General features: G+C 69.9%; 54 protein-coding genes (1 of these 54 only partly in view). 22 read left to right on the plus strand and 32 right to left on the minus strand.

Features of this window, described 5'->3' with window-relative positions; all coding sequences use genetic code 11:
* The first annotated feature begins 203 nt into the window (after positions 1-203).
* Both V6M45_RS13430 and V6M45_RS13435 read left to right on the plus strand, forming a co-directional pair.
* Entirely contained in the window at positions 204-485 is a 282-nt protein-coding gene (locus V6M45_RS13430; RefSeq protein WP_332657042.1) for a hypothetical protein, read from the plus strand.
* A gap of 83 nt (positions 486-568) precedes the next feature.
* Positions 569-2851, plus strand: a complete 2283-nt coding sequence (locus V6M45_RS13435) for an NADP-dependent malic enzyme (protein ID WP_332657043.1) — start codon at positions 569-571, stop codon at positions 2849-2851.
* Positions 2852-2855: 4 nt separating this feature from the next.
* Here V6M45_RS13435 and V6M45_RS13440 read toward each other — a convergent pair whose 3' ends face one another.
* From V6M45_RS13440 to rsmI, 7 genes are all read right to left on the minus strand, one after another.
* Positions 2856-4214 (minus strand): AmpG family muropeptide MFS transporter, encoded by a 1359-nt coding sequence (locus tag V6M45_RS13440; protein ID WP_332657044.1) that lies wholly within the window; start codon positions 4212-4214, stop codon positions 2856-2858.
* Between the two features lie 33 nt (positions 4215-4247).
* On the minus strand, positions 4248-5792 hold the full coding sequence (locus V6M45_RS13445) for a response regulator (protein WP_332657045.1): 1545 nt from the start codon (positions 5790-5792) through the stop codon (positions 4248-4250).
* 79 nt (positions 5793-5871) lie between these two features.
* The gene (locus V6M45_RS13450; RefSeq protein WP_332657046.1) at positions 5872-7470 is read right to left on the minus strand and encodes a YifB family Mg chelatase-like AAA ATPase; all 1599 of its coding nucleotides are present in this window, start codon (positions 7468-7470) and stop codon (positions 5872-5874) included.
* Between the two features lie 288 nt (positions 7471-7758).
* Positions 7759-8706, minus strand: coding sequence for a glutathione synthase (gshB, locus tag V6M45_RS13455; RefSeq protein ID WP_332657047.1), 948 nt, complete (start codon positions 8704-8706; stop codon positions 7759-7761).
* Between the two features lie 61 nt (positions 8707-8767).
* Positions 8768-9583, minus strand: coding sequence for a SirB1 family protein (locus V6M45_RS13460; protein ID WP_332657048.1), 816 nt, complete (start codon positions 9581-9583; stop codon positions 8768-8770).
* On the minus strand, positions 9580-10020 hold the full coding sequence (locus V6M45_RS13465) for a YraN family protein (RefSeq protein WP_442880593.1): 441 nt from the start codon (positions 10018-10020) through the stop codon (positions 9580-9582). Before V6M45_RS13465 ends, V6M45_RS13460 begins: the two co-directional genes overlap by 4 nt.
* Positions 10017-10889: a 16S rRNA (cytidine(1402)-2'-O)-methyltransferase gene (gene rsmI / locus V6M45_RS13470; protein ID WP_332657049.1), complete on the minus strand. Its 873-nt coding sequence runs from the start codon at positions 10887-10889 to the stop codon at positions 10017-10019. Before rsmI ends, V6M45_RS13465 begins: the two co-directional genes overlap by 4 nt.
* 104 nt (positions 10890-10993) lie before the next feature.
* Between rsmI and V6M45_RS13475 the strand changes: the two genes are divergently transcribed.
* On the plus strand, positions 10994-11200 hold the full coding sequence (locus tag V6M45_RS13475) for a hypothetical protein (RefSeq protein WP_332657050.1): 207 nt from the start codon (positions 10994-10996) through the stop codon (positions 11198-11200).
* 11 nt (positions 11201-11211) lie between these two features.
* Here the strand turns inward: V6M45_RS13475 and hemW are convergent, their stop codons facing one another.
* Entirely contained in the window at positions 11212-12375 is a 1164-nt protein-coding gene (hemW, locus tag V6M45_RS13480; protein ID WP_332657051.1) for a radical SAM family heme chaperone HemW, read from the minus strand.
* A complete protein-coding gene (gene rdgB, locus V6M45_RS13485) occupies positions 12368-12970 on the minus strand; it encodes an RdgB/HAM1 family non-canonical purine NTP pyrophosphatase (RefSeq protein ID WP_332657052.1) in 603 nt (200 codons plus the stop codon). Before rdgB ends, hemW begins: the two co-directional genes overlap by 8 nt.
* Positions 12971-13495: 525 nt before the next feature.
* Here rdgB and V6M45_RS13490 point away from each other — a divergent pair.
* The 3 genes from V6M45_RS13490 to V6M45_RS13500 all read left to right on the plus strand — a co-directional run bounded on the left by V6M45_RS13490 (position 13496) and on the right by V6M45_RS13500 (position 14855).
* Positions 13496-13987: a DUF2975 domain-containing protein gene (locus V6M45_RS13490; RefSeq protein WP_332657053.1), complete on the plus strand. Its 492-nt coding sequence runs from the start codon at positions 13496-13498 to the stop codon at positions 13985-13987.
* Positions 13988-14052: 65 nt separating this feature from the next.
* The gene (locus V6M45_RS13495; RefSeq protein ID WP_324817542.1) at positions 14053-14313 is read left to right on the plus strand and encodes a helix-turn-helix domain-containing protein; all 261 of its coding nucleotides are present in this window, start codon (positions 14053-14055) and stop codon (positions 14311-14313) included.
* On the plus strand, positions 14310-14855 hold the full coding sequence (locus tag V6M45_RS13500) for a Smr/MutS family protein (RefSeq protein WP_332657054.1): 546 nt from the start codon (positions 14310-14312) through the stop codon (positions 14853-14855). The genes V6M45_RS13495 and V6M45_RS13500 overlap by 4 nt, the downstream gene beginning before the upstream one ends.
* Here the strand turns inward: V6M45_RS13500 and V6M45_RS13505 are convergent.
* A complete protein-coding gene (locus V6M45_RS13505) occupies positions 14852-15856 on the minus strand; it encodes an adenosine kinase (RefSeq protein ID WP_332657055.1) in 1005 nt (334 codons plus the stop codon). The genes V6M45_RS13500 and V6M45_RS13505 overlap by 4 nt on opposite strands.
* Positions 15857-15984: 128 nt before the next feature.
* Between V6M45_RS13505 and V6M45_RS13510 the strand changes: the two genes are divergently transcribed.
* A complete protein-coding gene (locus V6M45_RS13510) occupies positions 15985-16695 on the plus strand; it encodes a DUF3108 domain-containing protein (RefSeq protein ID WP_332657056.1) in 711 nt (236 codons plus the stop codon).
* Entirely contained in the window at positions 16692-17561 is an 870-nt protein-coding gene (locus V6M45_RS13515) for an ATP-grasp domain-containing protein (RefSeq protein ID WP_332657057.1), read from the plus strand. The genes V6M45_RS13510 and V6M45_RS13515 overlap by 4 nt, the downstream gene beginning before the upstream one ends.
* Here the strand turns inward: V6M45_RS13515 and nth are convergent.
* Complete coding sequence (gene nth, locus V6M45_RS13520) at positions 17558-18307, minus strand: endonuclease III (RefSeq protein WP_442880594.1); 750 nt, start codon at positions 18305-18307, stop codon at positions 17558-17560. The two genes, V6M45_RS13515 and nth, sit on opposite strands and share 4 nt — an antisense overlap.
* Positions 18308-18487: 180 nt before the next feature.
* Between nth and V6M45_RS13525 the strand changes: the two genes are divergently transcribed.
* The 5 genes from V6M45_RS13525 to V6M45_RS13545 all read left to right on the plus strand — a co-directional run bounded on the left by V6M45_RS13525 (position 18488) and on the right by V6M45_RS13545 (position 23084).
* A complete protein-coding gene (locus V6M45_RS13525; RefSeq protein WP_332657058.1) occupies positions 18488-19594 on the plus strand; it encodes an HlyD family secretion protein in 1107 nt (368 codons plus the stop codon).
* Positions 19594-21186, plus strand: coding sequence for a DHA2 family efflux MFS transporter permease subunit (locus V6M45_RS13530; protein ID WP_332657059.1), 1593 nt, complete (start codon positions 19594-19596; stop codon positions 21184-21186). Before V6M45_RS13525 ends, V6M45_RS13530 begins: the two co-directional genes overlap by 1 nt.
* The gene (locus tag V6M45_RS13535; RefSeq protein WP_332657060.1) at positions 21186-21779 is read left to right on the plus strand and encodes a TetR/AcrR family transcriptional regulator; all 594 of its coding nucleotides are present in this window, start codon (positions 21186-21188) and stop codon (positions 21777-21779) included. Before V6M45_RS13530 ends, V6M45_RS13535 begins: the two co-directional genes overlap by 1 nt.
* A 67-nt stretch (positions 21780-21846) precedes the next feature.
* Positions 21847-22596: a creatininase family protein gene (locus tag V6M45_RS13540; RefSeq protein WP_332657061.1), complete on the plus strand. Its 750-nt coding sequence runs from the start codon at positions 21847-21849 to the stop codon at positions 22594-22596.
* A 26-nt stretch (positions 22597-22622) separates the two neighbouring features.
* Positions 22623-23084 (plus strand): phasin family protein, encoded by a 462-nt coding sequence (locus V6M45_RS13545; RefSeq protein ID WP_332657062.1) that lies wholly within the window; start codon positions 22623-22625, stop codon positions 23082-23084.
* A 5-nt stretch (positions 23085-23089) separates the two neighbouring features.
* On the opposite strand, the gene V6M45_RS13550 is transcribed toward V6M45_RS13545, so the two are convergent.
* The 3 genes from V6M45_RS13550 to V6M45_RS13560 are packed head-to-tail and all read right to left on the minus strand — an operon-like array spanning position 23090 to position 27562.
* Complete coding sequence (locus tag V6M45_RS13550) at positions 23090-24535, minus strand: AMP nucleosidase (RefSeq protein ID WP_332657063.1); 1446 nt, start codon at positions 24533-24535, stop codon at positions 23090-23092.
* Between the two features lie 46 nt (positions 24536-24581).
* The gene (locus V6M45_RS13555; protein ID WP_332657064.1) at positions 24582-25439 is read right to left on the minus strand and encodes an alpha/beta hydrolase; all 858 of its coding nucleotides are present in this window, start codon (positions 25437-25439) and stop codon (positions 24582-24584) included.
* A 59-nt stretch (positions 25440-25498) separates the two neighbouring features.
* Complete coding sequence (locus V6M45_RS13560; RefSeq protein ID WP_332657065.1) at positions 25499-27562, minus strand: AsmA family protein; 2064 nt, start codon at positions 27560-27562, stop codon at positions 25499-25501.
* 153 nt (positions 27563-27715) lie between these two features.
* Here V6M45_RS13560 and V6M45_RS13565 point away from each other — a divergent pair, with 153 nt between their 5' ends.
* Positions 27716-28036 carry a hypothetical protein gene (locus V6M45_RS13565; RefSeq protein ID WP_332657066.1) on the plus strand — a complete coding sequence of 107 codons (321 nt, stop codon included), beginning with the start codon at positions 27716-27718 and terminating at the stop codon, positions 28034-28036.
* Positions 28037-28103: 67 nt separating this feature from the next.
* On the opposite strand, the gene V6M45_RS13570 is transcribed toward V6M45_RS13565, so the two are convergent.
* Complete coding sequence (locus V6M45_RS13570) at positions 28104-30215, minus strand: S9 family peptidase (RefSeq protein WP_332657067.1); 2112 nt, start codon at positions 30213-30215, stop codon at positions 28104-28106.
* 136 nt (positions 30216-30351) lie between these two features.
* Here V6M45_RS13570 and V6M45_RS13575 point away from each other — a divergent pair, with 136 nt between their 5' ends.
* From V6M45_RS13575 to trxA, 7 genes are all read left to right on the plus strand, one after another.
* Positions 30352-31215 carry a GNAT family N-acetyltransferase gene (locus V6M45_RS13575; RefSeq protein ID WP_332657068.1) on the plus strand — a complete coding sequence of 288 codons (864 nt, stop codon included), beginning with the start codon at positions 30352-30354 and terminating at the stop codon, positions 31213-31215.
* 7 nt (positions 31216-31222) lie between these two features.
* Entirely contained in the window at positions 31223-31681 is a 459-nt protein-coding gene (gene tsaE / locus V6M45_RS13580; RefSeq protein ID WP_332657069.1) for a tRNA (adenosine(37)-N6)-threonylcarbamoyltransferase complex ATPase subunit type 1 TsaE, read from the plus strand.
* Positions 31674-32759, plus strand: a complete 1086-nt coding sequence (gene amgK, locus V6M45_RS13585) for an N-acetylmuramate/N-acetylglucosamine kinase AmgK (protein WP_332657070.1) — start codon at positions 31674-31676, stop codon at positions 32757-32759. The genes tsaE and amgK overlap by 8 nt, the downstream gene beginning before the upstream one ends.
* Complete coding sequence (gene murU, locus V6M45_RS13590; protein WP_332657071.1) at positions 32756-33484, plus strand: N-acetylmuramate alpha-1-phosphate uridylyltransferase MurU; 729 nt, start codon at positions 32756-32758, stop codon at positions 33482-33484. Before amgK ends, murU begins: the two co-directional genes overlap by 4 nt.
* Positions 33481-36558 carry a double-strand break repair protein AddB gene (gene addB / locus V6M45_RS13595; RefSeq protein WP_332657072.1) on the plus strand — a complete coding sequence of 1026 codons (3078 nt, stop codon included), beginning with the start codon at positions 33481-33483 and terminating at the stop codon, positions 36556-36558. The genes murU and addB overlap by 4 nt, the downstream gene beginning before the upstream one ends.
* Positions 36555-40019 (plus strand): double-strand break repair helicase AddA, encoded by a 3465-nt coding sequence (gene addA / locus V6M45_RS13600; RefSeq protein WP_332657073.1) that lies wholly within the window; start codon positions 36555-36557, stop codon positions 40017-40019. Before addB ends, addA begins: the two co-directional genes overlap by 4 nt.
* 119 nt (positions 40020-40138) lie before the next feature.
* Positions 40139-40480: a thioredoxin gene (gene trxA, locus V6M45_RS13605; RefSeq protein WP_324817599.1), complete on the plus strand. Its 342-nt coding sequence runs from the start codon at positions 40139-40141 to the stop codon at positions 40478-40480.
* Between the two features lies 1 nt (position 40481).
* Here trxA and V6M45_RS13610 read toward each other — a convergent pair whose 3' ends face one another.
* The 13 genes from V6M45_RS13610 to V6M45_RS13670 form a co-directional block, all read right to left on the minus strand.
* Positions 40482-41768, minus strand: coding sequence for a bifunctional folylpolyglutamate synthase/dihydrofolate synthase (locus V6M45_RS13610; RefSeq protein WP_332657074.1), 1287 nt, complete (start codon positions 41766-41768; stop codon positions 40482-40484).
* 4 nt (positions 41769-41772) lie between these two features.
* A complete protein-coding gene (locus tag V6M45_RS13615) occupies positions 41773-42666 on the minus strand; it encodes an acetyl-CoA carboxylase carboxyltransferase subunit beta (RefSeq protein WP_332657075.1) in 894 nt (297 codons plus the stop codon).
* A gap of 10 nt (positions 42667-42676) precedes the next feature.
* Positions 42677-43507: a tryptophan synthase subunit alpha gene (gene trpA / locus V6M45_RS13620; RefSeq protein ID WP_332657076.1), complete on the minus strand. Its 831-nt coding sequence runs from the start codon at positions 43505-43507 to the stop codon at positions 42677-42679.
* On the minus strand, positions 43504-43929 hold the full coding sequence (locus tag V6M45_RS13625) for a hypothetical protein (RefSeq protein WP_332657077.1): 426 nt from the start codon (positions 43927-43929) through the stop codon (positions 43504-43506). The genes trpA and V6M45_RS13625 overlap by 4 nt, the downstream gene beginning before the upstream one ends.
* A 5-nt stretch (positions 43930-43934) precedes the next feature.
* Positions 43935-45119 carry a tryptophan synthase subunit beta gene (gene trpB / locus V6M45_RS13630; protein WP_442880595.1) on the minus strand — a complete coding sequence of 395 codons (1185 nt, stop codon included), beginning with the start codon at positions 45117-45119 and terminating at the stop codon, positions 43935-43937.
* A 63-nt stretch (positions 45120-45182) separates the two neighbouring features.
* Entirely contained in the window at positions 45183-45824 is a 642-nt protein-coding gene (locus V6M45_RS13635) for a phosphoribosylanthranilate isomerase (protein WP_332657079.1), read from the minus strand.
* On the minus strand, positions 45821-46555 hold the full coding sequence (locus V6M45_RS13640) for a pseudouridine synthase (RefSeq protein ID WP_332657080.1): 735 nt from the start codon (positions 46553-46555) through the stop codon (positions 45821-45823). The genes V6M45_RS13635 and V6M45_RS13640 overlap by 4 nt, the downstream gene beginning before the upstream one ends.
* Positions 46552-47451, minus strand: a complete 900-nt coding sequence (locus V6M45_RS13645) for a class I SAM-dependent methyltransferase (protein ID WP_332657081.1) — start codon at positions 47449-47451, stop codon at positions 46552-46554. The genes V6M45_RS13640 and V6M45_RS13645 overlap by 4 nt, the downstream gene beginning before the upstream one ends.
* Positions 47452-47470: 19 nt before the next feature.
* Positions 47471-48226 carry a dienelactone hydrolase family protein gene (locus V6M45_RS13650; RefSeq protein WP_332657082.1) on the minus strand — a complete coding sequence of 252 codons (756 nt, stop codon included), beginning with the start codon at positions 48224-48226 and terminating at the stop codon, positions 47471-47473.
* A gap of 470 nt (positions 48227-48696) precedes the next feature.
* Positions 48697-50301, minus strand: coding sequence for a bifunctional phosphoribosylaminoimidazolecarboxamide formyltransferase/IMP cyclohydrolase (purH, locus tag V6M45_RS13655; protein ID WP_332657083.1), 1605 nt, complete (start codon positions 50299-50301; stop codon positions 48697-48699).
* Positions 50302-50383: 82 nt separating this feature from the next.
* Positions 50384-51187 (minus strand): type I methionyl aminopeptidase, encoded by an 804-nt coding sequence (gene map / locus V6M45_RS13660; protein WP_332657084.1) that lies wholly within the window; start codon positions 51185-51187, stop codon positions 50384-50386.
* Positions 51184-51390, minus strand: a complete 207-nt coding sequence (locus tag V6M45_RS13665; protein WP_332657085.1) for a ParD-like family protein — start codon at positions 51388-51390, stop codon at positions 51184-51186. The genes map and V6M45_RS13665 overlap by 4 nt, the downstream gene beginning before the upstream one ends.
* Before the next feature lie 72 nt (positions 51391-51462).
* Positions 51463-51984, minus strand: a complete 522-nt coding sequence (locus V6M45_RS13670) for a prolyl-tRNA synthetase associated domain-containing protein (RefSeq protein WP_332657086.1) — start codon at positions 51982-51984, stop codon at positions 51463-51465.
* Positions 51985-52035: 51 nt separating this feature from the next.
* Here V6M45_RS13670 and V6M45_RS13675 point away from each other — a divergent pair, with 51 nt between their 5' ends.
* A complete protein-coding gene (locus V6M45_RS13675) occupies positions 52036-52776 on the plus strand; it encodes a DUF6065 family protein (protein ID WP_332657087.1) in 741 nt (246 codons plus the stop codon).
* Positions 52777-52884: 108 nt separating this feature from the next.
* Here the strand turns inward: V6M45_RS13675 and V6M45_RS13680 are convergent, their stop codons facing one another.
* The 4 genes from V6M45_RS13680 to V6M45_RS13695 form a co-directional block, all read right to left on the minus strand.
* Complete coding sequence (locus tag V6M45_RS13680; RefSeq protein ID WP_332657088.1) at positions 52885-53433, minus strand: CC0125/CC1285 family lipoprotein; 549 nt, start codon at positions 53431-53433, stop codon at positions 52885-52887.
* 82 nt (positions 53434-53515) lie between these two features.
* Positions 53516-54148: a LysE family translocator gene (locus V6M45_RS13685; RefSeq protein WP_332657089.1), complete on the minus strand. Its 633-nt coding sequence runs from the start codon at positions 54146-54148 to the stop codon at positions 53516-53518.
* 45 nt (positions 54149-54193) lie between these two features.
* Entirely contained in the window at positions 54194-54730 is a 537-nt protein-coding gene (locus V6M45_RS13690) for a hypothetical protein (RefSeq protein WP_332657090.1), read from the minus strand.
* Between the two features lie 110 nt (positions 54731-54840).
* A protein-coding gene (locus V6M45_RS13695; RefSeq protein ID WP_332657091.1) for a hypothetical protein crosses the window boundary here: on the minus strand, positions 54841-55011 show its end. 306 nt of this gene lie beyond the right edge of the window; only the last 171 of its 477 coding nucleotides appear in the window; its start codon lies beyond the right edge, outside the window; the stop codon is at positions 54841-54843.

Consider the following 55011-nt stretch of genomic DNA (forward strand, 5'->3'; position numbering starts at 1 on the left):
TCCGTCAAAGGCCCGGACGCAGGGCCGCCAGTCGGAGGGCGTGTGGAAAACGGCCGCGCGGGGCAGCCTGTCTCGTCGAAACGGTAATCACATTCTCAACCGGGCGAGGCCCGGCTGTCCCGCGCCCTCCCTGCCTTTCGCGGCCCGCGCCCCGGAAGACGATGACCCGCGCCCGCCGCCCAGCCCCTGACCCCGGAGCCCCCATGAGAGCCCGCCGCCCCGCCCGCCTCCGTCGCCGCGACGCCTTCTACCGCGCCGTCCAGCGCCTGCGCCTCGAGCGGATCGCCGAGGGCTCGCTCGCGCCGCGCTTGGCCCGCGAGCACTATTTCCTCTGGACCCTGCGGTCGCGGGGACGGGCGGACTACGCCGACTTCATCCTGCCAAGCCTGCTGTTCCTGGCTGAATTCGAGCTCGACAGGCCGGACAGGCAGGTGGAGGCGCCGGCAAGCGCCGATCCCCCCGCCTCGGCCCTCGCCGCTCCCTGAACCGCCCCTCGCCGGTTGTCCCCCCGCGTCCCACGGCCTAGGAACAATCCTCCCGACCCGACCCTGCGGAAGCCTTCGCCGACATGCCCGACCTGACCGACAAGCAGACCTTCTCCGACGAGGACGCGCTGGAGTTCCATCGCAGCCCGCAGCCGGGCAAGATCTCCATGGCGCCGATCAAGCCGATGGCGACCCAGCGGGACCTGTCGCTGGCCTATTCGCCGGGCGTGGCCGTGCCGGTCCTGGCCATCGCCGCCGATGTCGACAAGGCCTACGACTACACCTCCAAGGGCAATCTGGTCGCCGTCATCTCCAACGGCACCGCCATCCTCGGCCTCGGCAACCTCGGCCACATGGCGTCCAAGCCGGTGATGGAGGGCAAATGCGTCCTCTTCAAACGCTTCGCCGACGTCGACAGCTTCGACGTCGAGGTCAAGACCACCGACCCGGACGAATTCGTCACCGTGGTCAAGAATATCGGCGACACCTGGGGCGGCATCAATCTGGAGGACATCAAGTCCCCGGAATGTTTCGAGATCGAGGCCCAGTTGCAGGATCTGCTGGACATCCCGGTGTTCCATGACGACCAGCACGGCACCGCCATCATCTCGACCGCCGGCCTGATCAACGCCGCCCATATCGCCGGCAAGAAGCTGGAGGATCTGAAGGTCGTCCTCGCCGGCGCGGGTGCGGCGGGTCTCTCTTCGATTGGTCTCATGAAGGCCGCCGGCGTGCGGCAGGAGAACACCGTCATCGTCGACCGCGACGGCGTCGTCTACAAGGGCCGTCCCAACATCGACCAGTGGAAGGCGGCCCACGCCACCGACACCCCGCACCGCACCCTGGCCGAGGCCATGGTCGGCGCCGACGTCGTCCTGGGCCTGTCGGCCAAGGGCGCGATCACCAAGGAGATGGTCGCCTCCATGGCGCCCAATCCGATCATCTTCGCCATGGCCAATCCGGATCCGGAGATCACCCCGGAAGACGTGCTGTCGGTGCGCTCCGACGCCATCATGGCCACCGGTCGCTCGGACTACGTCAACCAGGTCAACAACGTCCTCGGCTTCCCCTACATCTTCCGCGGCGCGCTCGACGTCCGCGCCCGCCGCGTCAACCACGAGATGAAGGTCGCCTGCGCCCAGGCGCTGGCCGCCCTCGCCCGCGAGGATGTGCCGGACGAGGTCGCCGCCGCCTATCGCGGACGCAAGCTGAAATTCGGCCGCGACTACATCATCCCGACCCCGTTCGACCCGCGCCTGATCTGGTACATCCCGCCGTTCGTGGCCCAGGCGGCCATGGACACCGGCGTGGCGCGCAAGCCGATCGAGGACATGGACGCCTACCGGACCCAGCTGCGCTCGCGGCTCGATCCGTCGGCGGCCCTGATGCAGAACATCTCCGGCGCCGTGCGCGCCGGGCCGAACAAGCGCGTCGTCTTCGCCGAAGGCGAGGAGACCGCCGTGATCCGCGCCGCCTGGGGCTTCAAACAGGCCGAACTGGGCACGCCGATCCTGCTGGGCCGCGAGGAGCTGATCCGCAAGAACGCCGCCGAGGCGGGGCTCAATTTCGACGACATGGGCATCGAGATCGTCAACGCCCGGGTCTCCGAGCGCAATGTCGAATACACCGACTGGCTCTACGAACGCCTGCAGCGCCGCGGCTATCTGCGCCGTGACGTGCAGCGGATGATCAACCAGGACCGCAACTATTTCGCCGCCACAATGTGCGCCCGCGGCCAGGCCGACTGCATGGTCACCGGCGTCACCCGCAACTTCAACATGGTGCTCAAGGAGGTCCGCCGCGTCCTCGACGTCCGTGAACGGATGATCGGCCTGTCGGTCCTGCTGGCCAAGGGCCGCACCCTGTTCGTCGCCGACACCTCGATCCATGAACTGCCGGGGGCCGAGGACCTCGCCGACATCGCCGTCCAGGCCGCCGCCACCGTGCGCCGGCTCGGCCGCAATCCGCGCGTGGCCTTCCTCAGCTATTCGACCTTCGGCAACCCGCCCGGAGACCGCGGCGAGATGATCCGCGAGGCCATCCGCATCCTCGACGCCCGGGGGGTGGATTTCGAATATGAGGGCGAGATGCCGGCCGATCTGGCGCTCGACCCCGAGGCCCGCGCCGCCTACCCCTTCATGCGCCTGTCCAAGGACGCCAACGTCCTGGTCATGCCCGGCATCCACTCGGCCTCGATCTCGACCCGCCTCATCCAGGCGCTCGGCGGCGCCACCGTGATCGGCCCGCTGCTGGTCGGTCTCGAACGCTCGGTCCAGATCGTCTCCCTCGGCGCCTCGGTCAGCGAGATCATCACCGCCGCCACCTTCGCCGCCTATGAGGAAGGGGCGATCGGGGAGGAGGGCTGACGGGTCAGGTCACCCCGAGACGGGCCTTCAGGCGACGGTTCCGGCGATCCAGGATCCAGCACAGGACGACCGCCGGAACGCCCACCAAGGCTGTGCCTGCAAAGAACAGGGCATAGGCGGTCATCAGGGGATAGCCTTGCTCCAGTCCCTCCACCACCACGCCCGAGAAGCCCTTCAGGAATTTGCCGAGCAGGGCGTAGAACGAACTGAGCAGGGCGTACTGGGTGGCGGTGTAGCCGATGCCGGTCAGGCTGGACATGTAGGCGACCAGTGCGGCGCCCGCGAAGCCCTCGGAGAAATTCTCGACGAACAGGACGCCGGCGAACATCGGCGTCGACAGGCCGGCCATGGCCATCACGGTGTAGCCCAGGTTCGACATCGGACCGATGAGAGCGCCGATCAGCAGCGTCGCGCCAAAGCCGAAACGCACCGCGCTCAATCCTCCCGCCGCGATGCCGACGAAGGCCGCGACCAGCCCGACGCTCAGCCGCATGGCGCCGATCGCCTCCTTGGTCAGGCCCAGATCGATGTAGAAGGGCCCGACCATCGGCCCCATGACGAAGTCCGGCAGACGATACAGGCTGATGGCCGCGAGCATCAGAAAGGCCGCGGCCTTGTGGGTCTTCACGAAGTTGATGAACGGCCCGACCACGATGTCGAACATGCCGCGCGGGGTCCAGGGCCGTGCGCCGCCGGTGGCGACGGCGATCTCGCGACGGTCGACAGGCTCCTTCGCGAACAGGGTTGCGCCGATGGCGATGGCCATGGCCGCGCCCCAGATCGCATAGGCCCCGTTCCAGCCGAACCAGCTGGCGAAGAAGAGGATAAGCGCATTGCCTGCCAGAATCGCCGAGCGGTAGCCCAGCTGATAGGCCGAGGTCAGCAGGCCCATGTCCTCGTCGTTCTCGGCGCTCTCGATCCGCCAGGCGTCGACGACGATGTCCTGCGTCGCCGAGGCGAAGGCGGTGACCAGGGCCGCAGCGCCGAGCGCCGTCAGGCCGCCCTCCGGCCCGATGATCGCCATGGCGATCAGGGCGGCGCCGACCACCGCCTGGGACAGCAGCATCCAGCCGCGTCGCCGCCCCAGCCGACCCAGGAAGGGGACGTCGAACCGGTCCACTACGGGGGCCCAGATGAATTTGAAGGAATAGGCGAGACCGACCCACGAAATGAAGCCGATGGCCGACAGCGTCACATCGCCCTCGGCCAGCCAGATGCTGAGCGTGGCGCCGGTCAGCAGGAAGGGCAGGCCCGAGCCGAAGCCCAGCAGCAGGGTGATCAGGACGCGACCCTGGCCCAGCGCCCTGAAGACATCCCCCGCCCCCGCCTTGCGCGGCGCGGCTGGCGTTTTGCTGTCGGTCATCAGGCGTCCCTCGTGCGACGCCCCCCGGCGTCCCTATGCGGCTGCGACCTTGGCGCGGTCCGCGCTTTTCGTCCAGCGGGCCAAAGACGCCCGCAGCGCGTCGAGCTCCAGCGGCTTGACGAGGTGGTCGTCCATGCCGGCCTCGAGGCAGGCGCGGCGGTCCTCGGCGAAGGCGTTGGCGGTCAGGGCCACGATCGGCGTCTCGTCGCCGCGGGCGCGGATGGCGCGGGCGGCGCTGGGGCCGTCCATGCCGGGCATCCGCATGTCCATGAACACGAGATCGTAGCGGGCCCGCTTCAGCGCATCCAGGGCCTCATGGCCGCTGGCGGCGGTTTCGACGGCGCAGCCCTCGCGCTTCAGCAGGGTCGAGGCCAGCAGGGCGCCGACCGGGTTGTCCTCGACCAGCAGCACCCTGATGCCCGAGAAGCGGGTCAGGGCCACGCGGTCGTCCTCGGGCGGCGGCGGCGGCGGTCCGGGTTGCATCGTCTGCTGCGCACCCGAGGCGGCAAGCACCCGCTCGGCCAGCGAACCCCGGCGCAGCGGCTTGATCAGATAGCCGTGGAAGCCGGCCGACCGATAGCGCGCGATCAGGTCGCGCTCCGACGGCTTCAGCAGCACGATGGCGCGCCCGTCCGCCGGTCTGGGCACGAGGCCGTGGCCTGCCGGCCGGGCGGCGTGGTCAATCAGCACGACGGGAGCCTTGGTTGCGACCTTGCCGCCCGAAGCCTCAATCTGGGCTACGGCGGCGGCGCGCACGAAGGGATCGGGGCTGATCACGGCCACCGCCTGACCGGCCAGCGGCAGGCCACGCTCCGGCGCGCCCTTCGCCGCCGGGAACACGGCTTCGAACCGGAAGCGGGCGCCGGGCCCGTCGGGCCGGTCGACCACGCTGACCGTTCCATTCATGGCCGCCGCCAGCTTGCGGACCACCGCCAGGCCCAGCCCGGCGCCGCCGAACCGGCTGGCGTCAGAGGCGTCGACATGGCCGAACTCCTCGAAGATGCGGCCGCGCGCCTCGAGCGGCACGCCCGGGCCGGTGTCATCCACCAGGAAGGCCAGCCTCGGCGCCTTGATCGACCCGCCCGAGCGCTCGACGGTGATGCGGACCCCGCCGCTCTCGGTGAATTTCACGGCGTTTCCGGCGAGATTGAACAGCACCTGCCGCAGGCGGCCCTCGTCGGCCATGACGTCGACGGCTTCGGGCGCTACCGACCAGGCGATCTCCAGCCCCTTGTCATGCGCCTTCGGGCTCAGCAGTTCAGCCACGCCGCGCACCAGGGCCTCCAGATCGACCGGAGCGGAGTCGAACTCCAGTCGGTCAGCCTCGAGCCGGGCGTAGTCGAGCAGATCGTTGACGAGACCGAGCAGGTGTTCGGCGGAAGAGCGGGCGGCTTCGGCGTAGGCCCGCTGGGCCCCGTCGAGACGCGTGCGGGACAGCAGGCCGAGCATGCCGATGACGCCGTTCAGGGGCGTTCGCATCTCGTGGCTCATCAAGCGCAGGAACTGCTGTTCGGCGCCCTCGGCCGCCGGAGCGTCCGTGCTGGCCATGACCGGATCCGCCTTCGTCTTGCGCGCCATCTGTCACCCCTCTTGCGACATGAGCATGCCGGGGATGTCTTAAGGTCGGTTCAAGCGTGTGGGTTAAGGAAGTCTGAGGTCACCAGGCCGGCATGCCGCTCCGCCCTTCGGTTTGGCCTTCGTCGCGCCGCTCGAAATCCGCATGGGCGCCGACGGTCGAGCGGCGATGCACCAGGGCCTCGGCGATATGCCGTCGCAGCACGCCGTCGCAGCCGTCGAGGTCGGCGATGGTGCGGGCCAGCCGCAGGGTGCGCGTCCAGCCGCGGGCGGTCAGGCCGCCGGCCTCTCCGGCGCGCATCAGCAGGGCACGCCCGGCCTCGTCCGGCGTGGCGAAACGGTCCAGGGTCTCGCCCGAGGCGCGGGCGTTGACGGCCTGGTCGCGGGCCGTGTCCGGGTCGACGCCGGCGGCGCGCAGACGGTCCTCCTGCATGGCGCGCGCGGCCAGAACCCGCGCCGCCGCCTCGGCCGTGCCCTCCGCCGGCGGCGGCAGCGCCATGTCGGCGGCGGTCACCGGCGGCGTCTCGACGGTCAGGTCGATGCGGTCGAACATCGGTCCGGAGATGCGGTTCTGATAGTCGCGCTGACAGCGCGGGGCCTTGCCGCAAGCGCCCTTGCCGCCGCCGCCGAGGCCGCAGCGGCAGGGATTCATCGCGGCCACCAGCTGGAAGCGGGCCGGATAGCGGACATGCGCGTTGGCCCGCGCCACCACGATCTCCCCCGTTTCGAGCGGCTGGCGAAGCGAATCGAGGGCCTGGGCGCTGTACTCGGGCAGCTCATCCAGGAAGAGCACCCCATTGTGCGCCAGCGAGGCCTCGCCCGGTTTCGCGCGCAGGCCGCCGCCGGTAAGGGCCGCCATCGAGGCGGAATGGTGCGGCGCCCGGAATGGCCGGTCGCGGGTCAGGGCGCCGCGTTCGATCAACCCGGCCACCGACCAGACCATCGAGGTCTCCAGCAGCTCCTTCGGCGTCAGCGGGGGCAGCAGGCCCGGCAGGCGCGCCGCCATCATCGACTTGCCCGACCCCGGCGGGCCGACGAACAGCAGATTGTGCCCGCCGGCCGCCGCGATCTCGAGCGCCCGCTTGGCGCTCTCCTGTCCCTTGACCTCGTTCAGGTCCGGCACGCGATCACCGGACCGCATCGCGCCGGGCTCGGGCCGGCGCAGCACCTGCACGCCCTTGAAATGGTTGACGAGACCGATCAGCGAGCGCGGCGCCAGCACCGCCACCTCCCCGGCCCATGCCGCCTCTGGCCCGTTGGCCTCGGGACAGATCAGGCCCAGCCCCATGGCGTCGGCGGCGACGGCGGCCGGCAGGGTCCCGCCCACCGGTGCGATCTGCCCGTCCAGCCCCAGCTCGCCGACCGCCGCCCACCCCGCCAATGCGTCGGCCGGTACGACCCCCATCGAGGCGAGCAGGGCCAGGGCGATCGGCAGATCGAAATGGCTGCCTTCCTTGGGCAGATCGGCGGGCGCGAGATTGGCGATGATCCGCTTTGGCGGCATGGCCAGGCCGATGCCGGCGAAGGCGCCGCGGACCCGCTCGCGGCTCTCGGCCACCGCCTTGTCCGCGAGGCCGACGATCACGAAGGAAGCCTCGGCGGCCGACAGCTGCTGGACCTGAACGTCCACGCGCCGGGCGTCCACCCCCTCGAACGCCACCGTGACGACGCTGGCCACCATCGACCCCTCCCGCGATCCGTGAGAGAACAAACCATGAACCGAAACGGTTTACAAGAGCGACGTTCTTCGAACCTGGCGCGCCAAATCAGCTTCCGGCGCCAGCATCGGCGTCGGCGTCATCGGGGTCACGCGCTCCTCTCGAAGCTCGCCGCCAGCGCCTGTAGCGACGGCCGGCACGGCCTGCTGGCCTGCGCTGCGACGAAGGACAGCTTCAGGACCGGGACGATGCTCCGACGGACGCGACATGGAGAACGTCATTCCGCGATGGTTGAACAGCGGAGAGCGAACTCAGGCCGCGGCGCGCTTGCGCTCGATCACGTCCCACATCAGGGCGGCCGCATCGACGCCGGTGAAGCGCTTCAACTGCTGGGCGCCGGTGGGTGAGGTGACGTTGATCTCGGTCAGCCAGTCGCCGATCACGTCGATGCCGACGAAGATCAGGCCACGCCGTCGCAACTCGGGACCGATGGCGGCGCAGATCTCGCGGTCCCGGGCGGTCAGCTCGACCGGGGCGGCGGTGCCGCCGACGTGCAGGTTGGAGCGCACGGCGCCCTCGGCCGGAACCCGGTTGATGGCTCCGACCGGCTCGCCGTCGACCAGCAGGATGCGCTTGTCCCCTTTCGACACGGCGGGGATGAATTTCTGGATCACCAGCGGGTCGCGGGAGCCGACCGCGTGGATCTCGACCAAGGCCTCGAGATTGGGGTCGTCGGCCTTCAGCCGGACCACGCCCGATCCGCCCGCCCCGTGCAGGGGCTTCAGGACCACGTCGCCATGCCGCCGATGGAAATCGGCCAAGGCCACCACATCCGAGCTGATCAGGGTCGGCGGCTGCAGGCCCGGGAACCGGGTGACCAGCAACTTCTCCGGCGCCGAACGCACCTCGGTCGGGTCGTTGACCACCAAGGTCTTCGGATGGACCGTCTCGAGCAGATAGGTGGCCGTGACATAGGCCATGTCGAACGGCGGGTCCTGGCGCATCAGGATGACATCGACGTCGCCAGCGAGGTCCAGCCGGACCTCGTCGCCGAAGCTGACATGGTCGCCGGCCGTCGGCCGCAGCGTCACCGGGCGGGCCCGGCAGAACAGCCGGCCGTCCTCCAGCGCCAGGGTCCGGAAATCATAAACCCACACCGGATAGCCCCGGTTCTGGGCCTCCATGGCCTGCAGGAAGGTAGTGTCGGACTCGATGTTGACCGCCTCGATGGGGTCCATCTGGATCGCGACTCTCAACATGCCCTGTCCTTCCAAGCGGTCGAACCTTGGCTAATGGGCAGCGCGGGATGCGGACGCAACCCTAGTTCAGCTGCAGCCGCACCCGATCGACCGATATTCGCCGGTGCGCCTCGGTGGGATCATCCAGCGACCGGGCCCGCGACAGGGCCTCGAGCGCTCCCGCCAGCGCCCCCTGCTTCTCCCGCGCCGCGGCGACATCCAGCCAGGGACGGTGGTCCTCCGGGTCGAGCAGGGCCCGGCGCAGCGCCGAACGTTCGGCGCCCTCGAAATCCTGGGCGTGGATGGCGCGGCTGAAAAGGACGTTCTGCAGGCGCAACAGGGCCTGCCGGTCGCTGACCGGAGCCATCAGCACGTCGAGACGGTCGGCGACATGGGGCGTCAGCCCCGCCCTCAGCGCCCGCCGGGTCAGTTCGGACGGCAGCACGAGCCTGCCCTGGCTGAAGGGATCGAGGGCCACAGGGCCTTCGGGGGTCTCGACCCGCAACAGGAAATGGCCTGGAAAGTCGACGCCCTGAGCCCTGACGCCGGCGCGTCGGGCCGCGTCGAGGTAGAAGATCGCCAACGTCGCCGACAGACCGCGGCGGCGCTCGGCCACGTCGATCACATCGGTGTTGCCGGGATGGTCGTAGTTGAGCAGATCGCCATTCAGACGCAGATCGGACGCCATGGTCTCGGCCAGGGCCTCGTCCGGCCCCTCGCCGTCGACGCGTTCAGCCAGCCGTTCGGCCGCGTTGCGCGCCAGGGTGCGGACCGGCTCGGCGTCGCGGAAAGGATAGTCGTGGATGGCGCAGGCGATGGCCGCCTCCAGCAAGGGAAAAGCTCCATCGTCGGCCAGCCCGGCCTCAGCCAGCACTTTTTCGGCTTCGTCGCGCGTCACGCCCGCCCTCTCCCGAACGGCTCCACACCCTGACGATGGCGCGGAAGTCGGCCGGGAGCCAGCGCCACCATGTCGATCCTGAGCAGATGCCCGGCCAAGCTGGGTCTTTGGCGCAACACCGTCTGGCCGGCGGCCAGAAGCCGCTCATACTGTCTCGCCGACAGGGCCGCGAGCGCCAGCTCCAGCGTAGCGCGGCGCTTGACCTCGACCACCGCAAGGGTCCGGCCCCGCCGGGCGAGGATGTCGATCTCGCCCGCCCGGGTCTTGAGCCGAAACCCGAGCACCTGATAGCCCCGGCTCATCAGCAGGACCGCCGCGATCCACTCAGATCGATGCCCCAGCCGGTGCGACAGGGCCCCGAGGGAGACGCGCCAGCCCCTTTTGGTCACGACGACCCTCGGCGTCTTGAGGCGTTCCGGGGGCGCGGGGCGGGTCACCGGCCCTGCAACTCCAGCGCCCGTTTGTAGAGCGACTTGCGCGGCAGGTTCAGGGCCTTGGACACCTCCGCCGCCGCCTCGCCGGGCGGGAGGCGGTTCATGGCCTCCGTCAAGGCCGCGTCGGCGTCGGCGTCGGAGACCACCTCCATCTCGCCCGGCCCGACCACGATGACGATCTCGCCCTTCGGGGCCTGGCAGCGGGGGTCGGTGGCCAGTTCGGCGAGCGAGCCGCGCACGCACTCCTCATACATCTTGGTCAGTTCGCGGCAGACCGCACCGGGCCGGGGCCCCAGCACAGAAGCCATGTCGGCCAAGCTGTCGGCGAGGCGCGGGCCGCTCTCGAAAAAAACCAGCGTCTGGCGCGCCGTCCGCACCTCTTCCAGCGCCGTCCGCCGCGCACCCGACTTCGGAGGCATGAAGCCGGCGAACAGCACCCGGTCGGCCGGCAGCCCGGCGATACACAGGGCCGCCAGCAGGCTCGACGCGCCCGGGATCGGATGCACCGGCAGGCCCTCGGCGATCACCGCCCGCGCCACGACGAAGCCGGGATCGCTGACCAGCGGCGTGCCGGCATCGGAGACCAGCGCCACCACCGCGCCCTCGCGCAGCCGCTCGATGGCCACCTCCGCCGCCCGCGCCGAGGCGTGGTCGTCGCACCGCTCCAGCCTCGCCTTCAGCCCATAGGCCGACAGCAGCTTGCCGGTGACCCGGGTATCCTCGGCCAGCACCAGGTCAGCGGCGGCCAGCACATCCAGCGCCCGCAAGGTCATATCCCGCAGATTCCCGATCGGGGTCGCCACCAGGTACAGACCCGGCGCGACGGGGCGCGGGGGCGGAGCGGTCGGGGGAAAGGCGGACGGTTCGGGCATCGGCGGGACCGTGCCAGCCGGGCGGGGCGCACTCAAGGGGCCGTTGCCGCGGAGGGCCGAGGCTCACTTCCGGAACCTCCGTGCGGGGCGCGTGTTGAGCGCGCATGGCCGACAAGAAACCCGCCCTCGACGACCCCCGCCAAGGCCCCCTCAATCCGGCGGCCGGCGACGGAGTCGTGGTGGTTCAGGACCCACCTAACGCGGCGATGCACATGACGCCGGACGAGGCTGACATCTCCGGCATCCGCATGCTGGACGCGGCTGATCGCGCTCGAATCCCGCCGCGCTCCAGAGGCGCGAAAGAGAAGTAGGTCTCCCGGGTTCAGGCGAGCAGGGCTTTCAACACTCCGTCCAGCACCGGTCGACCCGTCGCGGTGGCGATGACCCGTCCGGCCCTCACCGTCAGGAATCCGTCGTCGACAAGGGCGGCGAGCGGGCCAGAGTCGACGAACCGGTCCAGCGCCGCCAGATCAGTCGACAGGACTCCCTCGACCGTGCGCAGGCCCAGCAGCACCCGCTCCTCGGCCGTGCCACGCAGATCCAGCGCCTCTCGCTCGGTCCACGGCGCCGCCACTTCGACGCCGGCGACATAGTCCCCGATCCCGCGATGCGCGATCGTCGCCGTCCGCACGCCTCCGAGCGTTAGCCGTCCATGCGCGCCTGGTCCGATGCCCAGATAGTCGCCGCCGCGCCAGACATGGAGATTGTGGGCCGAGCGGGCGGCGAGGCCCCGGGCGTGGTTGGACACTTCATACGCCTCGAACCCGGCCCGCTCGAGCACGGTTTGGGTGGTCTCGTACAAGATGGCGGCCGTCTCCTCGTCCGGCGGGGGCCAGGCGCCGCGGGCCACGGCCCGACCGAAGGCGGTCGAAGGTTCGATGGTCAGCTGATAGGGCGAGACATGCTCGAAGCCGAGATCCAGCGCCTCGGTCAACTCGGTGGCCCACCGCTCGACGGTCTGACCGGGTCGGGCGTAGATCAGGTCGATCGACAGCCGCCCGAACGCCCGCGCCGCCACAGCCACGGCCCGTCGCGCCTCGTCGGCGGAATGATTGCGACCGAGGAAGGCGAGGGCGGCGTCATCCAGGGCCTGCACCCCCATCGACAAGCGGTTGACCCCCGCATCCGCCAATGCCGCGAACCGGTCCGCCTCGGCGTCGGTCGGATTGGCCTCCAGGGAGATTTCGACCGGCCCGGCCGCGGGGAACAGGGCGCGCGCCCGCTCTATCACCGCCGCCACCGCCTCAGGAGCCATCAGCGACGGCGTGCCGCCGCCAAAGAAGATCGAGGCCAGCCGGCGAGGGCCCGTCACCGCCGCCTGAGCCTCCAGGTCGGCCAGCATGGCCCCGAGCAGCGCCGCCTGCTCCTCGCCCCGCCCCCGATCCCGAACCACGTTGAAGTCGCAGTACGGGCAGATGCGTGAGCAGTAGGGCCAGTGGACGTAGACGGCGACGTCCGTCCCGGGATCAGGGACCGGATCAGTCAATCAGCGCCGCCTTCAACTTCTCGAAGGCCCGCGCCCGGTGGCTGATCGAGTCCTTCAGCCGCGGGTCCAGTTCGCCGAAGGTCTGGTCGTATCCGTCCGGCATGAAGATCGGATCGTAGCCGAAGCCCCGGTCGCCGCGCGGCGGAAAGGTCAGCCGCCCCTCGACCCGGCCTTCGACCACCACCGCCGGGCCGTCCGGCCAGGCCACAGCGAGGGCTGAGGTGAACCACGCCCGCCGGTCATCCGAACCAACCTCTTCCAGCCGCTCCTCGACCTTGCGCATGGCCAGGGCGAAATCCTTGTCCGGCCCGGCCCAGCGGGCGGAGAATATGCCCGGCGCCCCGCCAAGCGCGGCCACGGACAGGCCGGAATCGTCCGCCAGCGCGACCTCGCCCGCCCGATCCGCCGCATGGCGCGCCTTGAGCAGGGCGTTGCCGGCGAAGGTGGTCTCGGTTTCGTCCGGTTCGGGCAGATTCAGCGCGCCCGCGGTGACCACCTCGTAATGTCCGCCCAGCAAGGCTTCGATCTCGGGAACCTTGCCGGGATTATGGGTCGCCGCGACCAGTCGCATCCCTTTGATAAGCTTCAACTTCATTCTGATCACGCGCCTGTAACGATCCATTGCCAAAGTTTAATATCGTTAAACGATATGTAACATGACTTCCCTCGGTGCACGGCCTATCTATTATCCCAAGGACGGACGCCGCGACGTTCCTTGATCCAAGGCAAAGATGCACGATCAATGCAGCGGTATAACGAAAGAAGGGAAAAATCATCCCTTCATGAGGATCGAGAGAGAACGACAATGAACACCATGAACGCTTCCTACTTCATCGAAAAGGTCGGCCACGGCGTGCTGAACGCCTTCCTGCTCGCCGCCCTGCCGACCGCGCTCGTCGCCACCCTCGTCCAGGCCCTGTGATTCTGCTTCTGCTCACCGGAGCTTTGACGATCTGCATGACAAACGCGATGTATAAGACCGCGCGTAGGTTCGCCGGACCCCGCGCGGCATTCGCGCCTGGACTTCCGGCCTGAACGAGGCCCCATGCGATTCCCGAAGACGACATCGCTCGGGATACGCACTTCCCTGCCCCGCCTGAGTCTGGTCTCGATTTCCAGTGTGGCGGGCACAGCCTGCACCGTCGCTTTCTGGGTCCTGACCGTAGGCGCGATCCTTATCCCCTCCGCCGTGGTGGCGTTGAAGGTCTTCGGCACCCCCGTGGTGACCGCCGGGACCGGTGAGGAGGCGATCGTGATCCCCCTGCCCTGGGCCTATGTGCTGCTGGTGGCGGTCGCCGCCTTCGCCTACCTGGCTACCTCCGCCCTGATATTCCGCCTGCTGCTGCGCATCGTCGCCACCCTGCGCGTGGGCGACCCTTTTCATCCGCTGAACGTGCGCCGCCTGCACCAGATCGGCGCGGCCTTCGCCTCGGTCACCCTCGGAGTCTGGGTCGGCCAGTTCCTCGTCGCCCGCTTCGTGCGGGGGGCCATGGCGGCCCCCAGCCTGTTCGACCTGATCACCCCCTCCTTTGCAGTCGTCATCATCGTGGTGATTGCCGAGGTCTTCCGCGAGGGCGCGCGCCTGCGCCGCGAATCCGAACTGACAATCTGAGTGGGCGCGCGGTCAGAAGGCTCCGCCCTTCTCGACCTGACGCGCGCCGGTTAAGAGACGATCCCATGGCTATCCGCGTACAGCTCGACCGCATTCTTCTCGAACGGCGCATGTCGCTGACCGAGCTGGCCGACCGCGTCGGCGTGACCCTGGCCAATCTGTCGATCCTGAAGACGGGCAAGGCGCGCGCCATCCGCTTCACCACCCTCGACGCCCTCTGCCGCGAGCTGAACTGCCAACCGGGTGACCTGCTGACGCAGACGCCAGGACCGCAGGACGCCGGTTCCGACGAGGATCCGGACGGGAACGCCCCCGGCACGACATGAGCCGCCGCGATGACCTGAGCCCGGAAGACCGCCGGATCTGGGCGCGGGTCACGGGCTCGGTGACTCCGGCGAAACCGAAGAAAGCCCTCCGCATCGTCCCCGGCGCCGTCGACCCGCGGCCGCCCGCTGCGCCGCTGGCGAAAGGCCTGGTCAAGGCCCGCGGCGTCGCCCCGCCTTACTCGCCGCAGGTCCCGACGCCGGCCCGGACCCGCGGCCTGCCAGAGGAACTGGAGCCTCGCCGGCAGCGCCGGCTGTCGCGCGAGCGCGATCCGATCGAGGCAAGGATCGATCTACACGGCTATGGCCGGTTCCAGGCCCAGGACGCCCTGACCGCCTTCCTGATCGGGGCCCAGTCGCGCGGTCATCGCTCAGTTCTGGTCATCACGGGCCAAGGCCGAAGAGGGGGCAGCGGCGTCATCCGCGCGTCGGTGCACGAGTGGCTGCAGAGCCCGGCGCTGCGGGGAGTGGTGTCAGGATTCGCCCCGGCCGCGCGGCATCATGGAGGCGACGGCGCGCTGTATGTGACGATCCGGAGAGCCTAGAGCCGCAGCCCCGCCGCCCTCGCCAGCTCCTCCAGCGATGTCATCGGCCGCGGTCCCCAATGAGTGATGACCTCGGCGGCCGCCAACGAGCCGAGCTTTCCGGCGTCTTCCAGCGGCAGGCCGCGGGCGAGGCCGAGCAGGAAGCCGGCGGCGTACTGATCGCCGGCGCCGGTGGTGTCGACCACCTTGTCCACGGGACAGGCGGCGACCTCGACCCGTTCCGCCCCACTCCCGCCGAACACCACCGAGCCGGCGGCGCCGCGCGTGACCGCGGCGGTCTCGACGATGCGGCCCAGATGGGCGGCGGCGGCGTCGAAGTCCTCGGTTTCGAACAGGGCGTGAAGCTCGGCCTCATTGGCCAGGACGATGTCGGCCGAGGCCTCGATGAAGGCCAGCAGTTCGGCCCGCCAGCGGTGCACCACGAAACTGTCCGACAGGGTGATGGCGACCTTCCGTCCGGCGGCGTGGGCGGCGGCGGCGGCGGCCTCGAAGGCGGCGCGCGCCGGGGCCGGGTCGAACAGATAGCCCTCCAGATAGACGATGGCCGAAGCCCCGATCAGGTCGGCGTCAATGTCGTCGACCTCGAGCTGGTTGGCGGCGCCGAGGAAGGTGCACATGGTGCGCTGGCCGTCGGGGGTGACGTTGATCATGCAGACGCCGGTGGCGGCGTTGGCCAGCGGCGGGGTCTCGAACTGGACCCCGACGGCATGGATGTCGTGGGTGAAGACGCCGCCCAGCTGGTCGTCGGCGACCTTGCCGATATAGGCCGCACGGCCGCCGAACGAGCCGACGCCGGCGACGGTGTTGCCGGCCGAACCGCCCGAGGCCTCGACCCCCGCGGCCATGGCGGCGTAAAGGGCGGCGCTCTGTTGCGCATCGACCAGCTGCATGGAGCCGGGCGTCAGGCCCTGGGCCTCCAGGAAGGCCGGGTCGCAGGGGGCGAGGACATCGACGATGGCGTTGCCGACGGCGCAGACGTCGTAGGAGGGGGTCTGGGTCATGAGCGCGGCCTTAGCGGGCGAGGGCCGCGAACGCCAGAGCCGGCGATGTCGCCCGCCACCTTGCGGAAGCTTCACTTGAGCCTCGCGCCCGGCGCGCGCAAATGGTCCGCCTCGTATTGGAGACGCCCATGCTGAGCCTGCTGATCGTCCTTTCATCCGTCCTTCTGCAGGACCCGTCCGCCCTTCCTGACGGACGCCGGCTCGCGGAGGGGCAGACCTGCTACACGCTGAACATGACGCGCGGTGAAGTCACGCGCCCGATCGGCGTGACCTGGCAGAGCGTCGAGCGGGCCACCCGTGACGGGCGCGAGGTGCTGGAGATCGTGGTTCACCAGTCGGTCAACGGCGGCGCTTTCGATATGCGCGACGAATTCGTGCTCGACGCGGCGACCCTGCGCCCGATTTCCCTGACCAACCGCCTCAAGGGCGAGGTGCATGTGCGCGTCGCCTATAGCGATGACCGGATCACCGGCGAGCGGACCGGCGACGACGGATCGGTGACGCCGATCGACGTGCCGCTGGAAGGTCCTGTGTGGGAAGGCAACCTCTTCGGCCTGACCTTCGCCGCCCTGCCGCTCGCCGAGGGCTCCGAATTCAGCCTGCCATACTGGCAGTACGACAAGAGCTTCGGGCGCTTCGCAGTCCGGGTGACGGCCTCCGAAACGGTCGAGACGGCATCGGGTCCGGTCGAGGCCTGGGTCGTTGAGGCAGCGCCGGATGAGAGCCCGCCCCTCCGATATTTGATCAGCAAGGATGGCCACCGCGAACTGGCCTACAGCGCCGCGCAAGGGTCGCAGACGCTGGGCGGCGACTGCTCGGCCCTGGAGCAGGCGCAGTGAGCCGCATCGTCGTCCTCACGCCCGATCCCGCCGACCCGTCCTACGCCGGTCAATGGCCTGGCGTGCTCGAGCGCCTTGCCGAAGCCCTGGCGACGGCAGGACTCACGATCGAGCCGACACCGTGGACCGACCACGTCGAGGACGCGTCCGGCCTGAGCGGTTATCCGGTAGTCCTGCCGCTGATCGTCTGGGGCTATCACCGCGACCACCGGCGCTGGATGCAGGCCTGTGAAACCTGGGCCGCGGCAGGCGTGCCGATGCTCAACCCGGCCGAGGTAATCGCGTGGAATTCCGACAAGGCCTATCTCGGTCGATTGGCTGAAAAGGGCGTGGCGGTCCCGCCGACCATCTGGGTCGATGGCGTGACCGAGGCCGACGTCGACGCCGCCTTCGACCGGTTCGGGACCGACAGGATCATCGTCAAGCCGCGCGTCTCGGGCGGGGCATGGAAGACCCTGCGCCTGTCGCGCGGCGGACGGCTGGCCGATGCGCCGGACGGGCCGGCGATGATCCAGCCCTATCTCCCGTCGATCGAGACGGAGGGCGAGACCTCACTGCTGTTTTTCGGCGGCCAACTCAGCCATGTCGTCAACAAGCGGCCGGTCGCCGGCGAATTCCGCATCCAGGTCCAGTTCGGCGGCCAGTATGTATCCCTGCCCGAGCCGCCGGCCGGCGCCCTGGCGCTGGCGGAGCAGACGCTCGCCGCCATCGACGAGGACCTGCTCTACGCCCGGATCGACATGGCGCGGGGCCGAGGCGGCGAATGGCTGCTGATGGAAGCCGAACTGATCGAGCCGGACTTCTACCTCAGCTCGGCGCCGGACGGCGGCCAGCATTTCGCAACGGCGGTGAAGGCGCGGCTCTAGATCGCCTCGCCCAGCGCCTGCAGCCCCGCCCGCGACGGGCACAGGTCGCTGATCACGCAGGCCGAGCATTTCGGCCGCCGCGCCGTGCAGGTGTAGCGCCCATGCAGGATCAGCCAGTGGTGCGCCTTGGGCAGCCAGTCCTCCGGTACGATCCGGTGCAGCTGAGCCTCGACCTTGTCGGGCGTGCCGGCGTTTGCCAGCCCCAGCCGGTGCGAGACGCGGAACACATGGGTGTCGACGGCGATCGCCGGCTCGATGCCCAGTTCGTTCAGCACCACGCTGGCGGTCTTGCGGCCGACGCCCGGCAGGGCCTGCAGCGCCGCGCGGTTCAACGGCACCTCGCCGCCGTGCTGTTCCAGCACGATCCGACTCAAGGCGATGACGTTACGCGCCTTGCCGCGATACAGGCCGATCGACGAGATGAAGGGGATCAGCCCTTCCTCACCCAGCGCCAGCATCGCCTCCGGCGTGTCGGCGACGGCGAACAGCCGGTCGGTGGCCTTGTTGACCGAGACGTCGGTGGCCTGGGCCGACAGGGCCACGGCGACCACCAGGGTGAAGGGGCTGGAGAAGTTCAGCTCGGTCTTCGGATCGGGCATCACCCGCGACAACCGCTCGAAGATCGCCTCGACCCGGTCTTCATCCGGCGGCCAGTTGAGCACGGGGAGGACCGCGCCGGTCATGACGGCGGGCCGCTTCGGCGTGGATTTCAGGCGGCGCGGGGCCGGAGCCTTGGGCGACTTCATGCTTCCTCGTCGCCGGGCGCCGGACCAGCGTCAAGGGCGAGCCGCGACTCCGAACGCGAGCGAGGGCTAACCGGCTGAAACACGACGTGTTGCGGCGCCGAACCCAGAATGGTTGATTTTTGGACAGTGTTGTCCATTTATGCCGCCGTTCCTCCCCGGACGCCTATTCCGAGCCGATCCATGACCCTGACCCCGACCCTGAAGAAACGTCTGCCCCTGATCGTCGTCGCCGTCGCGGGCCTCGCCCTGATCGCCGGCGGGATCGTCTGGTGGCAGGGCAAGCAGCGCTGGGAGGCCACCGACAACGCCTTCGTCGCGGCCGACACCACCGAGGTGAGCCCCCAGATCGACGGCTATGTCGTCGAGGTTCTTGTGGCCGACAACCAGCGGGTCGCGGCGGGACAGGTGCTGGTCCGGCTAGACGACGCCGATGCGAGAGCCAACCTCGCCGACGCCGAGGCCAATCTCGCAGCGCTGCAGGCCGGGGTCCAGAATGTCGACGCCCGCGCCATCCAGGAGCAGGCGGTGATCGCCAGCCGCGCCGCCGCCGTCAGCCAGGCCGAGGCCCAGGCCGACCTCGCCCGCCAACAGGTCGCCCGCTACGGCGCCCTGGCCGAAAAGGGCTGGGTGTCGCAGCAGCGCATCGAGACGGAGCAGGCCGGCGTCCGCACCGCCCAGGCGTCGGTCGCCGAGGCCCAGGCGGCCCTCGTCGCCGAACAGCGCGCTGCCCGCGTGCTGGGCTCGACCCGCGACCAGTCCGTCGCCTCGGTCGAACAGGCCCGCGCCGCCGTCGACAAGGCCCGCATCGCTCTCGAGCGCACCGTGATCCGGGCGCCTGTCTCCGGCGTGATCGGGGCCCGCGGCGTGCGCGTGGGCCAATATGTCCGGCCGGGCGGGGCCATCCTGTCGATCGTGCCGCTGGGCGACACCTATGTTGTGGCCAACTTCAAGGAGACCCAGCTGGGTCGGCTGCGCATCGGCCAGATGGTCGAGATCAAGGCCGACGCCTTCAAGGGCGAGTCCCTGACCGGCCATATCGACAGTTTCGCCCCCGCCACCGGTTCCGAATTCGCCCTGATCCCGGTCGAGAACGCCACGGGCAACTTCACCAAGATCACCCAGCGGGTGCCGGTCCGCATTCGCGTCGACCGCCGCGCGGGCGCGGCCCTGCGTCCCGGCCTGTCGGTCGAGGTCAAGGTCGATCTGAAGAGCGCGGGCACGGTCAGCTTCGCCGAAGCCGCCGTCGCGCCGGTGCAGACCGCGGCCGTCGCCTCGCCGGTGTCCTGATGACCGCCGCCGCCCCGCCTGCCGGCGTCGGCGCGCGGACCGCCGAAGAACCGCAGGTCAACTGGGCCATTCTGCTGCTCGGCTTCGCCGGCATGGTGATCGGCCAGTTCATGGCCATCCTCGACATCCAGATCGTGGCCTCGTCCCTGCCGCAGATCCAGGCCGGGGTGGGCGCTTCGGCCGACGAGATCAGCTGGATCCAGACCGCCTATCTGATCCCCGAAGTCGTGATGATCCCGCTGTCGGGATACCTGTCGCGCTTGTGGGGGACGCGCAACGTCTTCCTCGCCTCCTGCCTCGGCTTCATGGTGATGAGCGTAGCCGTCGGCCTGTCCGCCTCGGTTGAGCAGATGATCGTCTTCCGCGCCATCCAGGGCTTCGTCGGCGGAGCCATGATCCCGACCGTCTTCGCCGTCGCCTTCACGGCCTTCCCGCCGAAACAGCGGGTCACCGCCAGCGTCATCATGGGGCTGATCGTCACCCTGGCGCCGACCGTGGGGCCGACGCTGGGCGGACATCTGACCGAACAGCTGAGCTGGCGCTGGCTGTTCTTCATCAATGTGCCGCCGGGCCTGCTGGTGCTGTTCCTCGTCGGCCGCTACGCCAATTTCGACAAGGGCGATCCGTCGCTGACCAAGGGGTTCGACTGGTTAGGCCTGGGCCTGATGGCGACCTTCCTGATGAGCCTGCAGTTCGTGCTTGAGGAAGGGGCGAAGAACGACTGGTTCGCCGACGACCACATCCTGCTGCTTGCGGTGGTCGTGCTGCTGACCGGCCCGGCCTTCGTCTGGCGGGCGTTGAGCTACCGCAATCCGATCGTCGAGCTGAGGGCCTTCGCCAACCGCAACTTCATGGTCGGGGTGGTGATGACCTTCACCGTCGGCGCGGCCCTGTTCGGGGGCACCTTCCTGCTGCCCCTCTTTCTCGGCCGGGTGCGCGGCTATTCCTCGGCCGAGGTCGGCACGACCATGGTGGTGTCAGGCCTTGCCATGTTCGCCACCGCCCCCTTCGCCGGACGTCTCGTGCGTCTGATCGATCCGCGCATCCTGATGTTCACGGGTTTCATGATGTGCGCCTGGGCCATGTGGGACGCCCATGCGGTGACGACGGAATGGGCCTTCTGGGAGTTCGCCGGAGTTCAGGCCCTGCGCGGCGTCGGGGTGATGATGGCGATGATCGCCTCGCAGCAGGTGACCATGTCCACCCTGCCGCCCCATATGGTGAAGAACGCCTCGGGCCTGGTGAATCTGTTCCGCAACGTCGGCGGCGCCTTCGGCCTGGCGATCCTGAACACCTCCCTGACCACCAATACGGCCCTGCACATGAGCGAGCTGACCCAGAACATCACCAGCACCAACGCTGGCATGCTGGGCCTGCTGGCGGCCATGCAGGAGCGGTTCGCGGGCTCTCTGGACCCGGCCGGGGCCGCGATGAAGGCGGTATACGGCATGCTGAACCTCCAGGCGACGACCTTGGCCTTCGGCGACGCCTTCGCCATGCTGGCGATCGGCTGCGCCGCCGCCGCCTTCGTCACGCTGATGGCGAAGCCGGTGAAGGTCCCGGCCAACGCCCCGCCCGTGGAGGCGCACTGATGGCCCGGGTTCGCGGACAGGTCGACGAGACCAAGACCGAGGCGATCCTCGAGGCCGCGCAGGCCCTGTTCTCCGAACAGGGCGGCGGCGTCTCCATGGACGCCATAGCAAGGCGCGCCGGGGTGTCGCGCCAGACCCTCTACAACCGCTTTCCGTCCAAGCTGGAGATCGGACGGGCGTTGGCGGGCCGCCGCTCCGACGCCATCAGCGCCCCCCTGCGCGACGGCGGCGATCCGGAGACGGTGCTGACCACGCTTGCGGCCGTGCTGCTGGACAAGATCGTCGGCGAAGACGGCAAGGCGTCGATGCGCGGTGTCGCCCTGATGTCTCCGCATGCGCCGGAGGTGGCGCTGGCCATCTATGAGGCCGGTCCGCGCGAGAGCCTGCGGCGGCTTTCGGCATGGCTGGCGGAGCAGCACCGGACAGGCGCACTGGCGGTCCCCGACCCGGACGCGGCGGCCGAAATGTTCGCAGGCATGGTGCTTGGACACGGGCACCTCCGCGGCGTGCTGGGCGTGCCGCATCCGCCGTTCGACCGCGACACCCGCGCCGCCGAAACGGCCCGGCGGTTCCTGAGGGCGTTCGCCCCCTGACCTCGACGGGTGACGGACCCGAACGAAGCAGGTAGAGCGCGCATGGTTCCCGCCGGAGAGTGTTCCCATGCTGATTCACCTGTCGTCCTGGCCCGAGATCGATGCGCGGCTGAAGACCGTGAAGACCGTGGTCGTCCCCATCGGCTCGAACGAGCAACACGGGCCGACCGGCCTGCTGGGCACCGACTGGCTGTGCCCCGAGATCATCGCCCACGCCGCCGAGAAGCAGGACGAACAGCTGGTCGTGGCCCCGACCTTCAACATCGGCATGGCCCAGCATCACCTGGCCTTCGCCGGCACCATCAGCCTGCGGCCCTCGACCTTCATGGCGGCGATCACCGACTGGGTCTCGTCGCTGAGCCGGCACGGCTTCGAGCGGATCTATTTCCTCAATGGCCATGGCGGCAACGTCGCGACCATCGAGGCGACCTTCGCCGAGATCTACGCCGACTGGTCCTTCGCCGAGGAACAGCCGCCCTTCGTTCTGAAGCTGAAGAACTGGTGGGACCTGCCCGGCGTGCACAGCCTGTGCACGAAGATGTTCCCGACTGGCCACGGTATGCACGCCACCCCCTCCGAGATCGCCGTCACCCAGGCCGCCTACCCCGACCGCATCAAGACCGCCGAACTGAACCCGAGGATCGCCCCGGTCGGTCCGATCCGCGACGCCCTCGACTACCGGGCCCGCTTCCCCGACGGCCGCATCGGCTCCGATCCGCTGCTGGCCAGCCCGGCGAAGGGTCAGGAGATCATCGACGCCGCCGTGCCGGCGCTGCTTAAGGACGTCGCCGACTTCGCGGCCGAGGTCTTGCCGTAAACACCATTGGCGCGCACGGTCGCCGTATGACACCGATCAAACAGGCGACCCGCACGGCCCTCGCCGGGCATGAATTGCTTCAGGCCTCGGGGGACGTCATCGCGCGTCGCCTCGAGATCGTCGCCGAGGCGGTGCGCGACCCGCTGAAGGCCGACTTGCGCGAAATGAGCCTGATGGGCTCGGAGAAGGTCGAGGCCCTGACCGCCTCGGCCAGCGCCGGCCTCAACGGCGCCATGAACCTGGCCGCGACCACAGCCGCCGTCGCCGCCCGCGAGACCGCGGCGGCGCAAGGGGCGTTCAATGCGGTCCTGACCGCCGGCACGCCGGTCGAGGCCGCCCTGGCCCAGGGCCGCTGGGCGACGGCCGCGATGGGCCGCGCCGTCAGCGACAGCTGGGCCCTCGGCTCCACGATGCTGAAGCTTCAGGCCGCTACCCTCGCCCCGATCCACGCCGCCGCCGTCGCCAATGCAAAGCGGCTGAAGAAGTAGGCTGCCTAGCGGAAGGGCGGCTCGTCGAAGGCCCGCAGCTTGCGCGAATGCAGGCGACTGCCCTCCGCTCGCAGCAGGTCGACCGCCTGGATGCCGATCTGCAGGTGTTCCGAGATCGAGCCCTCGTAGAAGCGGTTGGCCTGACCCGGCAGTTTGATCTCTCCGTGCAGCGGCCGGTCCGAGACGCACAGCAGGGTCCCATAGGGCACCCGGAAGCGATAGCCTTGGGCGGCGATGGTGGCGCTTTCCATGTCGATGGCGACGGCCCGGCTCTGGTTGAACCGCTGGGCCGATTTCGAATAGCGCAACTCCCAATTGCGGTCGTCGGTGGTCACCACCGTGCCGGTGCGCAGTCGCCGTTTGACCTCCTCGCCCGGGGCGCCGGAGACCATCTTGGCCGCGTCATAGAGGGCCCGCTGGACCTCGGCGATCGACGGGATGGGAATGTCCGGCGGCAGCACCGCGTCCAGCACATGGTCGTCGCGCAGATAGGCGTGGGCCAGGACGTAGTCGCCGATGATCTGGCTGTCGCGCAGGCCGCCACAGTGGCCGATCATCATCCAGGCGTGGGGCCGGGTGACGGCCAGGTGGTCGCAGATGGTCTTGGCGTTGGACGGGCCGACGCCGATGTTGACCAGGGTGATGCCGTTCCAGCCCGGCGCGGTCAGGTGGTAGGCCGGCATCTGGTGCTTCTTCCAGGCCGCATCCATGACCGCCTGCTCGGGATTAGGCGTGTCGCGGGTGATGATCACCCCGCCGGCGCAGGACAGGGTCTCATAGGGGCTTTCCGGATCGGCCAGCTGTTCGCAGGCCCAGCGCACGAACTCATCGACGTAGCGATTGTAGTTGGTGAACAGGATGTAGCTCTGCACATCCTCCACCGGCGTGCCGGTGTAGTGGCGCAGCCGGGCGAGGGAGAAGTCGGTGCGCAGGCCGTCGAACTGGGACAGCGGGAATTCCTCGCCGAGATCGAACAGCCCGTCCGAGATCTCGTCGCCGATGTGGGCCAGGTCGGTGGTCGGGAAGTAGCGCGCCACCGCGGCCGTCTGGCTGCGGTCCAGAGCGACGTCCGAACCGTCCATCACATAGGGGAAGGGGATCTCCTGGTCCGACGGGCCGACATCGAAGGTGGCGCCATAGTCCGCTTCGAGCAGGCCCAGTTGCTCGGTCAGATAGGGCCGGAACAGCTCGGGGCGCGTGATCGTGGTGGCGTAGACGCCAGGCCGCGACAGGCGGGCGTAGGCGCGACTGGCGAGGTTGGCGGGCCGGTCGCCGAACCAGCTGACCCGCAGCCGGGGATAGGAAAACAGGCCGCGCGCCCGGGCTTCAGGGTCCGGCCGTTCGCCGGTGGCGAGAAAGGTCCGCACCGCGCCGCGCAGGTTGGCGACGGCTTCGTCGTAGAGGGTTTCGAGGCGGTCCAGCGCCGCCTGTGCTGTCATCGTTTCTGTCATGGCCTCCGATACCGGATGAAGATGACAATGGCGAGGCTTGAGCACGTCAGGCCAGCTCACGCTGCAGGAAGGCGCTGACGTCGTCCAGCACCGGGGCCTTCTTGCGGAACAGCGGCGAGAAGGTCGCGATCAGGTCGGCGTGATTCAGGCCGGTGTAGAGAGTCGCCTCGCAACGCCCGCCGGCGGCGGTCATCCGCTCACACAGGATGGTCGTGTCCTCGGCATGGACCACCTCGTCGTCGGTCCCGTGGCCCAGCCACAACGGCGGGGCGTCGGCACGCACGAAAGTGACCGGCTGAGTCAGGGTCAGGTCGGGAGCGCGGCCGAAGGCGTTGATCGACGCCGGGACATCGAGCGGCAAGAATTCGTACGGCCCGGCCAGCCCCGCCGCCGCCTTGATCAGTCCCGGCGCGCCGGCGCCCTCCATGTAGCGCCGGTCCAGCGCGATCATCATCGCCAGATGGGCGCCCGCCGAATGGCCGAGAACGCCTAGCCGGGCCGGATCGCCGCCCCAGGTTCCGGCCAGCTCGGCCGCCCTCGCGGTCGCCGCCGCCGCGTCCTCGATGAAGCCGGGGAAATGGACGGTCGGGACGAGCCGGTAATCCGGCACTGCGACAACGAAGCCGCGCGCCGCCAGCGCATGGGCCGCCCAGCCGTAGTGGGCCCGCGAGCCCGAATCCCAGCCGCCGCCATAGAAGAAGACAAGCACCGGCCACGGCTTCGCCGCCGCCGCTGTCGGGCCCAGCAGGTCCATGCGCTGACGCGGATCGTCACCATAGGACAGGCCGCGAGCGAGCCGCCGGGCGCCGCCATCGCGGGGGCCGAGCGCGTTCAGCGCGGCCAGCGGCGAACAGGCGGAGGCCAGGGCGGCGGCGGCGGGAACCAGGAATCCTCTTCGGGTCATCGAATCTCGCATCCGGCGAACTGTCGCCAAGATACGCACGAAGCGCGGTTTCGGCTCAATTACCTCGCCGAGGAGATCAGGGCGCCGCAGTTGGCGTCTTCGGCGAGACCCGGATCGACAAAGGCGGCCAGGGCCGCGAACGGATTGACCAAGGCTCCCAGAATGGCGCCGACGCCGACCTGGGCCGCCACCGCGCCGCGGTCAATATCCACCTTGGGCCCGGTCAGGGGCCCCTGCACCAGAATAGGGGCCCACAACCGGACCAGACGCGGCTCCTTGGTCTCGCCGTCGATGCGCAGGTTGATGGTCTCGGCCCCGAGATCGATCGTGCCGCTGCCCCGGGCCAGGACCGGGGTGGTGTCGACGACGAAGGTCTTCGCCGTGGCAGTTCCGCCGCTGACCGTGAAATCGGCCACGGCGCAGCGGATCTCGGCCGTCGAGGCGTCGTCGAGCTTGAACAGTCCGGCGAGCACGTGGACCCCCATCAGTTCGGCGAAGGCGGCGCGCATCCGGCCTTGCGGGACGACCAGGCTGATCGTTCCCTTCGAGCCGGCGGCGAAGTCGTGGATGGAGGCCCCCGATCCTTCCAGCCGCGCCCGTCCCAGCGCCCGTCCCGTCACCGTGGGAACCCCGTTGCGGGCGGGAATGATCGATTCCAGCGGATAGCCGCGCAGACGGAAGTCGACGGCGCTGTAGGGCGTGTCGCGGGTCGCGTTGATCTTCGCCGTGCCGCGCAGTTCACCGCGGTTGAAGGCGAAGGCCACCGGATCGAGGTTGAGGATGCCGCTCTTGAGGTCCGCCCCGATGTCGACCTGGCGGACATCCAGATCGTTTCTCTTGACCCGCGCCGCCTTGAAACGCAGCGTCCCGTCCATCACCCGCAGACGATCGACATTCAGTGGGGCGTCGGGCAGCAGGCGCCCGGGGGCGCCAGAGCTCACCACCGTGTCCCCGCTGGACGTGACCCGGGGCTTCGCCCCCAGCACCGCCATCAGGTCGTCGATATCGAGAAGGCGGGAGCGAAGGTCGGCCTCGACGCGGAGTCGGTCATCGACCCTGTTCACCAGCACGTCCCCCGCCAGATCAGACGAGCCGACGCGACCGCTGAAGTCGGCGAAGGTGAATTTGGCGTTGTCCCGCGTCAGCTTGCCGGTGAGGCGATACGGCGGGGTGTTGGGCGTGGTGATGCCGGTCAACAGATAGATGTCGGCCAGATCCCGCCCCTGCATGCGCAGGGTGGCGTTGAAATGGCCAAGGTCGAAGGGCCGGGTGATCGACCCGTCGGCGATCAGCCGCGTGCCGACGCCCGCGATCTCTCCCTGAAAGGTGTACGGCCGGTTGCGCCGGATGTTGATGAAGGGGCCGCCGCGGACCATCACGGTCAGCGGCGTGCCGTTGACCGTGCCCCTGCCGTCCAGATGGAAGCCGGCCTGCTCGTCCGAGCCCTCCCGGGCGTTGATCGTTGCCTCGAGCTTGATGTTGCGGCCCTGTTCGTCGAGCGTGATCTGGCCGTCCTGGATCAACAGCCTGTTGATTGGCGGCAGTTTCAGCCCTCGGCCGTCATCGGGCGCATCCGGGTCGAGCCGCCAGCTCTGTCGGCCGTCCTCGGTCGAGATCAGCACCGCACGCGGGCGGGTCACCGCAACCAGCGGCATTTCCAGATGCCCGCCCAGAAGGGCCCGGAGCCGCACCGAGGCGCGCAGGTCCTCGACCGTCAGCGTGTCCCGCTCCAGCGCCCAGTCAGGGCCGCCGATACGCAGGCCACGCGCATGGGCGGAGGGGGTCCAGCTGAACAGATTGACGTCGAGGTCGCCGTTGAGCTGGATTTCCCGATCATATTCCGCCGACGCCCAGCGGCCGATTGGACCGCGCAGCATGTTCCAGTCGAACAACAGCAAAAACAGTACGATGGCGGCGATCAGCACCAGGGTGATGCTCGCGGCGATCTTCTCGGGCAGGGCCGGGCGGCGGGCCGCCGCATAGAGCGGATCGTTGGCCACGACCCAGTCGCGCCATGCGCGCGCGCGGACGCCGGCCGGGACCAGCGCCCGATCCCTCACGACCAGCCAGTTCGGGTTGTCTTTCAGCGGGTTGCGCAAAGCGTAGACTCCGTCGGAGCTCACTCAACGCGCGAACGGGACGAAAGGCGCAGCCGGGGCCGCAGCCCCGATTGTAAAATTTCATACTTCGAACTGTCGTATAATATTTACATTGCGGGAGATCGGCGCATCATTCGCACTTGGACCTGAGCCGTTTCAGGCGATCTGGAGGTTCCCATGCGCACCATCCGCACCTTTTTCGCCGTGGGTCTGGCGGCTGGCGTCGCCCTTTCGGCGGCCAGCCCGACAGCGGCGCTCAACCAGCGCAAGGCGAGCGACGCGCGTCAGACCAATCGGGCTGTGATGATCTGCGATACGGATGCGGCGACCCGAAGGGCCTTCACCCGCGAGCACGGCGCGGCGCCGGTCTTCATCACCGCCGAAGAGGCGATGCGGGTCCGGCCCTCCGACCCGGCCTGGTCCGCCCCGCGCTGCATCACCGAACGTGAACACGCCCGGCTGCGCGACGCCACCACCGCCCAGGCGCGCGTTCCCTGATCCACGCCTGATGTGAAAAGGGCGCTTCCGGCCGGAAGCGCCCTTTGCTGTCCGCCTGAACCCGGCCCTACTCCGCCGGCTTCAGATGCTTGTCCAGCCAGCCGAACACCTCGGTGTGCCACTGCAGGCTGTTGGCGGGCTTCAGCACCCAGTGGTTCTCGTCCGGGAAGACGACCAACCGGCTCTCGATGCCGCGCCGCTGCAAGGCGGTGAAGGTAGAGAGGCTCTGGGCCGTAGGGATGCGGAAGTCGCGGTCGCCTTGGACCACCAGCATCGGATCACGCCAGTTCTGCACGTGATTGGCGGGGTTGAACTGCTGATAGCCCCGCGGATTCTCCCAGGGCGTTCCGCCGTACTCCCACTCGGTGAACCACAGCTCCTCGGTCGAATAGCCCATGCCGAAGGTGTCGAAGACGCCATCGTGATTGACCAGGCAGTCAAACTCGCCCGGCCAGTTGCCGGCGATCCAGTTGATCATATAGCCGCCGTAGGAGGCGCCGAGGGCGCAGGCGTTGTCCCCGTCGAGGAAGGGGTAGGCCTGTTGGGCGTGGGCCCAGCCCTTCTGCAGGTCCTCCAGCGGGCGGTCGCCCCAGTGCTGGCTGATCGCGTCGGTGAAGGCCTGGCCGTAGCCGGTCGAGCCGTGGAAGTCGATCATCACCACCGCATAGCCGGCCCCGGCGTAGGTCGAGGGATTCCAGCGGTATGACCAGCTATTGCCGAACGAGCCCTGCGGTCCGCCGTGGATCAGGAAGGCGACCGGATATTTCCGCCCCTCAACGTAGTTGGCCGGCTTGATGACATAGCCGTGCACCGTCTCGCCGTTCCAGCCTTCGAAGGAGAACTGCTCCGCCTCGCCGAACGCCTTGTCGTCGAGTTGCGGGTTCACGTTGGTGATGCGGCGCGGCATCTCGCGACCGAGGAAGGTCTTCACATACAGCTCGCTCGGCCGGGTCAGGGAATCTTGGGCGAAGACGAAGCCCGAAGGCGTCTGCTGGAAGGCCGACACGTGGCCGGGTCCGGTCACCGGCGTGACCACCCCATTGCGCGTGTCGATCGAAAAGATCCGGGTCTGGCCGACGTCTCCGGCAGTGGCGTAGAGGGTGTTCCCGTCACGCGACCATTGCAGGCTGTCGGCCGACCGGTCCCAGTTGGCCGCGATCTGCCGCACCTGACCCGTGTCCATGTCGCGCAGGAAGATGGCGTACTTGTCAGCCTCGAAGCCCGGACGCGCCATGGCTCGGTAGGCCAAGGTTCGGCCGTCCGGCGAAAACACCGGGCCGGTGTCCCAGGCGTCGTTGTCGTCCGTCAGGTTCTCAAACGTGCCGTCGCCGCTCAGGCCGTTGGTCCGCCAGAGGTCGAAATTGGTGCTCCATGGCTCGCTCTGGCCGGCCAGCCGGGCCGAAAACACCACCGCATCGCCGTCAGGCGTGAAAGTGAACTCGCCCTCGTCGCCGAACGGCTTGGACGGGGTGTCGCCGTCAAAACCCTTCGTCACCCAGACCGGATCGCCCGAGCCATCGGTGTTGACCACGAAGAGATGATTCTGGGTTCCGTCGTTCCAGGTGTCCCAGTGGCGCACGAACATGCGGTCGTAGACTTGGCCGGTGCTCTTGCGGTCTCCCTCGGCCTTCTGGCGATCCACAGTGCAGGTCAGGTCAGCGCATGACGGGTAAACCGACAGGGACACCACCACCTTGCCGGCGTCGCGGCTCAGCCGGTAGGCGTTGACGTCGAGCGGCAGGTCGGTGACCTGGACCGGTGCGGTCCCGTCGGCGTCGGCGCGCCAGACCTGGCTGGAGCCCGATCGGCCCGACAGGAAATACAGCTTGCCATCCGATCCCCAGCGCGCCGTGTTGACGCCGCCCTCGCTGATCGCCAACCGTCGGCCCTCGCCGGGGTCCTGCAAGTCCATGACGTACAGCGACCCCGCGCGCCGGTTGGCCTCCACGTCGGTCGCGGTCACCGAATAGACCACCCAGCGTCCGTCCGGGGACACCTGTGGATCGCCGAGCCGGTTGGCGCTGATCATGTCGCGATAGTTGAACGCCTCGGCGGCCTGGGCGGGAGCGGTCGCGGCCGCAGGCGGCGCGGCGGGCGCTTCCGCCAGGGCAGGCAGGGCGGCGCCGGCGAGCAGGGCGACGGCGCTGAGGCCGGTCAGGAGGCGGGTCACGGACATCATGCGCTTGGGTCCTCGGCGTTATGTGTTTTCAGGCGCGAAGGGGTGGCGCCGCGGGAGCCGCGCGTCAATGCCGCCCCGCTCGCGCGCGTGTCTCCCGGCTTGCGGAGCGTCCCGGGACCGGCGACAACCGGGGCCCATGACCGCCGCCGCCCTGACCCCGCCCGGAACCCGCGAGCCGCACATCTGCGATGTGCTGATTGCCGAGCGCGCGCCCCGGCTGACGCGATCGGCGGCGTGGCCGCTGGCCCGGCCGTTTCTCTACAAACTGCTGAACTACCGGCATGCCGTCCGGATGGCGGACGCGGTGCGGCCGCTCTCGGGAGCCGAGGCGCTCGACTATATGAGCGACCTGCTGGACCTGAAGGTTTCGGTGATGAACCCCGACCGGATTCCGTCGACGGGCCGCTGCATCGTCGTCGCCAATCATCCGACCGGGATCGCCGACGGCATCGCGGTGTTCGACGCCATCCGGGCGCGCCGCCAGGACGCGGTCTTCTTCGCCAACGCCGACGCCCTGCGCGTCTCGCCCCGACTGGGCGAGACCGTCATCCCGGTCGAGTGGGTGGTCGAAAAGCGCACCCGGGAAAAGACCCGGGCCACCTTGTTGGCGGCGAAACAGGCCTTCGAGAGCGAGCGCTGTCTCGTCATGTTCCCCGCCGGCCGACTGGCGCGTGTGGCGCGGGACGGTTCGGTGACCGATCCCGACTGGGCCCCGACCGCCGCCTCGCTGGCGCGGCGGCACGACGCCCCGATCGTGCCGATCCACGTGGCCGGACCGCACTCGCGCCTGTTCCACATGTTCGACCGGGTGTCGCAGGAGTTGCGCGACGTGACCCTGTTCCACGAGTTGCTGAACAAGAAACGCAAGCGGTTCTTCCTCAAGGTCGGAAAACCGATCCCGCCAGCGCGGCTCGATATCGACGCGGCGCGCGCCACCTACGCCCTCAAGGCCTTTACGGAACGGGTGCTGCCCAGCCAGCCGGACGCCGATTTTGCCTGAGCCGGAGTTGACTCTGGCGCTGAAGGACTCCGACGCCACCGCGCGTCTGGGGGCGAGCATCGCGCCGCTGCTGGCGCCGGGCGAGACCGTGCTGCTGTACGGCCCGCTGGGCATGGGCAAGTCGACCCTGGCGCGGGGCCTGATCCGCGCCCTGACCCGCCCCGACGAGGACGTGCCTTCGCCGACCTTCACCCTCGTGCAGTTCTACGACAGCGAGCCGCCAGTCGCGCATTTCGACCTCTACCGCCTGACCCGGGCGGAAGAGGCGGTCGAGATCGGGCTTGATGAAGCCCTGGACGAGGGGTGCGCCGTGATCGAATGGCCCGAGCGGCTGGGCGACGACCCGTCCGCGTGGCTCGGGCCCGACCGGCTGATCGTATCCCTGTCCGAAGACGGCCCGGGCCGCGTTGCGACCGTTTCCGGCGCAGGGGCGTGGGAAAGCAAGCTGAAGGACCTCCATGTCTGACCGCGAACAACAGCGCCTCGACTTCCTCGCGGCCGCCGGCCTCGGCGAGGCGGCTCGCGCGCCCCTCCCCGGGGACGCCTCGACCCGGCGTTACGAGCGGCTGACCACGGCGGCAGGAACGACTCTGATGCTGATGGACCAGGCGCCCGCGGCGGAGTCCCAACCCTGTGACCCGTCGTGGTCTCCCGAGCGCCGCAGAACTGAGGGCTGGAACGCGGTGGCCCGCCTGTCCGCCGGCCGGATCGAGGCCTTCGCGGCGGTCGCCGCCCATCTGCGCTCGCTCGGCCTGTCGGCGCCGGAGATCGTCGCCGTCGACGCCGCCGCCGGCCTCGCCGTGCTGGAAGACTTCGGCGACAACCTGTTCGCCCGGGTCATCGAGGCGGGCGAGGCCGAGGAACCGCTGTATCTCGCGGCCGTCGAGGCCTTGGCCGTCCTGCACGAGACGGGAACGCCGGAGGTCCTGACCGGCGCGGCCGGCGACTGGCCGCTGCAGACCTATGACGCAGTAGCGCTGAAAGGCGGGGCGGACCTGTTCGTCGAATGGATGCCCCGGTTCAACCCGGCCCTGGTCTTCACCGATCAGGCGCTGGCCGAATGGGACGCCGCCTGGGCGCCGCTGGTCGAGGATGCGGAGCGGCTGGCCTCGGTCGTGGCTCACCGGGACTATCACGCTGAGAACCTGATCTGGCTGCCCGACCGGACCGGGGCGGCCCGGGTGGGCATGATTGACTTTCAGGACGCCGTGCGGGCCCACCCGTCGTGGGATCTGCACTCGCTGTTGCAGGACGCCCGGCGCGATGTGTCGTCGACGCTGGAGGCGAAGGCGCTCGATCACTATTTCAGCCTTCGCCCGACCATCGACCGGGAGGCGTTCATGCGGTCATATGCGGCCCTCGCGGCCCTGAACGAGGCGCGGATTCTGGGCGTCTTCGCCCGCCTTGTCGTGCGCGACGGCAAGCCCCGCTATCGCGCCTTCATGCCCCGCATGTGGGACCACCTCGAACGCAATCTCCCGCGGGCGGGAGAGGCAGTTCGGGCGTGGTTCGACACCTGGGTCCCGGCGGAGTTGCGTCGATGACAGCGCCCACGACCGCCATGGTGCTGGCCGCGGGGCTCGGCACCCGCATGCGGCCGCTGACCGACGACCGGCCCAAGGCGCTGGTCGAGGTGGCGGGACGGCCGCTGATCGATCACGTGCTGGACCGGCTGGCCGAGGCGGGGGTCGAGCGGGCGGTGGTCAACGTCCACTGGTTCGCCGACCGGCTGGAGCGGCATCTGGCGGCCCGCGGCCGCGGGCCAGCCGTCGTCATCTCCGACGAGCGCGCCGAACTTCTGGAAACCGGCGGCGGGCTGAAGAAGGCGGCGCCGCTGCTGGGCCCCGACCCTGTGTTCGTGGCCAATATCGACAGCGTCTGGACCGACAATGGCCGCGAGGGGAATTCGGCCCTGAATCAACTCGCGCGCCTGTGGAATCCATCAATCATGGACGCAGCCCTGCTGCTCGCCCGGCGCGAGGGATCCATCGGGTTCGAGGGCGGCGGCGACTTTTTCCTCGCCGGGGACGGCCGCCTGATCTTCCGCGGCGACGCTGCCGAGGCCCCTTTCGCCTACATGGGCGTCCACATCTGCCGCCCCGACTACGTCGCTGGCGGGCCGGACGGTCCGTTCTCGCTCAGCGGCCTGTGGCGCAGGTCGGCCGCCGCGGGCCGGCTGTTCGGCTGCGTGCTGGATGGCGACTGGATGCACGTCGGCGACCCACAGGCGCGCGACGAGGCCGAGGCCAGACTGGCCGGGGCGGGATGACGGCCCGGTTCGACCCGTTCGCGCCTTCCGGACCGCGCTGGTACGCCATCGAGGCGCGCCGCCCCTTCCTCGAGGACCTCGCCGCCGGGGTGCTCGACTGGCTCGGCGAACACCCGCCGGAGGCCCTGTCCGACGCCGTCATCCTGCTGCCCAACCGTCGCTCCGCGCGCGCGTTCACCAGCGCCCTGACCAAGCTCGCCGGCGACCGGCCGGTTCTGCTGCCGCAGGTCCGGCCGCTGGGCGATCTCGAGGAGGACGAGCCGCCGTTCGCGCCCGGCGAGCTGGGCCTCGACCTGCCGCCGGCCATCGCCCCCCTGACCCGCCGTTTCGAGATGGCGCGGATGATCGTCGAGGATTTCCGTCCCGGTCTCGCCCCGCTGCGAGCCCTGGAGTTGGCTGACGCGCTGGGTGGCTTCCTCGACTCCTGCCAGCTGGAAGAGATCACGGACCTGCAGCGGGTGGCCACCCTGGTAGAGGGCGACCTGGCCGAGCACTGGCAGGAGTCGGCGCGCTTCCTCGGTCTCGCCGTCGAGGCGTGGCCGAAACGGCTGGCGGCCCTGGGGCTGGTCGACCCGGCCTGGCGCCGTGCCAGGCTCCTGCGCCTGCTCGCCGACGCCTGGAGCGAACGGCCGCCGACCCAGCCGGTCATCGCCGCCGGCTCGACCGGCACAGCCCCCGCCGCCGCCGATGTCCTCGCCGCCGTGGCCAATGCGCCGCAAGGCTGCGTCGTCCTGCCTGGCCTCGACCGCGACCTCGATCCGGCCGTCTGGTCCCAGCTGAGGGACAACGAACAGCACCCCCAGAATGCCCTGTGGCGTCTGCTCGACCGGCACGAGGTGGAGCGCGAGGCCGTGCGGACGTGGTTCGAACCGGCCATCGATCCCGCCGCCGGGACACGCGGCCGCGCGCGACAACGACTGCTCAACGAGGCGCTGCGCCCGGCCGAGGCCACCGACGACTGGCGGGCCCTGATCCGCGACCTGCGCGCTGACGCTTTCAGCACCCGCTCCGCCGACCCGATCGCGCAAGGTCTGGAAGGGCTTTCGGTGATCACCGTCCAGGCCGAGGAAGACGCTGCCGCGACCCTGGCCCTGATGATGCGCGAGACGCTGGAAACCCCCGGCCGCACCTGCGCCCTCGTCACTCCCGACCTGGCGCTGGGCCGCCGCGTCGCCGCCCGTCTGGAACGCTGGGGCGTGGTCGCCGACAATTCCTCGGGTCAGCCGCTGTCGCGCATGCCGGCGGGCCGTCTGGTCGAGCTCGCCGCCCGCTTCATCGCCACGCCGCTCGACCCACACGTCCTGCTCGGCCTGCTCAAACACCCGTTGGTCCGTCTCGACCTCGAAGACGCGGACCCCGCAACGGCGATCAAGGCGCTGGAGGAGCACGCCCTGCGCGGACCGCGCCTGCGGGACTGGGCCCGGGCTCGTCGGACTCTGCTCAAGGCCAGCGAACCGCGCGACGATGGCCGCCCGCGCTCGACGGGCACGGTCGAGCGGGTCGCCGCCGCCCGCGCCCTGCTCAACCGGCTGGAGCGGCTGTCCGACACCGCCCGCGCGCCCTTCGTCCCTGAGGCGCCGCTGGACGCCGCCGCCCGCGCCCTGACGCAGCTGATCGAGATGTTGGCAGGCCAGAACGCCTGGGCCGGCCCCGACGGCGAGGCCGCCGCTGCGCTTCTGGCCGGATTGATCGACGGCGGCGCTGCGCTGGGCGAGGTCTCGCGAGCTGATTTCGCCGAACTGGTCCGCACCCTGCTGACTGAGGAGACGGTGCGTACCGGCGGGGCCAATCAGCCGCGCCTGCGCATTCTCGGCGCCATCGAGGCCCGGCTGGTGCGCGCCGACCGGATGATCCTGGCCGGGCTGGAGGAGAGCGTCTGGCCCAACGCCGCCCCGACCGATCCCTTCCTGTCTCGGCCGATGCGCAAGGCCCTCGGCCTGCCGCCACCCGAGCGCCGCCTCGGCCAGACCGCGCAGGATTTCGTCCAGGCCGCCTGCGCCGACGAGGCCATATTGGTCCATTCCGAACGGCGCGGCGGCCAGCCGGCGGTCAAGTCGCGCTGGCTGTGGCGACTGGAGATGTTGACGCGGGGCGCGAACGCCGAAAACACGCCGGTCGAGCTGGTGCGGCCGTCGCGCCATCTCGATCAGGCCCGGGCGCTGGACGCCCCGGCGCACGCTGCGCCCGACTACGCCCGCCGCCCGGCGCCGCGACCGCCGGTCGAACGTCGCCCGCGCGAGTTGCCGGTCACCGGGGTCGAGCGCTGGGTGCGCGATCCCTACGCTATCTACGCCCGCTATGTCCTGAATCTGAGACAGATGGACCGCCCCGGTCAGTCGGCCGAGGCGATGGCGCGCGGCAACGCCGTGCACAAGGCGGTCGAGCGGCTGACCGTGTCCTGGCCCGAGGTGCTGCCGGAGGACTGCGCCGACCAGCTGGAGACCCTGCTGCTGGAGGAATTGGGCCACCACGGCTTCGAGGACGCGGCCATGGCGCGCGAGGCCCCGCTAGCCCGCAACTGCGCCCGCTGGCTGTCAGGCTGGGAGGCGGAACGGCGCGCGCGCAAGGTCGAAATCCGGGTCGAGGAAAAGGTCGAGATGTGGGTGCCCGCCCCGGCCGGGCCGTTCAAACTGACGGCCAAGGCCGACCGCATCGAGCTGTCGGCCACGGGCGCGGCGGTCCTCGACTTCAAGACCGGCTCCATCCCGTCGGCGAAACAGGTGAAGTCCGGCTTCTCGCCCCAGTTGACCCTGACCGGCGCCATCCTCGCCGGAGCGGGGCTGGCCGATATCGGCCCCATCCCGCCCGAGGAGCTGACCTATGTCCGGGTGGTGGGGCGCAAGGTTCCCGGCCAGGCCGCGGTGCGCGCCCTCGGCGAGGAGGCCGTAGCCCTGTCCGAGGCGGCGCTGGAGGGGCTGAAGACCCGCATCGCCCGCTTCGACGACCCCGACACCCCCTATCTGTCGTGGGTAGCGCCGCAGTTCATGGGCTCGTTCGGGGGCAACTACGACCACCTCGCCCGGGTCTGGGAGTGGCATGTGGTGGGCGGAGAAGGCGGCGGAGACGCGGAATGAGCGCCCGCATCCTGCCCGACCCGCGCCAGATCGCCGCCGCCGATCCGCGCCGCTCGGTGTTCGTCACCGCCAACGCCGGCTCCGGAAAGACCTCGACCCTCGTCGACCGCGTGGCCCGCCTGCTGCTGGAGGAGGTCCAGCCGGGCGAGATCCTTTGTGTCACCTACACCAAGGCCGCCGCCGCCGAGATGCAGGCGCGGCTGTTCGACCGACTCGGCGCTTGGGCGGTGATGGACGACGCCGAGTTGGCGCGGTCGCTGGCCGACCTCGACAGCCGCGACCCGGCGACCCTGTCGGGCCCCGATCTGTCGAAGGCCCGCCGCCTGTTCGCCAAGGCGCTGGAAACGCCGGGGGGGCTGAAGATCCAGACCATCCACGCCTTCTGCGAAAAGCTGTTGCGCCGTTTTCCGATCGAGGCCGACGTCACCCCCGGCTTTACGGTGCTGGAGAACGAGGCGGCGCTGGCCCTGTCGCACGAGGCGAGGGACGCGCTGGCCCGCATGGCGCTCACCGACCCGGAGGGACGGGTGGGCGAGGCGTACAGCCATTTCGCGGTCGAGCTGGACTGGGGCGCCTTCCAGTCGCTGCTGGCCATGGTCGAGGCCGACCGCGCCAAGCTGACCGACTACACCGCCCGTGTCGCTGATGGCCGAGCCCCGGGCCCACACAAGCTTGTCGGCGCCCACCCGGACGAAACGCCGGAGTCGATCGAGGCGGACTTCATGCGCTGGCTCGATCGCGACCAGTGGCTGGAGACGGCCGCCGCCATGGCGACCGGCTCGGTCAACGACCAGAAATGCGCCGACCGGATGCGCGCGGCGGCGTGGACATTCGCCGGCCTCGGCGAGGTCTTCCTGACCGGCGGCGAACCGCGCAAATCCATGGCCACGGCCAAGGCCCCGCCGGCGGCCGGCGCCGCCCTGGCCGATCTGCAGCTCAAATACCTGTCGGCGCTCGAGACGATGCGGAAGGCGCGCGTGGCAGCCGACACCGTCCACGTCCTGACCCTGGCCGAGGCCCACGCCCGACTCTACGATCAGGCCAAGGCGGCGAAGGGCGCGCTCGACTTCGGCGATCTGGTCGCCCGCACCGTCGATCTGCTGACTGAAAAGGCCTCCGCCGCCTGGGTGCTGTACAAACTGGACGGCGGCATCGAGCACGTGCTTGTCGATGAGGCCCAGGACACCGCACCCCAGCAATGGGACATCCTGCGCGCCCTGACCGAGGGCTTCTTCGCCGGCGAGGGCAGCCAGCGTTTCACGCCGATCCCGGCCTCGGGCTGCAGGCTGGACCGCACCGTCTTCGCGGTCGGCGACGAGAAACAGTCGATCTACTCCTTCCAGGGGGCCCGGCCCGAGCGGCTGCGTCAGGAGGCGCACCGCTATGACGCGCTGGTCACCGGCGCCGGGGCCCGGTTCCAGGGCGTCGAACTGGCCACCTCCTTCCGCTCGACGCCGGAGGTGCTGAAATTCGTCGACGCCGTGTTCGAGGGTCCCGAACGCACCGCCGCCCTCGTCGGCGAGCAGATCGCCGCCATCCCGCCGCACCTGGCCAAACGCGAAGGCCAGCGGGGAAGCATCGACCTGTGGCCCCTGTTCGAGGACATCAAGCCGCCTGAGCCCGACGTCTGGGACCCGGTCGATCAGGAGCCCGGCACGAGCGGCCGCAAACAGCTGGCCGCCCGGCTCGCCGCCGAGATCCGGTGTCAGGTCGAGACCGGCGAGGCGGTGTACGACCGCAAGTCGCGCGAACAACGCCCCTGCGGCTATGGTGATTTCCTGATCCTCGTGCGCCGCCGCGACGCCACCTTCGAGGAGATCATCCGGGCCCTGAAGACCGCCGGCGTGCCGGTGGCCGGGGCCGACCGGCTGAAGCTGTCCTCGCACATCGTCTTCGACGACCTTATCGCCCTCGCCCGCTTCGCCCTGTTTCCCGACGACGACCTCAGCCTCGCCGGGGTCCTGCGCAGCCCGTTCTGCGACGTCGCCGAGGACAGCCTGTTCGCCCTCGCCGGCGGGAAGGACCGCAAGAAGCTTTGGCGCGAGTTGCGCGAACGGGCGGGGGAGAGGCCGGAATGGTCGCACGCCCGGGACCTGCTGGCCTTCGCCCTCGACAGCCGCGATCGCGACCCCTTCGCCTTCTTCTCCGGCCTGCTCAACCGCGTCGACGGCCTGGGATTGTCGGGCCGGGCCCGCGTCCTGCGCCGTCTGGGTCGCGAGGCCGAAGAGGCCATCGACGAGACCCTCAACCAGGTGCTCGCGGCCGAGGATCGGGGCGGCGTCGACCTCGAAACCTGCCTCGCCCTGCTGGAGGCCGCCGACGTCGAGGTAAGGCGGGAGCTGGAGGGTCCCCGCGGCGAGGTGCGGGTCATGACCGTGCACGGGGCCAAGGGGCTGGAGGCGCCCATCGTCATCCTTCCCGACACCACTTCCCGCGCCAAGGCGCAGGGGCCGTCCCTGATGCCGGTGACACTGGAAGACGGCTCGGAGGCCTGGCTGATGTGCCCCGGCTCGGCGAAGGAGGACTGCGAGGCCTCGAAGGCTGCGCGGGAGGCCCGCCGGGCGCGCACCGACGCCGAGACCTTGCGCCTGCTCTATGTCGCCCTCACCCGGGCCCGCGACCGGCTGATCCTGTTGGGCCGGGCGTGCGGAAATTCGAAGCTCGGCTATGACGAGCGCAGCTGGTGGGACGTCCTGACCGAGGCCTTCGACCGGCTCGGGGACGAGGTCCGGGATGTCGCCGACGGCGTCCGGCGGTACGGCGCCGACCCAGCCCGGCTCCCGCCCGGCCGCGCCGATGCTACGACGGGAACCGCCCTGCCCGCCTGGGCCAGTTCGCCGCCCGCGTCCGACCGAGGCGCCCGCTACGCCGCGCCGTCGCAGATGGAGGGGACGATCCGCATCCCCGCCCCCTCGCCGCTGGCGACCGCCCCCGGGCCGGGGGCGCCGCTTGGACGGTTCCGGCGCGGCGACCTGATCCACCGGCTGCTGGAGCGCCTGCCCGACCTTGACCCGACAGAGCGCACCGCCGCCGCCGCCCGCCTGCTATCCCGGGAACGGGACTTGGCTGACGCGCAGCGCGCCGAAATGATCGCCGCAGCCCTCTCCGTACTGGACGACGCCCGCTTCGCCCCGGTGTTCGGGCCCGGCTCACGCGCCGAGATCGCCTTGTCGGGTGGGGCTCCAGAGCTTCCGCCGGGCATCGCCGTCTCGGGCCGCATCGACCGGTTGGTGATCACGCCCGAACGCGTGTTGGTGATCGATTACAAGACCAATCGTCCGGCCCCGGATCGCATAGAGGACGCAGACCCGGCCTATGTGCTGCAGCTGGCGGTCTATGCCGCAGTTCTCAGGCGGCTGTATCCGGATCGGCCGGTCGAGGCGGCCCTGGTCTGGACCGATGGACCGAAGCTGATGCCGGTCCCACAGGCGCTGATGGACGCCGCCCTCTCCGCCGCTTGATCGAGACTGTGCGTTGATTTGATCGCCGACGCGCCCCACATCGCTTCCGAAGGGCCGGAATCATCGCATGATGGCCGGCTGAATTCGAACCGCGTCCCTCGGGGCGCCAAGGAGAGCCCATGGCCACCGTCAAGGTCACCGACGACAGCTTCGACGCCGACGTCCTGAAATCGTCCACCCCCGTGCTGGTGGACTTCTGGGCCGAGTGGTGCGGCCCCTGCAAACAGATCGGCCCGGCGCTGGAGCAGATCGCCGACGAGCTGGCCGGCAAGGTGGTCATCGCCAAGGTCAATATCGACGACAGCCCGATGGTCCCGTCGCGTCTCGGCGTGAAGGGCATCCCGACCCTGATGCTGTTCAAGGACGGTCAACTGGCCTCGATGAAGGTCGGCGCCATGCCCAAGGGCAAGATCGTCGAATGGCTGGCGGAAGCCGGCATCAGCGCCTCCGCGGCGGCCTGAACTAGTCCGGCCAGGTCTCGCGGCTCGCGCCCAGCACCTCGCCCGCGAGGTAGAGCGAGCCGCAGATCACCGCGCGCCCCGCGCCGAGCCGGAGCGCGCGCTGTAGCGCCTCCATCGCCGAGGCGCTGGCCGTGGCGCCCAGCCCATGCCCCCGCGCCACCGCCGCCAGCGCCTCGGGCTCGGCCGCCGCGCCGTCGAACGGGACGGTAAAGACGGTCGCGCCGGTCTCTTTCAGCGCCTCGAAGAAGCCGCCCGCGTCCTTATTGGCCAGCATGCCGACGATCAGGGCCGTCGGCCGCGGCGCCCGGGCCTGACGTTCCAACAGGGCCTCGGCCAGCGCCCGCCCGGCGTGGGGATTGTGCCCGCCATCCAACCACAGCTCAGCCTCCGCCGCCCGCGCCGCCTCGCCGTACGGCCCGGCCGTCAGCCGCTGCATCCGCGCCGGCCAGCGGGCGGTGCGCAGGCCGTTGGCGATGGCGTGTTCCGGCAGGTCCAGCTCCAGCGCCACGGCCACCGCCAGGCCGGCGTTGGCCACCTGGTGCGGCCCGGCCAGGGCGGGGGCGGGCAGGTCGAGGAAGCGGCTCTGGTCCTGGAAGGCCATGCCGCCGCGCTCGGCCCAGGCGTCGAAATCCACCCCCATGACGGTGAGGGGCGCGTGAACGGCCTGGGCCGCCACCTCGATGGCCGCCATCGCCTCGTCCGGCTGGCGTGCGATCAGGCCGCGGGCCCCGGCCTTGAGAATGCCCGCCTTCTCCACCGCCACGCCGCGCAGGCTGGTCCCGAGGAATTCGGCGTGATCGAGGTCGACGGGCGCGATGACGCTGAGCAGCGGCCGCTCGATGACATTGGTGGCGTCCAGCATGCCGCCCAGCCCAACCTCGACGATGGCCAGGTCGGCAGGCGTCTCGCTCATGGCGAGGAAGGCGGCGGCAGTGGTGCTCTCGAACACGGTCGCCTGGCTGCCCGAGACGTCGATGGCCGCCTCAACCCGGTCGAGCACGGCGTTCAGCGCTTCGTCCCCGATCAGTTGGCCGGCCAGCCGGATGCGCTCGTTGAACCGCACAAGATGCGGCGAGGTGTAGGCGTGCACGCGCAAACCCGCGGCCTCAGCGATGGCGCGGATGAAAGCGACGGTCGACCCCTTGCCGTTGGTGCCGGCGACATGGATGACCGGCGGCAGGCGATGCTGCGGATCATCCAGCGCCGCGCACAGCACCCGCATCCGCTCAAGCGACAGATCGATGCGCTGCGGATGACGGGCGCGCAGTCGTTTGGAGACAGGATCCACGGCGTCAGGCCGCCCGGCGCTTCCCGCCCATCAGCATCGACAGGATTCGACCCAGGACGGCCGGCAGTTCGGCGCGCGTGACCACGCGGTCGACCATGCCCTTCTCCTGCAGGTATTCGGCCCGCTGGAAGCCCGGCGGCAGCTTTTCGCGGATGGTCGCCTCGATGACCCGCGGCCCGGCGAAACCGATCAGGGCCCCCGGCTCGGCCAGATGCACGTCGCCGAGCATGGCGTAGCTCGCGGTGACGCCGCCGGTGGTCGGGTCGGTCAGCACCACGACGAAGGGCAGCTGGGCCGCCTTGAGCTCCTGGATGGCGAGGGTGGTGCGGGCCATCTGCATCAGGCTGAGCGCGCCCTCCTGCATCCGGGCCCCGCCTGCGGCGGTGAAGCAGACCAGCGGAACGCCGCGCCCGATGGCAGCACGGGCGGCGGCGATGAAGGCCTCGCCCGCGGCCATGCCCAGCGACCCGCCCATGAAGGTGAAGTCCTGGACGATGACCACCGCCGGCGTGCCGTCCAGCTCGCCGAAGCCGATCGCCATGGTGTCCTTGCGGCCCGCAGCCTTGCGGGCAGCCACCAACCTGTCCTTGTACGGCTTACCGTCCGAGAATTTCAGCGGGTCCTCGGGCACGTCCGGCGTGTCGATGGACTCGAACCGGCCGTCGTCGAAAGTGAAGCGCAGCCGCGTCGGCGCGTCGATGCGCATATGCCGTCCGGTCGGCGTGACCCACAGCGACCCTTCCAGGTCCGAGCGGTACAGCATCTCGCCGGTGTCAGGATCCTTGACCCACAGATTGTCGGGCGTGTCGCGCCGGCTGACGATCTTGCGCACGCCGGGGGCGAAGCGGCTGAGCCATCCGCCGCGCTTTTCCTGCTGGGGTTTGTTCTTGTCGACCATGGCGCGGCCTTTAGACGGTTTCCGCGACGCGCGCACCCCGGACGGCGTCGGCGAGCGACCTTACCTTCGCCAGAACGCGAGGCGCCGCCGGTTCGTTCACCTCAAGCGCCGCCGCCACCTCGTCGACCAGCACCGAGCCGGCCACCACTGCGTCTGCGACGCGGGCGATCTCGGCCGCCCGTTCCGGCGTCTTGACGCCAAAGCCCACCGCCACCGGCAGACCCGAGGCCTTCCGGACCCGCGCCACCGCCGGAGCCACCGACAGGGCCTGCGCCTCCTTGACCCCGGTCACACCCGCCACCGAGACATAGTAGACGAAGCCCGAGGTCCGTTCGGCGATAATCTTCAACCGGGCGTCGTCCGAAGTGGGGGTGGCCAGCCGGATCAGCGACACCTGCGCCGCGTCGAGGGCGTCCGACAGCGGCCCGGCCTCTTCGGGCGGACAATCGACCACGATCACCCCGTCCACGCCCGCGGCCGCCGCGTCGTCGGCGAAGGCCCGATAGCCGTAGGTCTCGATGGGATTGAGGTATCCCATCAGGATCACCGGCGTGTCGGCATCCCCCTCGCGGAAGGCCGCGGCCAGGGCCAGCGTGCCCTTCAGCGTCAGCCCGGCCTTCAGCCCGCGCAGGGCGGCGCGCTGGATCGGCGGCCCCTCGGCCATCGGATCAGAGAAGGGAAAGCCCAGTTCGATGATGTCGGCCCCCGCCGCTGGCAGCCCACGCAGGATCTCCAGCGCCTCGTCGCGCGTCGGATCGCCGGCCATCACATAGGCCACGAACCCGGCCCGCCCCTCGGCCTTCAGCGCGGTAAAACGGGCGTCGATACGCGGAGTCGTCATTGCTGCGGGGCCGCCGCGGCTCCCGGCTGACCGGCGGCGCAGACGTCGCCCGGAATCACGCCGAAGCCCAGATAGCCGGTCGCTTCCGGTCCAGCCGGCCGCGAGGTGTCATAGAAGGCCTGCATCTGAAGGCCGTCGCAGCCGCCGCTATCGCGCCGGCGCACGAACACCACGCGGTTGTCGTCACCTCCGGCCGCGATCCATCCGCGCGCCTCGAGATCCGCGACATAGGCGTCGGCCAGCGAACCGATTCCGGCCAGCGGCGCGCTGACGCAGAAGGCCTTGCCGGCCAGGCCATACAGGTTGCCGCAGTCCGGCGCCGGGCTCGCCCCCGCCAGGATCGGCACGTCGGGCAGGGAGCCCTGGGCCGCCGTCGGGCTGGCGATCGCGACCGCAGCGGCGGCCAGAAGAAAGAGTTTCATGGTCGTTAGAGCTCCACGCCCAGATGCTTCGCTACGGCGAAGATGTCCTTGTCGCCCCGCCCGCACATATTGAGCACGACATCGCCGCCCTTGCCCACTTCCTTCGCGATCTCGCCGATCCGGGCGAGGGCGTGGCTGGGCTCCAGCGCCGGGATGATCCCCTCCAGCTTCGAGCATAGCTGAAAGGCTTCCAGCGCCTCGGCGTCGGTGGCGGCGCGATATTCGGCGCGGCCGATGTCCTTCAGCCATGCGTGTTCGGGGCCGATGCCCGGATAGTCGAGGCCGGCGGAGATCGAATGGCCCTCAAGGATCTGGCCGTCGTCGTCCTGCAGCAAATAGGTGCGGTTGCCGTGCAGCACGCCGGGGCGGCCGCCCTGCAGCGACGCCGCGTGGTCGGGGCCGTCCAGACCACGCCCGGCCGCCTCGACCCCGATCAGGCGCACTCCGGCGTCCTCGATGAAGGGGTGGAACAGGCCAATGGCGTTGGAGCCGCCGCCGATCGCCGCCACGCAGGCGTCGGGCAGCTTGTCCTTGCGGGCCAGCATCTGGACCCGCGTCTCCTTGCCGATCACGCTCTGGAAATCGCGCACCATGGCCGGATAGGGGTGCGGCCCCGCCGCCGTGCCGATCAGATAATAGGTGTCCTCGACATTGGTGACCCAGTCGCGCATCGCCTCGTTCATGGCGTCCTTGAGCGTGGCGCGGCCCGAGGTCACCGGGACCACCTCGGCCCCCAGCAGCTTCATGCGGAAGACGTTGGGCGACTGCCGCTCGACGTCGGTGGCGCCCATGTAGACGATGCATTTCAGGCCGAAGCGGGCGCATACCGTCGCCGTCGCGACGCCGTGCTGGCCGGCGCCGGTCTCGGCGATGATCCGGGTCTTGCCCATCCGCATGGCCAGCAGGATCTGGCCCATGCAGTTGTTGATCTTGTGCGCGCCCGTGTGGTTCAGCTCGTCGCGCTTGAACCAGATGCTGGCCGCCCCGTAATGGTCGGTCAGCCGCTCGGCCAGATACAGCGGGCTGGGCCGGCCGACATAGTCGGTGAGGAAGCCGTCCAGCTCGGCCTGGAAGGTCGGATCGGCCTTGGCCGCCTCATAGGCCGCGTCCAGCTCGTGGATCAGCGGCATCAGCGTCTCGGCCACAAATCGCCCGCCGTAGGGGCCGAAGCGACCCTCGGCGTCGGGCATGGCGTAGCGATTGGGGAGGATGGCGTTCACGGACTAAGCTTTCACGCGGGGGAGCGGCGGAAATCAGGCCGACCGCGTCGCCTTGAGGAACGCCGCGATCAGGGCAGGGTCCTTAACACCCGGCGCGCTTTCCACGCCAGAGGACACATCCACCAGTGGCGCGCCGGACACCCGTATCGCCTGCGCCACATTGTCCGGGGTCAGACCGCCGGCCACGAACCACGGATGACGGAAGGCCCGCCCCGCCAGCAGGGTCCAGTCGAACCGCGCGCCCACGCCGCCCGGCAGGTTCGAACCCTCGGGCGGCTTCGCATCGAACATCAGATGGTCGACGAAGGGCTCCCAGCCGTCGGCTTGGGCGAAATCCTCATGCGCGCGGATCGCCAGGACCTTGATGATCCCGGCGCCGGTCAGCACCCGCGCCCGTTCCGCCCGCGCCGGGGTCTCCGATCCATGCAGCTGGATCAGGTCCGGCTTCAGGATCAGGGCGATTTCGGTCAGCAGGGCGTCGTCGGCGTCGACGGTGACGGCCACGATCTTCGCCTTGTTGCGGGCGCGTTCGAACAGGGTCGCGGCGTGCAACGGTTCGATGTGGCGCGGGCTCCTGGGGAACACCACCGCTCCGACGAAGGCGGCGCCGCCGGTCAGCGCCGCATCGAGGGTTTCCGGCGTGGTCAGGCCGCAGATCTTGGCGTGGGCGCTCATCCGCTGAATATGGCGTCGATCTCGCCCTGTTCCAGCAGCCGCCATTCCCCCGGCGCCAGATCGTCGGGCAGGGTCAGGCCGCCGACGCGTTCGCGGTGCAGGGCCTCGACGTGGTTGCCGACGGCGGCGAACATCCGCCGCACCATGTGATAGCGGCCCTCGGTCACGGTCAGCCGGGCCTCGGTCGGCGACAGCACCTCCAGTGCGGCCGGCGACAGCGGCTTGTCCTCGCCTTCCAGAACCAGCCCGCCGGCGGCGAAGATATCGCTCTCGGTCCCGACCAGCGGGCGGGCCAGGGTCGCGCGATAGACCTTGGCGACGTGGCGTTTGGGGCTGATGACCCGGTGCAGCAGGTCGCCGTCGTCGGTCAGCAGCAGCAGGCCGGTGGTCTGTTTGTCGAGCCGGCCGATGGTCGAGATGGCGGGGTCGCGTCGGCGCCAGCGGGGCGGCAGGACGTCATAGACGAGGGCCCCGTCCTCCTTGCGCGAACAGGTCATGCCCAGCGGCTTGTGCAGCATCATCACCAGACCGGGGGGCGGGTCGAGCGGCTCGCCGTCGATCTGCATGCGGGCCGGCAGGTCGGGGGTCACGGCGATCCGCTTCGACACGTCGGTCAGATCGACGCCGTCGAGGACGATGCCGCCGGCCTTGCCGAGGCGGGCCATCTCGGTCCGCGAGCCGTAGCCGAGGGAGCCCAACAGCTTGTCGACCCGGCTGGTGGGGGTCTTCACTTGACCGCCTCGATGACCTTGTAGCCGCCCTTGTCGGCGACCGAGCGCGAGCGTTTGAAGGCGGCGGTGATGTCGCCCTCATAGGGCAGGTGGCGGTTGGCCACGAGCCAGAGGACGCCGCCTTTCTTCAACATCGCCGCGGCCTGACGGATGAAGGCCTGGCCGAGGCGGCGGTCCTCGGCGCCGCCGTCGTGGAAGGGCGGGTTCATGACCACGAAGTCGAGATCGCCGGCGGCCTCGACAGTGCGGGCGTCGGCCCAGACGAAGGTCGCGCGCGGGTCCTCGACATTGCGGCGGGCGGCCTCGACGGCGCGGCGGTCGAGGTCGATGAGGCGGAGCGAAGTCACGGCGGGCGAGCCCAGCACCGCGGTGGCGAGCGCGCCGTAGCCGCAGCCGAGGTCGGCGCCGGCGCCCTTGAGCGGCGGCAGGGTCTGGGCCAGCAGCAGGGTGCCGGCGTCGACGCGGTCCCAGGCGAAGACGCCCGGTTGCGACCAGGCGTCGAGCCCGGGCACGAGGCGGGGCGCGCCGGCCGCGATGGCCTCATCGAGCCCGGTCAGGGTCTCCGGCCGGATGACGACGCAGCGGCGGTGGTGGGCCTTGGCGCTCTCGCCGACCTCGACGCCGAAGGCCTCCAGCTCCTTCTTCAGACGCGAGCCGCCCTTGTCCTTGGGGGCCATGACGTCGAGCCGGCCGCCGGGTTTCAGGGCCCGCAGCGCCAGGGCGAGGGTATGGCGCCGCTCCAGCACCCCGGGCGGGGCGTAGATCATGGCGGCATCGGCCGAGCCTTCGGCCACGCTCTCGAGCGGCGTCGAGCCGGGGATCAGGGGCGAGGTCTGGATCGCGTCGCCGGGGGGATCGAACACCGCCGGGGGGCGGCCATACAGGAGGGTCGTCATGGCGCGCTGCATAGACTGATCAGGCCGCCGGCGCGACCGCCACGTCGTGCAACAGCGCCCCGAAGCGGCGCAGGGCCTCCTCGGTCAGGGCGGGGTCGTAGCGCATCGGCGGGGCGGTCATCGGCTCGTCGAAGCTGTGGCTGCCGTCGGCGATCCAGGTCTCGACCTCGGCGCCGCAGTTGCGGATCATGTCATGGACCCGTTCGGCGTTGCGGACGGTGGTCAGGTGATCCGAGCGGGCGATCACGGCGAGGGTCTTCGGGCAATGGCGCCACGGCCGCATCCGGTTGAAGGCGGCGATGCCGACATAGGGATAGGCGAGGTAGGCGGCGACGACGCCATCGAGGCTGACCGCGCCCGGGTCGGCGAGGCCGAGGGCGGGCCGTGAGCGGTCGGCGCTCATGGCCTCCATGATGCCCCAGCCGCCGTGGCTCCAGCCGGCGAGGGCGATCTTCGAGGCGTCGACGTCGGGCCGCTGCGACACGCCGTACAGGGTCGCCAGGACGTCGCCGGCGCGGTCGTGGCCGCGCAGCAGCAGGCCGGTGCAGACCGTGGCGAGGGCGAAGGGGCGGCCCCAGCCGCGCGGGGCGTAGGAATCGACGATGAAAGCGCGCCAGCCCGCCTGTTTGGCCACCTCGGCGTATTTCGGCAGATGGTCGCGCAGGCCGCCGCAGCCGTGGAACAGCAGCACCGCCGGGCGCGGCCGGTCGTCGGCGGGCCCGACCATGGTGGTGTGCGGTTCTAGCCGGGCCCAGCGCTGGGAGAGGGTGTCCATAAGCGCCACCATAGCGGAGGCCGGGGGCGGCGGAAGCGGGTATCGGGGACGGAGGTATTATCCGGGTAGAACCCGAAAACACCGTCCGAACCGTCCGAACCGTCCGGATCGTTCGGCCTGACGCGGCCGGCGTCGGATGCGATTGTCAAAGACCTGGGCGAAGAGGCAGCAGTATACGGCCGCCGCTTCCTATGGCGGATTCAGGACGCTGGGCTTTTGGCAGGGCGTTGAAAACAGGCGATTTCGCCCGGGAAATTGTGATGGCTGGCGGCGGATTGCCAGCAGGATTCCGTCCTTCTCCCCTTGCGGGAGAAGGTGGCCGACCCCGGCGAAAGGCGGGGAGGTCGGATGAGGGGTTTCTCGGTCGAAGGGAGAGGCCGGTGCGACCCCTCACCCGCCCGCGCAAGAACGACGGCTGACGCCGTCGTGCGCGGCCTCCCTCTCCCGCAAGGGGAGAGGGGATCAGACACTCAGTGCCGGAACACCCGCACGCCGGTGAAGGCCATGGCCACGCCGGCTTCGTCGGCGGCGGCGATGACCTCGTCGTCGCGGATCGAGCCGCCGGGCTGGATCACCGCCGTGGCGCCGGCCGCCACCGCTTCCAGCAGGCCGTCGGCGAACGGGAAGAAGGCCTCGGACGCGCAGGCGGAGCCCTGAGCCAGGGAATGGGCCAGACCCTTGGCCTCACCGGCCTCGCGGGCGCGGATGGCGGCGATGCGGGCGCTGTCGCGGCGGTTCATCTGGCCGGCGCCGATGCCGGCGGTCTGGCCGTCCTTGGCGTAGACGATGGCGTTGGATTTGACGTGCTTGGCCACGGTGAAGGCGAACAGCATGTCCTCGATCTCCTGCGGCGTCGGCTGGCGGCGGGTGACGATCTTGAGGTCCGACGGGGCGATGCGGCTGCGATCGCGCGACTGGACGAGGAAGCCGCCGGCCACCGAGCGGAACACCTCGCCGGCCGCCAGCGGATCGGGCAGGCCCTCGGTCAGCAGCAAACGCAGGTTCTTCCTGGCGGCGAAGATCGCTTGCGCCTCCTCGTCGGCGCCGGGGGCGATGACGACTTCGGTGAAGATGTCGGTGATCAGTTTCGCGTCGGCGCCGGTCAGGGTGCGGTTGACGGCGATGACGCCGCCGAAGGCCGAGACGGCGTCGCATTCCAGCGCCCGGGCGTAGGCCTCGGTCAGGTCGTTTCCGACCGCCACGCCGCAGGGGTTGGCGTGTTTGACGATGACGCAGGCCGGGGCCTCGAACTCGGCGACCAGTTCGTAGGCGGCGTCGGCGTCGGCGATGTTGTTGTAGCCCAGCTCCTTGCCCTGCAGCTGGCGGGCGTTGGCCACGCCGGGCCGGGTCTCGCCGGTGCGGTAGAAGGCCCCGGTCTGGTGCGGGTTCTCGCCGTAGCGCAGGGTCTGGGCGAGGGAGCCGCTGATCGATTTTCGGGCCGGGGCGGCGTCGCCGACCTGCTGCGCGAACCAGCCGGAGACGGCGGCGTCATAGGCGGCGGTGCGGGCGAAGGCGCGGGCGGCGAGGCGTTTGCGCAGCTCAAGCGTCGTGGCCCCGTCGGCCTTGAGCGCCTCCAGCACCTCGTCCAGCCCGGCCTTGTCGACGCAGACGGCGACATAGCCGTGGTTCTTGGAGGCCGAGCGGATCATGGCCGGGCCGCCGATGTCGATGTTCTCGACCGCCGCCTCGAAGCCGCCGCCCGACGCGACCGTGGCCTCGAACGGATACAGGTCGATCCAGGCGATATCGATGCCGCCGATGTTGTGTTCCTGCATCGCCTGCGCGTGGGAGGGTTCGTCGCGCACGCCGAGCAGGCCGCCGTGCACCACCGGGTGCAGGGTCTTGACCCGGCCGTCCATCATCTCGGGGAAGCCGGTCAGGTCGGCGACGTCCTTCACCGGCAGGCCGAAGTCGGCGATGGCGGCGCGGGTGCCGCCGGTCGAGACCAGTTCGACGCCGAGGTCGTGCAGGGTGCGGGCCGCGTCCTCCAGCCCGGTCTTGTCGCTGAGCGAGATCAGGGCGCGCTTCGGCGCCACGCGGTCGGGCGCGGGGGGAAAGTCGGGAGCGGCGGGCATGGCGGCGTCCGTATCTGGCGTGGGGGTCGGGGAGAGACGCGGGGCGTTTAGCACCGGAAGCGGCGGGATAGAACCGGGGAGGTCAGATCAGGCCCGACATATGGACGGACCAGCCCGGCGCGGGGGTGCGCAGCTCGTCCGGCCGCAAGGTCAGGACGCGAACGCCGTCGCCGGTGACGGCGACCGTATGCTCGAACTGGGCGGACAGCTTCCCGTCCGCCGTGACCACGGTCCAGCCATCGTCCCCCTCCAGCACCGCCCTGCGGCCCTCGTTCAGCATCGGTTCGATCGTGAAGACCATGCCTTCCCGCAGGCTGAGGCCGGTTCCAGGCTTGCCGTAGTGCAGCACCTGCGGCGCCTCGTGCATCTCGCGCCCGATGCCGTGACCACAGTATTCCCTGACGATTGAATAGCCGGCCCGTTTGGCGTGCTGCTCGATGGCGTGGCCGATGTCGCCGAGCCGAGCGCCCGGGCGCACGACGCGAATTCCCTTCCACAAGGCCTCGTAGGTGGTGCGGACGAGCCGCCTGGCCGCGGGAGACACCGTTCCGATCAGGTACGTCTTGCTGGAGTCGGCGATGAAGCCATTCTTCTCGAGCGTGATGTCCAGATTGACGATGTCCCCGTCGCGCAGCACCTCGCTGCCGGAGGGCACGCCGTGGCAGACGACCGCGTTTCTCGAACTGTTCAGCACGAAGCCGTACCCGTACTGGCCCTTGCTGGCGGGCCGCGCGCCGAGTTCATCGACGATGTAGGCCTCGACGAGGTCGTTGACCTGAAGGGTGGTCATTTCCGCGAGCGACAGCCCGTCCAGGTATGTGAACACCGAGGCGAGCAGACGCCCCGACTCGGCCATCAGCTCGATTTCGGCCGGCGTCTTGGTCATGCCGCCGCGAGACCGGGAGCGTCGACGCCCGCCGCCTTCAGCTCGCGCGCCATCAACTCCTGGAAGGCGATGCCCGGGTTCAGTTCGCACAGCATGCCAAGCCTGATCCAGAACGCCGCCTGCGCATTGATCGACCGACAGGAGGCCTTGCTGGCCCGGCGCAGCTGCTCGTGCAGCTCATCCTCGATGTTGACGATGCCCATGGGGCGCTCCCGGAATATACGATATATATACGTTGCGTATATCCAAACCGGGCGCCCGGGGGCAAGAGGGCGTCAGTCCCTGAGCTGGCCGAAATCCACCACAATTGGCTCCCGCCCGATCAGGGACAGGAAGTTGCGGAACGCGGCCTGCTCAAGCGCCGTCGTCGCGGTATTGGTCAGGGGGTGGAAGTTGACGATGTCCGCATCCCACAGGGCCTGGTCGAGGACGAAGGTCACGCGCCGGTCGACATCGTTGATCAGGCCGAGGGCCGTGACCGAGCCGGGGCGGACGCCGAGGGTCTCCCACAGCAGGGTCTCATTGCCGAAACTGAGGCGGGCCGAGCCGATCCATTTGTCGGCGCGCTTCAGGTCGATGACCGTGTCCTGACGCGCCGAGATCAGCCACAGCCGGCCCTTCTTGTCCTTGAGGAACAGGTTCTTGGTGTGGGCCCCGGGCATGGCGGCCTTGAGCTCGAGCCCCTCCTCGACGCGGAAGACGGCGGGGTGGTCGTGGGTCGTCTGCGCCACGCCGTTTTCGGCCATCCAGGTCAGCAGGCGGTCGCGGTCGAAAAGGGGCGTCTTGTGTTCGGTCATGGCGCGCCGCTAGTGAGGGGGACCATCCCCGATACCCTCCGGAGCGCCGCCGTGGAACTGGAATGCTATCCGATGTCGGACCAGCCCTGCGACATGGTCCCGGGGCGGCAACCGCGCGACTGGATGGACGCCTTCCCCAGCCGGCACCCCTATCGCTGCCTGCCGCTGACCATGGCCAACACCACCGGCTGGGAGATCCTGTGCCCGATCGGCTTCACCGCCGAATGGAACGGCGGGCCGAGCCAGAACGACATTGTCATCACCCCCGACCGGCACGCGCCGAACCTGCACCACATCGTCACCTCGCATTTCTCGCGCGGGGTGATGACGATGCATCCGCAGTATCTGTTCCGCACCCCGCCCGGCTGGGGTCTGCTGGCGACCGGGGCGCCCAATCACATCAAGGACGGGATCGCGCCCCTGACCGGCCTGATCGAGACCGACTGGCTGCCCTTCCCCTTCACCATGAACTGGATCTTCACCCGGCCGGGGCGGGTCAAGTTCGAGCGCGGCGAGCCGTTCTGCTTCATCACCCCGATCGAGCACCGCAAGGCCGAGGCCTTCGAGCCGGTGATCCGCTCGCTGGACTCCAATCCGGTGATGAAGGGGCAGTTCGAGGCCTGGAACCGCCAGCGCACCGACTTCAACAAGCGGCTGGCCTCGGGCGATCCGGACGCGGCCAAGGAGGCGTGGCAGCGGTTCTACTTCAAGGGCGAGCTGCCCGAGGAACTGGGCGCGGCGCCAGAGACGCATACCAACAAGCGTCGGCTGAAGAGCCCGAGGCTGGGGTAGGCAACAGGCAGTAGGCAGTAGGCAGTAGGCAGTAGGCAGTAGGCAGTAGAAAAGGCAGCAAGGTCGGGGCGACCCTACTGCCTGATTCCTACTGCCTGCTGCCTCAACTCACATCGGCCGCGGGACGCGCGGGCCGAGGTTCTGCACCACTTCGCGGGCGTCGAAGGCGTTGGGGTCGCCGGCCGGCTTGGGCCCGCTGCCGACCACGATCTCGGCGGTCGCCTCGTAGCGGTCGATCTCCTGGAAATCCATGCCCGGGCCGAACGGGTCACGCCACGGGCTCCAGTAGCCGCGGCGGTAGTAGCGCCACGACGGACCCCAGAACGGGCTGTACCGGTCGTAGTAGAAGGGATCGGGCGAGCCGACGTAGCGCACGTCGCGGTCGGTGGCGCGGTTGACCGTGGCGAACCAGTCGTGGCCGCTTTCCAGCGTCACCTCGGCGGCGCGCAGCAGCAGGGCCATCTCGACCTGTTCGCGCGTGGTCACTGAATTGCCGGCGAAGCTGACACGGAAGTGGGTGTCGTCGACCCGCATGTCGGAATAGCCGTAGCGGCTGCCCTGCCCGGCCGGGCCGTAGGGAGTCGCCGTCGCGCAGGCCGAAAGGGCCAGCGCCGCCGTCACCGCCAACAGGACGGGCTTCAGGGCACGAGTCTTCATCGGAATTCTCCTTGGGCGTCCAGAAAACGCCCTTGCTGCTGAACGGGACATGAACAACACGGTTCCGCTTCCGGGCAAGTGGTTATAATCGCGAAACAATCAGCACGGACGCCGCCAACAGCAACACGCCGGTCGCAAAGGCGAAACCCTGGCGAAACCGGGGCTCGGACATCCGCCGCGCCAGCGCCGCGCCGCCCAGACCGTAGGCCGACATCGACAGCACATCCATGCCGATGGTGGCCACGGCGAAGAGGGCCAGCTGCGGGGCCGCGGGCCGGTCCACGTCGAGGAAGGGCGGCAGGACGGCGGTGAAGAACAGCACCGCCTTGGGATTGGCGATCTGGACCATGAAGCCGTCCAGAAGCGCACTTCGCCCGAGCCGGATGGCCGGGGCGTGCGGGTCGGCGGCGGTTCGGAAGGCGCCCCTCAGGGCGCTGATCCCCAGCCAGGCGACGTACAGGGCGCCGCCGATCGAGATCAGGCGGAAGGCTTCGGGAAAGGCGGTGACGAGGGCGCCGAGCCCCAGGGCCGCGGCCCCGAACCAGACCAGGGTGGCGGCGTTCATCCCGACCACGCCGGCCATCGCCCCGGCCGGGCCGCGCTGCACGCCGTTGGCCACCGAGAACAGATTGGCGGGTCCGGGCGTCACGGCCATCACGGCCATGACCCCGAGAAAGGTCAGATAGAGGTGCGGATCGACGGGCAGGCCGGACATGGCCGCCCTGTCGCGTCAGCCGCGTCCCCGGTCAAGCGCGAAGTCTCAGCCTTCGCCGGCTTCGGTTTCGGCGGCGACCTCCGCCTCGATCTCGACCGCGGCTTCATCGACGGCGTCCAGGGCCTCGCCAAGGGCATAGTCCGCCACGAGGCCCGCGGTCGCCATGTGCTCGGGATCGTTGGAGGCCCAGGAGCCGTTGGCGGCCATGCCTTGCACGCCGGCCATGACGTCGCCCAGGTCGACGTCCGCGAGCGCCTCGGCCACGATGGCCTCGACGTCGATCTCGGCCAGGGCCTCGGCGGCGATGCCGGCGGCGTGCTCGGTCACCGCGGCGGTGAAGACGTCCACGTCCGGCTGATACTCGGCCCAGAGGGCGGCGATGCGCAGCTCGCGCTCCGTCTTCGTCAGCCCCGCCTCGGCGGAGATCGCCTCGGCGCGCTCGCCGAACGCGTCCATCCGGGCCTCAAAGGCTTCGGCGGCGGCTTCGAGCGCGTCTTCGGACGGGCCCCGCACATCCTCGGCCACGGCGGCGGAGAGGGGCAGCAGGGCGAGGGCGGCGGCGAGGGAAAGGGCCTTGATCATGACGGGGCTCCTGAGGGACCGCGCCAAAATCCGCCGAACCCCGTCCGGTCTCAAGTGAAATCGCGGTAAGGCGGCGGACCCCGGGGCCCGCCGCCTCCGCGTAGGGGCCGCTACTGGGCGGCGGCGGGCGCGGCCGGGGCCGCAGGCGCGGTCGCCTGGGCGGTCAGGGCGGTCTGGGCGCCGGCGCGGATCTGGGCGGGAAGCCCCGAGAGCGCGGCGCGGACGCTGGCCTTGGCGCCCGTCATCTGCGCGCGCTTCGTCTCGTCCGTTTCGGCGGCCGC

Source organism: Brevundimonas sp. (assembly GCF_036676055.1).
GTDB lineage: Bacteria > Pseudomonadota > Alphaproteobacteria > Caulobacterales > Caulobacteraceae > Brevundimonas.

What these genes read in the sequence shown, in the direction of transcription:
- trpB (WP_442880595.1), bottom strand. Translation starts at nt 45,119, where the DNA reads ATGCCCGACGCCGAGGGTCGCTTCGGCCCCTACGGCGGGCGATTTGTG.
- V6M45_RS13450 (WP_332657046.1), bottom strand. Translation starts at nt 7,470, where the DNA reads ATGGTGGCCAGCGTCGTCACGGTGGCGTTCGAGGGGGTGGACGCCCGG.
- V6M45_RS13615 (WP_332657075.1), bottom strand. Translation starts at nt 42,666, where the DNA reads ATGGTCGACAAGAACAAACCCCAGCAGGAAAAGCGCGGCGGATGGCTC.
- V6M45_RS13645 (WP_332657081.1), bottom strand. Translation starts at nt 47,451, where the DNA reads ATGACGACCCTCCTGTATGGCCGCCCCCCGGCGGTGTTCGATCCCCCC.
- V6M45_RS13570 (WP_332657067.1), bottom strand. Translation starts at nt 30,215, where the DNA reads ATGATGTCCGTGACCCGCCTCCTGACCGGCCTCAGCGCCGTCGCCCTG.
- purH (WP_332657083.1), bottom strand. Translation starts at nt 50,301, where the DNA reads ATGCCCGCCGCTCCCGACTTTCCCCCCGCGCCCGACCGCGTGGCGCCG.
- gshB (WP_332657047.1), bottom strand. Translation starts at nt 8,706, where the DNA reads ATGTTGAGAGTCGCGATCCAGATGGACCCCATCGAGGCGGTCAACATC.
- V6M45_RS13440 (WP_332657044.1), bottom strand. Translation starts at nt 4,214, where the DNA reads ATGACCGACAGCAAAACGCCAGCCGCGCCGCGCAAGGCGGGGGCGGGG.
- nth (WP_442880594.1), bottom strand. Translation starts at nt 18,307, where the DNA reads ATGAAGTCGCCCAAGGCTCCGGCCCCGCGCCGCCTGAAATCCACGCCG.
- V6M45_RS13540 (WP_332657061.1), top strand. Translation starts at nt 21,847, where the DNA reads ATGCTGATTCACCTGTCGTCCTGGCCCGAGATCGATGCGCGGCTGAAG.
- V6M45_RS13665 (WP_332657085.1), bottom strand. Translation starts at nt 51,390, where the DNA reads ATGGGCATCGTCAACATCGAGGATGAGCTGCACGAGCAGCTGCGCCGG.
- V6M45_RS13685 (WP_332657089.1), bottom strand. Translation starts at nt 54,148, where the DNA reads ATGTCCGGCCTGCCCGTCGATCCGCACCTCTATCTGACCTTTCTCGGG.
- rdgB (WP_332657052.1), bottom strand. Translation starts at nt 12,970, where the DNA reads ATGAAGTTGAAGCTTATCAAAGGGATGCGACTGGTCGCGGCGACCCAT.
- V6M45_RS13575 (WP_332657068.1), top strand. Translation starts at nt 30,352, where the DNA reads ATGACCGCCGCCGCCCTGACCCCGCCCGGAACCCGCGAGCCGCACATC.
- V6M45_RS13505 (WP_332657055.1), bottom strand. Translation starts at nt 15,856, where the DNA reads ATGACCCAGACCCCCTCCTACGACGTCTGCGCCGTCGGCAACGCCATC.
- amgK (WP_332657070.1), top strand. Translation starts at nt 31,674, where the DNA reads ATGTCTGACCGCGAACAACAGCGCCTCGACTTCCTCGCGGCCGCCGGC.
- V6M45_RS13435 (WP_332657043.1), top strand. Translation starts at nt 569, where the DNA reads ATGCCCGACCTGACCGACAAGCAGACCTTCTCCGACGAGGACGCGCTG.
- V6M45_RS13430 (WP_332657042.1), top strand. Translation starts at nt 204, where the DNA reads ATGAGAGCCCGCCGCCCCGCCCGCCTCCGTCGCCGCGACGCCTTCTAC.
- V6M45_RS13500 (WP_332657054.1), top strand. Translation starts at nt 14,310, where the DNA reads ATGAGCCGCCGCGATGACCTGAGCCCGGAAGACCGCCGGATCTGGGCG.
- V6M45_RS13510 (WP_332657056.1), top strand. Translation starts at nt 15,985, where the DNA reads ATGCTGAGCCTGCTGATCGTCCTTTCATCCGTCCTTCTGCAGGACCCG.
- trpA (WP_332657076.1), bottom strand. Translation starts at nt 43,507, where the DNA reads ATGACGACTCCGCGTATCGACGCCCGTTTTACCGCGCTGAAGGCCGAG.
- rsmI (WP_332657049.1), bottom strand. Translation starts at nt 10,889, where the DNA reads ATGCCCGAACCGTCCGCCTTTCCCCCGACCGCTCCGCCCCCGCGCCCC.
- V6M45_RS13650 (WP_332657082.1), bottom strand. Translation starts at nt 48,226, where the DNA reads ATGGACACCCTCTCCCAGCGCTGGGCCCGGCTAGAACCGCACACCACC.
- V6M45_RS13495 (WP_324817542.1), top strand. Translation starts at nt 14,053, where the DNA reads ATGGCTATCCGCGTACAGCTCGACCGCATTCTTCTCGAACGGCGCATG.
- V6M45_RS13635 (WP_332657079.1), bottom strand. Translation starts at nt 45,824, where the DNA reads ATGAGCGCCCACGCCAAGATCTGCGGCCTGACCACGCCGGAAACCCTC.
- V6M45_RS13545 (WP_332657062.1), top strand. Translation starts at nt 22,623, where the DNA reads ATGACACCGATCAAACAGGCGACCCGCACGGCCCTCGCCGGGCATGAA.
- addB (WP_332657072.1), top strand. Translation starts at nt 33,481, where the DNA reads ATGACGGCCCGGTTCGACCCGTTCGCGCCTTCCGGACCGCGCTGGTAC.
- V6M45_RS13680 (WP_332657088.1), bottom strand. Translation starts at nt 53,433, where the DNA reads ATGAAGACTCGTGCCCTGAAGCCCGTCCTGTTGGCGGTGACGGCGGCG.
- V6M45_RS13475 (WP_332657050.1), top strand. Translation starts at nt 10,994, where the DNA reads ATGGCCGACAAGAAACCCGCCCTCGACGACCCCCGCCAAGGCCCCCTC.
- V6M45_RS13670 (WP_332657086.1), bottom strand. Translation starts at nt 51,984, where the DNA reads ATGACCGAACACAAGACGCCCCTTTTCGACCGCGACCGCCTGCTGACC.
- trxA (WP_324817599.1), top strand. Translation starts at nt 40,139, where the DNA reads ATGGCCACCGTCAAGGTCACCGACGACAGCTTCGACGCCGACGTCCTG.
- V6M45_RS13525 (WP_332657058.1), top strand. Translation starts at nt 18,488, where the DNA reads ATGACCCTGACCCCGACCCTGAAGAAACGTCTGCCCCTGATCGTCGTC.
- map (WP_332657084.1), bottom strand. Translation starts at nt 51,187, where the DNA reads ATGACCAAGACGCCGGCCGAAATCGAGCTGATGGCCGAGTCGGGGCGT.
- V6M45_RS13530 (WP_332657059.1), top strand. Translation starts at nt 19,594, where the DNA reads ATGACCGCCGCCGCCCCGCCTGCCGGCGTCGGCGCGCGGACCGCCGAA.
- V6M45_RS13445 (WP_332657045.1), bottom strand. Translation starts at nt 5,792, where the DNA reads ATGGCGCGCAAGACGAAGGCGGATCCGGTCATGGCCAGCACGGACGCT.
- V6M45_RS13555 (WP_332657064.1), bottom strand. Translation starts at nt 25,439, where the DNA reads ATGACCCGAAGAGGATTCCTGGTTCCCGCCGCCGCCGCCCTGGCCTCC.
- V6M45_RS13565 (WP_332657066.1), top strand. Translation starts at nt 27,716, where the DNA reads ATGCGCACCATCCGCACCTTTTTCGCCGTGGGTCTGGCGGCTGGCGTC.
- V6M45_RS13625 (WP_332657077.1), bottom strand. Translation starts at nt 43,929, where the DNA reads ATGAAACTCTTTCTTCTGGCCGCCGCTGCGGTCGCGATCGCCAGCCCG.
- V6M45_RS13535 (WP_332657060.1), top strand. Translation starts at nt 21,186, where the DNA reads ATGGCCCGGGTTCGCGGACAGGTCGACGAGACCAAGACCGAGGCGATC.
- V6M45_RS13550 (WP_332657063.1), bottom strand. Translation starts at nt 24,535, where the DNA reads ATGACAGAAACGATGACAGCACAGGCGGCGCTGGACCGCCTCGAAACC.
- addA (WP_332657073.1), top strand. Translation starts at nt 36,555, where the DNA reads ATGAGCGCCCGCATCCTGCCCGACCCGCGCCAGATCGCCGCCGCCGAT.
- V6M45_RS13690 (WP_332657090.1), bottom strand. Translation starts at nt 54,730, where the DNA reads ATGATCAAGGCCCTTTCCCTCGCCGCCGCCCTCGCCCTGCTGCCCCTC.
- murU (WP_332657071.1), top strand. Translation starts at nt 32,756, where the DNA reads ATGACAGCGCCCACGACCGCCATGGTGCTGGCCGCGGGGCTCGGCACC.